Annotated in this window: 59 protein-coding genes, 1 tRNA gene and 1 pseudogene (2 of these 61 cut by a window edge); 37 read left to right on the top strand and 24 right to left on the bottom strand. The window is 45.1% G+C overall.

All coding sequences use genetic code 11. The features are described 5' to 3' along the window. The 4 genes and pseudogenes from ACXACM_RS06570 to ACXACM_RS06555 form a co-directional block, all read right to left on the bottom strand. Positions 1-129 carry the 5' end (the start) of an IS481 family transposase gene (locus ACXACM_RS06570; RefSeq protein WP_474820604.1) on the bottom strand. It extends 912 nt beyond the left edge of the window, so only the first 129 of its 1,041 coding nucleotides appear in the window; its start codon is at positions 127-129; the stop codon falls past the left edge of the window. A 193-nt stretch (positions 130-322) separates the two neighbouring features. Then, positions 323-616 (bottom strand): annotated as a pseudogene (locus ACXACM_RS06565) (type II toxin-antitoxin system RelE family toxin). Further along, positions 606-854 (bottom strand): type II toxin-antitoxin system Phd/YefM family antitoxin, encoded by a 249-nt coding sequence (locus ACXACM_RS06560; RefSeq protein WP_032095995.1) that lies wholly within the window; start codon positions 852-854, stop codon positions 606-608. The pseudogene ACXACM_RS06565 and the gene ACXACM_RS06560 overlap by 11 nt, the downstream one beginning before the upstream one ends. Positions 855-1,014: 160 nt before the next feature. After that, positions 1,015-1,311, bottom strand: coding sequence for a CcdB family protein (locus ACXACM_RS06555; RefSeq protein ID WP_474824251.1), 297 nt, complete (start codon positions 1,309-1,311; stop codon positions 1,015-1,017). Positions 1,312-1,449: 138 nt separating this feature from the next. Here ACXACM_RS06555 and ACXACM_RS06550 point away from each other — a divergent pair, with 138 nt between their 5' ends. Beyond that, positions 1,450-1,782 carry a hypothetical protein gene (locus ACXACM_RS06550; protein WP_474820602.1) on the top strand — a complete coding sequence of 111 codons (333 nt, stop codon included), beginning with the start codon at positions 1,450-1,452 and terminating at the stop codon, positions 1,780-1,782. 95 nt (positions 1,783-1,877) lie between these two features. Here ACXACM_RS06550 and ACXACM_RS06545 read toward each other — a convergent pair whose 3' ends face one another. Together ACXACM_RS06545 and ACXACM_RS06540 are read right to left on the bottom strand one after the other, a co-directional pair. Beyond that, positions 1,878-2,132 carry a Txe/YoeB family addiction module toxin gene (locus ACXACM_RS06545; RefSeq protein WP_474820601.1) on the bottom strand — a complete coding sequence of 85 codons (255 nt, stop codon included), beginning with the start codon at positions 2,130-2,132 and terminating at the stop codon, positions 1,878-1,880. Then, a complete protein-coding gene (locus tag ACXACM_RS06540; RefSeq protein ID WP_474820600.1) occupies positions 2,129-2,380 on the bottom strand; it encodes a type II toxin-antitoxin system Phd/YefM family antitoxin in 252 nt (83 codons plus the stop codon). The genes ACXACM_RS06545 and ACXACM_RS06540 overlap by 4 nt, the downstream gene beginning before the upstream one ends. A gap of 140 nt (positions 2,381-2,520) precedes the next feature. Here ACXACM_RS06540 and ACXACM_RS06535 point away from each other — a divergent pair, with 140 nt between their 5' ends. The 14 genes from ACXACM_RS06535 to ACXACM_RS06470 all read left to right on the top strand — a co-directional run bounded on the left by ACXACM_RS06535 (position 2,521) and on the right by ACXACM_RS06470 (position 10,620). Further along, the gene (locus tag ACXACM_RS06535) at positions 2,521-2,838 is read left to right on the top strand and encodes a hypothetical protein (protein WP_474820598.1); all 318 of its coding nucleotides are present in this window, start codon (positions 2,521-2,523) and stop codon (positions 2,836-2,838) included. Between the two features lie 116 nt (positions 2,839-2,954). Continuing rightward, entirely contained in the window at positions 2,955-3,299 is a 345-nt protein-coding gene (locus ACXACM_RS06530; RefSeq protein ID WP_474820596.1) for a VOC family protein, read from the top strand. A 291-nt stretch (positions 3,300-3,590) separates the two neighbouring features. Next, a complete protein-coding gene (locus ACXACM_RS06525; RefSeq protein ID WP_474820594.1) occupies positions 3,591-4,175 on the top strand; it encodes a PEP-CTERM sorting domain-containing protein in 585 nt (194 codons plus the stop codon). Positions 4,176-4,327: 152 nt separating this feature from the next. Beyond that, on the top strand, positions 4,328-4,627 hold the full coding sequence (locus ACXACM_RS06520) for a hypothetical protein (protein ID WP_474820593.1): 300 nt from the start codon (positions 4,328-4,330) through the stop codon (positions 4,625-4,627). A 170-nt stretch (positions 4,628-4,797) separates the two neighbouring features. Next, positions 4,798-5,160: a hypothetical protein gene (locus ACXACM_RS06515; protein WP_474820592.1), complete on the top strand. Its 363-nt coding sequence runs from the start codon at positions 4,798-4,800 to the stop codon at positions 5,158-5,160. 63 nt (positions 5,161-5,223) lie between these two features. Then, on the top strand, positions 5,224-5,592 hold the full coding sequence (locus tag ACXACM_RS06510; RefSeq protein WP_474820590.1) for a hypothetical protein: 369 nt from the start codon (positions 5,224-5,226) through the stop codon (positions 5,590-5,592). A gap of 181 nt (positions 5,593-5,773) precedes the next feature. Next, positions 5,774-6,154 (top strand): VOC family protein, encoded by a 381-nt coding sequence (locus tag ACXACM_RS06505; protein WP_474820589.1) that lies wholly within the window; start codon positions 5,774-5,776, stop codon positions 6,152-6,154. A 291-nt stretch (positions 6,155-6,445) separates the two neighbouring features. Next, positions 6,446-7,099, top strand: a complete 654-nt coding sequence (locus ACXACM_RS06500) for a haloacid dehalogenase-like hydrolase (protein ID WP_474820588.1) — start codon at positions 6,446-6,448, stop codon at positions 7,097-7,099. A 106-nt stretch (positions 7,100-7,205) separates the two neighbouring features. Further along, positions 7,206-7,739 carry a DinB family protein gene (locus tag ACXACM_RS06495; protein ID WP_474820586.1) on the top strand — a complete coding sequence of 178 codons (534 nt, stop codon included), beginning with the start codon at positions 7,206-7,208 and terminating at the stop codon, positions 7,737-7,739. Between the two features lie 174 nt (positions 7,740-7,913). Continuing rightward, the gene (locus ACXACM_RS06490) at positions 7,914-8,285 is read left to right on the top strand and encodes a VOC family protein (RefSeq protein ID WP_474820585.1); all 372 of its coding nucleotides are present in this window, start codon (positions 7,914-7,916) and stop codon (positions 8,283-8,285) included. 165 nt (positions 8,286-8,450) lie between these two features. Continuing rightward, positions 8,451-8,771 carry a hypothetical protein gene (locus ACXACM_RS06485; RefSeq protein ID WP_474820583.1) on the top strand — a complete coding sequence of 107 codons (321 nt, stop codon included), beginning with the start codon at positions 8,451-8,453 and terminating at the stop codon, positions 8,769-8,771. Positions 8,772-8,839: 68 nt separating this feature from the next. Beyond that, the gene (locus ACXACM_RS06480; RefSeq protein WP_474820582.1) at positions 8,840-9,187 is read left to right on the top strand and encodes a hypothetical protein; all 348 of its coding nucleotides are present in this window, start codon (positions 8,840-8,842) and stop codon (positions 9,185-9,187) included. Positions 9,188-9,267: 80 nt separating this feature from the next. Then, the gene (locus ACXACM_RS06475; protein ID WP_474820581.1) at positions 9,268-10,044 is read left to right on the top strand and encodes a phytanoyl-CoA dioxygenase family protein; all 777 of its coding nucleotides are present in this window, start codon (positions 9,268-9,270) and stop codon (positions 10,042-10,044) included. 168 nt (positions 10,045-10,212) lie between these two features. Next, a complete protein-coding gene (locus tag ACXACM_RS06470; protein ID WP_474820580.1) occupies positions 10,213-10,620 on the top strand; it encodes a VOC family protein in 408 nt (135 codons plus the stop codon). 54 nt (positions 10,621-10,674) lie between these two features. Here ACXACM_RS06470 and ACXACM_RS06465 read toward each other — a convergent pair whose 3' ends face one another. Beyond that, the gene (locus ACXACM_RS06465) at positions 10,675-11,457 is read right to left on the bottom strand and encodes an RMD1 family protein (RefSeq protein ID WP_474820578.1); all 783 of its coding nucleotides are present in this window, start codon (positions 11,455-11,457) and stop codon (positions 10,675-10,677) included. Positions 11,458-11,709: 252 nt separating this feature from the next. On the opposite strand from ACXACM_RS06465, the gene ACXACM_RS06460 reads away from it, so the two are divergent. From ACXACM_RS06460 to ACXACM_RS06440, 5 genes are all read left to right on the top strand, one after another. Beyond that, positions 11,710-11,883, top strand: a complete 174-nt coding sequence (locus tag ACXACM_RS06460) for a DUF3012 domain-containing protein (protein ID WP_474820576.1) — start codon at positions 11,710-11,712, stop codon at positions 11,881-11,883. Position 11,884: 1 nt separating this feature from the next. Then, complete coding sequence (locus tag ACXACM_RS06455) at positions 11,885-12,382, top strand: arsinothricin resistance N-acetyltransferase ArsN1 family B (RefSeq protein ID WP_474820574.1); 498 nt, start codon at positions 11,885-11,887, stop codon at positions 12,380-12,382. Between the two features lie 271 nt (positions 12,383-12,653). Next, positions 12,654-13,157, top strand: a complete 504-nt coding sequence (locus ACXACM_RS06450) for a macro domain-containing protein (protein WP_474820573.1) — start codon at positions 12,654-12,656, stop codon at positions 13,155-13,157. 165 nt (positions 13,158-13,322) lie between these two features. After that, the gene (locus ACXACM_RS06445; RefSeq protein WP_474820572.1) at positions 13,323-13,982 is read left to right on the top strand and encodes a YitT family protein; all 660 of its coding nucleotides are present in this window, start codon (positions 13,323-13,325) and stop codon (positions 13,980-13,982) included. Between the two features lie 139 nt (positions 13,983-14,121). Next, a complete protein-coding gene (locus ACXACM_RS06440; RefSeq protein WP_474820570.1) occupies positions 14,122-15,405 on the top strand; it encodes a hypothetical protein in 1,284 nt (427 codons plus the stop codon). 21 nt (positions 15,406-15,426) lie between these two features. Here ACXACM_RS06440 and alr read toward each other — a convergent pair whose 3' ends face one another. Further along, positions 15,427-16,503 (bottom strand): alanine racemase, encoded by a 1,077-nt coding sequence (gene alr / locus ACXACM_RS06435; RefSeq protein WP_474820569.1) that lies wholly within the window; start codon positions 16,501-16,503, stop codon positions 15,427-15,429. A 137-nt stretch (positions 16,504-16,640) separates the two neighbouring features. Between alr and ACXACM_RS06430 the strand changes: the two genes are divergently transcribed. The 3 genes from ACXACM_RS06430 to ACXACM_RS06420 all read left to right on the top strand — a co-directional run bounded on the left by ACXACM_RS06430 (position 16,641) and on the right by ACXACM_RS06420 (position 20,381). Continuing rightward, positions 16,641-18,197 (top strand): sodium:solute symporter, encoded by a 1,557-nt coding sequence (locus ACXACM_RS06430; RefSeq protein WP_474820568.1) that lies wholly within the window; start codon positions 16,641-16,643, stop codon positions 18,195-18,197. 88 nt (positions 18,198-18,285) lie between these two features. Further along, positions 18,286-19,221 carry an N-acetylmuramic acid 6-phosphate etherase gene (murQ, locus tag ACXACM_RS06425; protein ID WP_474820567.1) on the top strand — a complete coding sequence of 312 codons (936 nt, stop codon included), beginning with the start codon at positions 18,286-18,288 and terminating at the stop codon, positions 19,219-19,221. Beyond that, positions 19,218-20,381, top strand: coding sequence for an exo-beta-N-acetylmuramidase NamZ family protein (locus tag ACXACM_RS06420; RefSeq protein ID WP_474820565.1), 1,164 nt, complete (start codon positions 19,218-19,220; stop codon positions 20,379-20,381). Before murQ ends, ACXACM_RS06420 begins: the two co-directional genes overlap by 4 nt. Here the strand turns inward: ACXACM_RS06420 and ACXACM_RS06415 are convergent. After that, positions 20,378-21,229, bottom strand: a complete 852-nt coding sequence (locus tag ACXACM_RS06415) for a MurR/RpiR family transcriptional regulator (protein WP_474820564.1) — start codon at positions 21,227-21,229, stop codon at positions 20,378-20,380. The genes ACXACM_RS06420 and ACXACM_RS06415 overlap by 4 nt on opposite strands. Before the next feature lie 184 nt (positions 21,230-21,413). Here ACXACM_RS06415 and ACXACM_RS06410 point away from each other — a divergent pair, with 184 nt between their 5' ends. Next, the gene (locus ACXACM_RS06410) at positions 21,414-22,754 is read left to right on the top strand and encodes a M14 family zinc carboxypeptidase (protein ID WP_474820562.1); all 1,341 of its coding nucleotides are present in this window, start codon (positions 21,414-21,416) and stop codon (positions 22,752-22,754) included. A gap of 74 nt (positions 22,755-22,828) precedes the next feature. On the opposite strand, the gene ACXACM_RS06405 is transcribed toward ACXACM_RS06410, so the two are convergent. Then, positions 22,829-23,977, bottom strand: coding sequence for an acyltransferase family protein (locus ACXACM_RS06405; RefSeq protein WP_474820561.1), 1,149 nt, complete (start codon positions 23,975-23,977; stop codon positions 22,829-22,831). A 212-nt stretch (positions 23,978-24,189) separates the two neighbouring features. Here ACXACM_RS06405 and pbp4b point away from each other — a divergent pair, with 212 nt between their 5' ends. The 3 genes from pbp4b (at position 24,190) to ggt (ending at position 29,869) form a co-directional block, all read left to right on the top strand. Then, positions 24,190-26,553 (top strand): penicillin binding protein PBP4B, encoded by a 2,364-nt coding sequence (pbp4b, locus tag ACXACM_RS06400; protein WP_474820560.1) that lies wholly within the window; start codon positions 24,190-24,192, stop codon positions 26,551-26,553. Between the two features lie 237 nt (positions 26,554-26,790). Further along, the gene (locus ACXACM_RS06395; RefSeq protein ID WP_474820559.1) at positions 26,791-28,167 is read left to right on the top strand and encodes a Na+/H+ antiporter NhaC family protein; all 1,377 of its coding nucleotides are present in this window, start codon (positions 26,791-26,793) and stop codon (positions 28,165-28,167) included. 4 nt (positions 28,168-28,171) lie between these two features. Continuing rightward, on the top strand, positions 28,172-29,869 hold the full coding sequence (gene ggt, locus ACXACM_RS06390; protein WP_474820557.1) for a gamma-glutamyltransferase: 1,698 nt from the start codon (positions 28,172-28,174) through the stop codon (positions 29,867-29,869). Positions 29,870-29,896: 27 nt separating this feature from the next. Here the strand turns inward: ggt and ACXACM_RS06385 are convergent, their stop codons facing one another. From ACXACM_RS06385 to ACXACM_RS06370, 4 genes are all read right to left on the bottom strand, one after another. Continuing rightward, positions 29,897-30,313, bottom strand: coding sequence for a VOC family protein (locus tag ACXACM_RS06385; RefSeq protein WP_474820556.1), 417 nt, complete (start codon positions 30,311-30,313; stop codon positions 29,897-29,899). Between the two features lie 24 nt (positions 30,314-30,337). Continuing rightward, positions 30,338-31,690 (bottom strand): aldehyde dehydrogenase family protein, encoded by a 1,353-nt coding sequence (locus ACXACM_RS06380; RefSeq protein ID WP_474824249.1) that lies wholly within the window; start codon positions 31,688-31,690, stop codon positions 30,338-30,340. Positions 31,691-31,876: 186 nt separating this feature from the next. Then, the gene (locus ACXACM_RS06375; RefSeq protein ID WP_474820555.1) at positions 31,877-33,175 is read right to left on the bottom strand and encodes an adenylosuccinate synthase; all 1,299 of its coding nucleotides are present in this window, start codon (positions 33,173-33,175) and stop codon (positions 31,877-31,879) included. Positions 33,176-33,291: 116 nt separating this feature from the next. After that, positions 33,292-33,480: a DUF2065 domain-containing protein gene (locus tag ACXACM_RS06370; RefSeq protein ID WP_474820553.1), complete on the bottom strand. Its 189-nt coding sequence runs from the start codon at positions 33,478-33,480 to the stop codon at positions 33,292-33,294. A 99-nt stretch (positions 33,481-33,579) separates the two neighbouring features. Between ACXACM_RS06370 and ACXACM_RS06365 the strand changes: the two genes are divergently transcribed. Continuing rightward, entirely contained in the window at positions 33,580-34,005 is a 426-nt protein-coding gene (locus ACXACM_RS06365; protein WP_474820552.1) for a hypothetical protein, read from the top strand. A 79-nt stretch (positions 34,006-34,084) separates the two neighbouring features. Here the strand turns inward: ACXACM_RS06365 and ACXACM_RS06360 are convergent, their stop codons facing one another. Further along, a complete protein-coding gene (locus tag ACXACM_RS06360; RefSeq protein WP_474820551.1) occupies positions 34,085-34,945 on the bottom strand; it encodes a tetratricopeptide repeat protein in 861 nt (286 codons plus the stop codon). 187 nt (positions 34,946-35,132) lie between these two features. Between ACXACM_RS06360 and ACXACM_RS06355 the strand changes: the two genes are divergently transcribed. Beyond that, entirely contained in the window at positions 35,133-37,067 is a 1,935-nt protein-coding gene (locus ACXACM_RS06355; protein ID WP_474820550.1) for an aminotransferase class V-fold PLP-dependent enzyme, read from the top strand. Positions 37,068-37,136: 69 nt separating this feature from the next. Here the strand turns inward: ACXACM_RS06355 and ACXACM_RS06350 are convergent, their stop codons facing one another. The 5 genes from ACXACM_RS06350 to purE form a co-directional block, all read right to left on the bottom strand. After that, positions 37,137-37,610 (bottom strand): Dps family protein, encoded by a 474-nt coding sequence (locus ACXACM_RS06350; protein WP_474820548.1) that lies wholly within the window; start codon positions 37,608-37,610, stop codon positions 37,137-37,139. A 107-nt stretch (positions 37,611-37,717) separates the two neighbouring features. Further along, complete coding sequence (locus ACXACM_RS06345; RefSeq protein WP_474820547.1) at positions 37,718-38,188, bottom strand: copper chaperone PCu(A)C; 471 nt, start codon at positions 38,186-38,188, stop codon at positions 37,718-37,720. A 163-nt stretch (positions 38,189-38,351) separates the two neighbouring features. Further along, a tRNA-Thr gene (locus tag ACXACM_RS06340) sits at positions 38,352-38,427 on the bottom strand. A 61-nt stretch (positions 38,428-38,488) separates the two neighbouring features. After that, positions 38,489-39,634, bottom strand: coding sequence for a 5-(carboxyamino)imidazole ribonucleotide synthase (locus tag ACXACM_RS06335; RefSeq protein WP_474820546.1), 1,146 nt, complete (start codon positions 39,632-39,634; stop codon positions 38,489-38,491). Further along, positions 39,631-40,122, bottom strand: a complete 492-nt coding sequence (gene purE, locus ACXACM_RS06330) for a 5-(carboxyamino)imidazole ribonucleotide mutase (protein WP_474820544.1) — start codon at positions 40,120-40,122, stop codon at positions 39,631-39,633. Before purE ends, ACXACM_RS06335 begins: the two co-directional genes overlap by 4 nt. Before the next feature lie 209 nt (positions 40,123-40,331). Here purE and ACXACM_RS06325 point away from each other — a divergent pair, with 209 nt between their 5' ends. Together ACXACM_RS06325 and nhaA are read left to right on the top strand one after the other, a co-directional pair. After that, positions 40,332-41,210 (top strand): LysR family transcriptional regulator, encoded by an 879-nt coding sequence (locus ACXACM_RS06325; protein WP_474820543.1) that lies wholly within the window; start codon positions 40,332-40,334, stop codon positions 41,208-41,210. A gap of 4 nt (positions 41,211-41,214) precedes the next feature. After that, positions 41,215-42,462 carry a Na+/H+ antiporter NhaA gene (gene nhaA, locus ACXACM_RS06320; RefSeq protein ID WP_474820542.1) on the top strand — a complete coding sequence of 416 codons (1,248 nt, stop codon included), beginning with the start codon at positions 41,215-41,217 and terminating at the stop codon, positions 42,460-42,462. On the opposite strand, the gene ACXACM_RS06315 is transcribed toward nhaA, so the two are convergent. The 3 genes from ACXACM_RS06315 to ACXACM_RS06305 all read right to left on the bottom strand — a co-directional run bounded on the left by ACXACM_RS06315 (position 42,417) and on the right by ACXACM_RS06305 (position 49,873). Then, a complete protein-coding gene (locus tag ACXACM_RS06315) occupies positions 42,417-45,245 on the bottom strand; it encodes an ATP-binding protein (RefSeq protein ID WP_474820540.1) in 2,829 nt (942 codons plus the stop codon). The two genes, nhaA and ACXACM_RS06315, sit on opposite strands and share 46 nt — an antisense overlap. 34 nt (positions 45,246-45,279) lie before the next feature. After that, positions 45,280-46,575 carry an amidohydrolase gene (locus tag ACXACM_RS06310; RefSeq protein ID WP_474820539.1) on the bottom strand — a complete coding sequence of 432 codons (1,296 nt, stop codon included), beginning with the start codon at positions 46,573-46,575 and terminating at the stop codon, positions 45,280-45,282. Positions 46,576-46,705: 130 nt separating this feature from the next. Next, on the bottom strand, positions 46,706-49,873 hold the full coding sequence (locus tag ACXACM_RS06305) for a TonB-dependent receptor (protein ID WP_474820537.1): 3,168 nt from the start codon (positions 49,871-49,873) through the stop codon (positions 46,706-46,708). Positions 49,874-50,767: 894 nt separating this feature from the next. Between ACXACM_RS06305 and ACXACM_RS06300 the strand changes: the two genes are divergently transcribed. The 5 genes from ACXACM_RS06300 (at position 50,768) to ACXACM_RS06280 (ending at position 55,541) form a co-directional block, all read left to right on the top strand. Continuing rightward, positions 50,768-51,535 (top strand): PhnD/SsuA/transferrin family substrate-binding protein, encoded by a 768-nt coding sequence (locus ACXACM_RS06300; RefSeq protein WP_474820536.1) that lies wholly within the window; start codon positions 50,768-50,770, stop codon positions 51,533-51,535. Next, entirely contained in the window at positions 51,519-52,481 is a 963-nt protein-coding gene (locus tag ACXACM_RS06295) for a hypothetical protein (protein ID WP_474820534.1), read from the top strand. Before ACXACM_RS06300 ends, ACXACM_RS06295 begins: the two co-directional genes overlap by 17 nt. A gap of 181 nt (positions 52,482-52,662) precedes the next feature. After that, positions 52,663-53,286: a uridine kinase gene (udk, locus tag ACXACM_RS06290; RefSeq protein WP_474820533.1), complete on the top strand. Its 624-nt coding sequence runs from the start codon at positions 52,663-52,665 to the stop codon at positions 53,284-53,286. Between the two features lie 19 nt (positions 53,287-53,305). After that, the gene (locus tag ACXACM_RS06285; protein ID WP_474820532.1) at positions 53,306-54,517 is read left to right on the top strand and encodes a NupC/NupG family nucleoside CNT transporter; all 1,212 of its coding nucleotides are present in this window, start codon (positions 53,306-53,308) and stop codon (positions 54,515-54,517) included. A 184-nt stretch (positions 54,518-54,701) separates the two neighbouring features. Beyond that, positions 54,702-55,541 (top strand): isopenicillin N synthase family dioxygenase, encoded by an 840-nt coding sequence (locus tag ACXACM_RS06280; RefSeq protein WP_474820530.1) that lies wholly within the window; start codon positions 54,702-54,704, stop codon positions 55,539-55,541. A 66-nt stretch (positions 55,542-55,607) separates the two neighbouring features. Here ACXACM_RS06280 and ACXACM_RS06275 read toward each other — a convergent pair whose 3' ends face one another. Continuing rightward, the gene (locus ACXACM_RS06275) at positions 55,608-56,777 is read right to left on the bottom strand and encodes a tetratricopeptide repeat protein (protein ID WP_474820529.1); all 1,170 of its coding nucleotides are present in this window, start codon (positions 56,775-56,777) and stop codon (positions 55,608-55,610) included. Between the two features lie 186 nt (positions 56,778-56,963). Here ACXACM_RS06275 and ACXACM_RS06270 point away from each other — a divergent pair, with 186 nt between their 5' ends. Continuing rightward, positions 56,964-57,189, top strand: partial view of a ParA family protein gene (locus ACXACM_RS06270; RefSeq protein ID WP_474820528.1) — the beginning only. 542 nt of this gene lie beyond the right edge of the window; only the first 226 of its 768 coding nucleotides appear in the window; it begins with the start codon at positions 56,964-56,966; its stop codon lies off the right edge, out of view.

The following is a 57,189-nucleotide window of genomic DNA, read 5'->3' as shown; positions in this document are numbered from 1 at the left end:
CTGATAGCGATAAAACGTATCTCGGGATACGCCCATCACTTTACAGGCCTTAGAGACGTTGCCGAGTTCTTCGGCCAGATTGAGTAATCCTGCTTTGTGTTTAATGATTGGATTGCTAGTATGCAACATGAGAGTTACCTTTTGGTTTGTTTAATAAAGATTCGACACCTTTATCAAACTGGGTAACTCTCATCTTTTCAAGTCGATGTGTCAGATCTGGTCGGAACTAATTCAGATAAAATTCGGGCATCGCTCCGATGTTTATAAACGTACCTAACAAACCACTCAAGGCTCTCGCTTCGCTCGCTGGGACGCTAAACCCCTATTCAGCATCAAGTCTCTTTAATGCTTTTTTGTAAGCCTCATTTCTCTCGCGTTTTCCCACAGCAAGCACTGTAACTACAACTACGTCATCAAGTACCTGATACACCAACCTATATCCTGATTGACGTAATTTTATTTTATAAACATTATCGGCACCTAACACTCTATCTGGGGCTACGTGCGGTGTTTTTAACCTCTCTTCTAACTTCTTTTTCAATTACTGCTGCAAAGTACTACCAAGCTTATTCCATTCTTTTAGGGCGCTTCTCTTAAACTCTAATTTATAGGTCATCCAAATTCACCGAAACGCTTTCTTCACCTTGCCTTTCTTTAACAAGCTGTAGTAGTTCCAGATCCTCCAAACGATCCATCATTTTTTCGTAAATCTCAGCCGGTACACAGTAGAATGCGGGTTCATTCCTATTCAATATAGCGACAGGATCGCCATATGCACTGCTCGCAACTTTCATAGGGTTTGCTTTTAGTTCTGTAATACTCGCAGCAACTTCCGCCAAAACTCTCGCCGCCATAACGGTCTCCTAAAAGGTCTTTAATTAGGTCAATTTAGGCTATCATTGTTGGTTTAACAAGCACGTAAACTCACTCACTACGTTCGCTGGGACAAAAATACGTAGGCTCCCAGCGCTTCGCTTGGTATTGTAGCCTCATATTTTTGCCGTTACGCGGGTGTTATATTCCAGTGATAGCAAAGTCTATTGCGTCTATTAGCAGTTCTCTGGATAACTCTAACGAACCAATACAATCCTTGAGCACGTCTTCGGGTATAGAACTAAGTTGTTGTGCTAGAAATAAGTATGTTGTGCCCTCGAATTCTATCTCCGGCGTCAGCTTCTTCATGTAAAAACTGTTTTTAGTATTGCTAGTTGTTAACGGTACAACCACCCTTGTTGCCAATTGGTCAATTACAGAGTTTTGAACATCAACAAGAAAAGGGTAAGCTTTACTAGTTTTCTTGCTTGGGGGCATGGACGTCATATAAATCTTGCATTTTATCACTCCAACTAATTTTACCATCGGGTATACGCATGCATATGCGCATTGCAAAGCATGGTTGGAATACAACAAACGCATTCACACTCGCTGCGCTAAAGAGATTTTTACACTATGAGTTTTAAAAGTTGGAAAGCAGGATTTTGGATTTGCCTTATTCTTTTATTTTTTTCAAATGGGTACTGGTTCTTGGCTGTAGTTGACCAAGCAGTAACTAATAAATATACATCAATGGAGCTCTACTCTCAGGAGAAAGCTGTAACTGAGCTAGGAAAACTCATTGTTATTGGAATAGAGTCCAAGTCTAAAAAAGATGTTGTTTTCCTTTTACGTCAAGCAAACCCTGACGCATTTATCGTGGACGGAGAGGATGTTATCAGCTATCAAAATATAAGTTTTTACTTTAAAAATGATAAGCTTGTAAGTATTGGTGAGCCAAGCACATAACAAACAAATGTTGGGGACGCAAACACGTGGGCTCTGTCGCTTCGCTCCAAATTTTAGCCCACGTGTTATTGCCCCTAAGCGGAGTGTTATACCCTTCAATAATGATAACGCAGCTGTGCAATTAGCAGGGTATCTTCGTTCACTTTGTAGATAAACCTATGCTCATCATTAATTCTTCTAGACCAATAACCAGATAATGCATGCTTAAGGGGTTCTGGCTTACCTATTCCTTCAAAAGGTTCCCGCGCAATATCTTTAATTAGTATGTTTATTCTTTTTACTAACTGCTTGTCAGTTTTTTGCCAATACAGGTAATCTTCCCAAGCTTGCTCGGAAAAAATTAACTTCACCCAATCAATTCCTTTTCACTTCCCTTGCCCGCCTCTAGCTCAGCGACTGCAGAAATTAATCTTTGTGCATTTTTAGGGCTACGTAGCAAGTATGCCGTTTCTTCTAATGACTGGTAATCTTCCATAGAAATCATTACTACGGCACCCTCTCCTTTACGAGTTATAGCCACTGGTGCATGATCTTGGCATACTTGCTTCATCGTTTTGGCCAAATTGCCGCGAGCAGATGTATAGCTTATACTTTGCACATTAAAACCTGTACATGTACTTAAAGATGTACGTAATTTTAACAGGGTATAACAAAACGCTCAAGTCGCAACCCGCTACGCGAGCTGCTGGGACAAAATAGGTTAAGTAAAACGTCAAAACTTCAGTAAAAGGAATTTTTATGAATTTATTGCCTTATTCAAACATTAAACCCAGGAATCTTGGATTTCTGTTGTTTCTCGCTCGTGTACTAATGTATTTAAGTTACCTGATACTTGGAGTCGCCTTAATTCTTACAAGTTCTGCACTCATTGGTTACTATTTCCCAAGCCAACCTGTCCAAGGTTCAATTGAGACATATAGAATAAGCCTTGATGGTGTCAGGGTCGGTGTCTATCTTTTGGTTGCGTCTGTCTTTACATTTGCATTAGCAAAAATCTTGGCTGCAGTGACGCATTGGGAAAGCTCGCTTTCAGATGTAAAACATGAAAGCATATAACACACCACGATAGTCAGTCGCTGGTGCTCCCTGGGACAAAAATTGGGGCTGTTTCGCGATTATAGCCCCATACTTTTGCCCCTAAGCGGGGTGTTAGCAGCCAAATAGAAGATGCAATGGACGTAACAGATATAAAGGCTTTTATTCCAAGCAAAGATTACGAGTTATCCAAGTCATTTTATTCAGAAATTGGTTTTGATTCTGAGTATGTATCTGACGACCTCACCTTATTTCAAAATGGTGACTGCCTTTTCTTCCTGCAACGCTTTTACGATGAAGCGCTAGCTAGCAACTTTATGCTTCAAATTTGCGTGTCTGACATCGATGAAGCCTTTAGGTTATGCTCTAAATCCAGACTTAAACAAAAAATCACTTCAATATCCCAAGAATCGTGGGGGAAGGTTTTTTATTTGTGGGGCCCATCGGGTGAGCTACTACACATCACTCAGGTTGGCGGCTAACAAACTGCTGTAGCCGCTCGCAGGCTCGCTGGGACACAAACACGGCGGCTGTGTCACTTCTTCAGATTATAGCTCACGCTCTAGCGTCCCAAAGCTTAACGTTAGGCACTGAAATAAGCATCGACAACAATTGTAAAATATTTTTACAATCCGCTAGATAAAGCGTCAGCTATTTCTACACCTTTTGCGAGGCACTTAGCACAAAACCAAAAATTACATTCAAAAACAACAATATAGAAAATGGCACTCTTTCTGCACACGCATTATTAACCTTATTAGTTAGAGTAGAGTATGAAAAAGATATTATTTGGTTTTTGTCTTTTGAGTTTAATTAGTGCTTCTAATGCTAGTGTTATTGGCTTCGAAACTGGTCTCCAAGCAACAGAGTTTAGTGGTAACTATTCCGTTACTAGCACTCCGGTGAGTCCAGCTTCAGGCTATGACAATGTAGCTAATTTCACAAATTCAACGTACGTTGCATTCAACGGTGGAGCATCTAGTCCTACAACTTTTTCGTGGACTGGAGCTGGTACATTTGATCTTACTTCTTTTGTTATCGCTGGCGCATGGGGTTCCCAAAATCTGCTTTTTGAGGGTCTTTATAATAACTCCGTAATAGAGTCATCGAATTACGCTGTTACAGATTCAGCATCAATTTTTACTGCCAATTGGTTTAACCTAGATGCTTTTAGAATTACAATTGATCCTAATGGTTATATTGATTCTGGTACTGCTGGAAGTGGACAACACTGGGCGTTAGACAACGTAGTGATAGACGAAAACATAGTAGCCTCTGTGCCTGAGCCAGCATCATTGGCACTACTTGGATTGGGCTTAGCCGGAATTGGTTTTGCACGAAGAAAGAAAGCAGCTTAATCGAACATTCGGTATAATCTAGAAGCCTCAATGTTATTTGGGGCTTTTTTTGCCTAACAAAAAACTCAGTCGGACAAATTAAAGCTTGGCTCCCGTCGTCGCAAAGCTTTAAGTCGCAGGTGATATCGGCGTTATATAGCAATGGAATGTATATGAATTATTGGTTTCTAAGTGCTTCATTACTTATCGGGTTTGTGATTTGCTGGCCGCTCTTTAGATACATGTATAAAACAGTAACGCAAAATGCTCCTGAATTTGATCAAGGTTACTCAAAAGTTGTTAAAAGAGACGCAACAGAGGATTTTTTAAATGCACACGGTTCAAAAGATAGCACGGTAAACTCATTTGTATTTGCAAATGTTGTTGTGTTACTCCTGCCTCTGATTCCAGCATGCTTTGTAGCAGTACCGTTTTATTTCTTAATCAGGTGGTTGTATCAATTAGCAACATAACAAGCACATTAAACCGCTCGCAGGCTCGATGGGACAAAATACAATGCGGCTTTGCCATTATAGCCCACCTGTCTACGCCCGTTATTTGAAAGTTATATGTTTTTGTTCAACTCAGCGCTATTATCTTTGTCAGAATGAATTGTTAACGTTTCTAATGAAAAAGGATTTATATGAAAAACTGGGAAGAACTTTCTCTTTTTCAAAAGCTGATTATCGGCTTTGCAATAATTGCTGTTGCAGTGCTTGCCCCGGAAATAGCCATGCTATTGCAATTTGGCGGTATAGAAGTCGCGTTTACATTTCTTCTATTTTGTCTGAAGCCTGCACTAGACGTCATTCAAAACTGGTACACAAAAATAGAAAAAGTCGCAGCTACGGTGGTTATAAGCTGGCGGCACAGCGCTTCCGCTAAGCCTAGCGTGTTCGCAATACAGGCGTCGTTCTGTTTACTAGCTATTGCGATGACTGGCTCTTCTTTTTTTGCAGTAAGCTTCTTTATGCCTGGGCTAATTCTTAACGGCGCTCTCATTTAGCACGATAGAAACAATAACTTTAATCCGCTCGCAGACTCGCTGGAGACAAATCAGGGAAGTTAAATGAAGTACACTTTTTTAGGTTTGCTAACTCTTTTTTTATTCAATTTGGCTTCGAATGCCGTCGGTAAAGATAAATTCGACAGAGAAGTCGAGAGAGTGGTTTTCAAAACAAAAATCGCTGGTTCAACTTGGTCTTATACGTGGAGAGAGCGAGATTATATTTTCTCATTTTCCAAAGGTGGCGGTATTTCCAAACTTAACAGTTGGTCATCTGTTAACTGGATAGCCAAAGAAAGAGGTCTAGTTGTCCTCGAATCAGGTAGCCAAAAAATGTATCTCCACTTCAATAAAGAGGGCAATTTCTTTAAGACTGTTGACTGGGATGGGCAACTTGCAACTGGTAAATTGCTATTTGACGACGATTTTTAGATGGCATAGAACACAAGAATCAAGTCACTTTCTTCGTTCGTTGGAAACATACATACGTGGGCTTCTTTGCGATTTCAGCACCGTAACTAACAAGGCATAAAAACGCCCGTAAGCCTAATGGGCACACCGATAGCGGCGGGTGCCCTCCTTCTTCATTTGAAGTTATACACTAGGAATTTAAATGGAACTGAATCAGGTTACACTGCCGGTTAGAGACATGATTGAGGCGGTAAACTTTTACTTGAAACTGGGTTTTACACAAATCGTCGATACTCCGCATTACGCCAGGTTCTCTTGCCCCGATGGCAATTCTACTTTCTCTCTGTCACTCGAAAATGAAGATTTCACTAACAACTCAGTCATTTACTTCGAACATGAAAAACTCGAAGATCTATGCATTGAGTTGTCTGGGAAGGGAATTCAATTTGATCAGTTACCAACAGAGCAAAGGTATCTGTGGAAAGAGGCTATCCTCAAAGATCCGTCTGGTAATAAAATTAAACTATATTGGGCTGGCGAAAACCGACTAAATCCGCCCTGGAAGGTAGAAATAAGAGAGTAGATCTATGATTTTTGTTTGCAGATATTACGCCCAAACAAATTAATGTTTACGTGTGATTGAGGCGGTCTATAAGAATAACCTTTTACTGGTACTAACTCCGGACTTGGATTCGAAGCTGCACAAGATAACGCCGCTACCGTCATCCATAGTTGTTTTTAAGTGTTCCAGGAGGGAAAATGCAATCGAAGCGGGATATTAAGCGGGTAAAACACATGTTCGTTGCGGGAAGTCTTGCCAGGTTGGGCGTAAATCTGGCATTTTGTGAGCAGGCTTGACGCTATGAATCTAGTGTTGTTTGATTTTGACAAAACGATAGTAAATAAAGACACCGGCGCAACCTACATAAAGTTTATGCTTTGTAGAAATCCGTTGCGCCTTTTGGCCGCTATTGTATCGCTTATATTTACAGCCCCATTTCTTCTGCATGCTAAAACCAAGTATGTCTGCTTTTCGACCCTTCTGTACCTCGCAACCATGGGAATGTTGCCGCGAAAAATTATTTGTTTGCGGAAAGCTTTTATAAAAAAATATTTGAATGATGCATCTACAATCATTTATCAAAGTGCGCGAATACAGCTGGCATCACACCTTCAAGATGCAGACAAAATTGTTGTTGTGAGCGGTGCATCCTTATGGATGGTTAAATCTGTTTTTAAACAGAGTGCGCTACCTAACGTCGATTTTGTTTGCTCAGAAGAAAAGTACACCTGCAAAGGGTTAGTCAGTAAATTTCATTGCTATGCGTCCAACAAAGTTAAGCGTATTCAACAGCTTTATAACGTGGATCAATACGATTCGATAGTCGGATACTCAGATAATGCGGCTGATATTCCCATATTGCGCCTATGTGCTAAACGATACATAGTTAATCCACGGGACAGATGCTTAACTAAGTTTTCCAAATCTTTCAATAGCGGCATGGAAGTCGTACATTGGACGAGTTAATTATTTTCGTGAGGTTAAAAGCCAGACCTGATCTCTTTCTGCCTAAATCTGACGTGCAGAGATGTCTGCAGCCATTACTGTTTAGCAACTCGTCTTTGGATAGAACATGTCTTTGAAAAGTCACTTCACCCTTTTAGCGCAATATAACAAATGGATGAACGACGTTATTTACGCTGCCGCTCATGAGTTAACTGAAGATGAACTATTTAGAAATAGGAACGCATTTTTCGATTCTATTTTTGGCACATTAAATCACATTGTGGTAGCCGATATTTTCTGGCTCAAGCGCTTTGCCACTCACCCTCATGGCTTTGGCTCGCTGGAATATGTTAAGACTCTGCCAACGCCCGCGCGCTTAGACTCAACCTTATTCAGTAACCTAAATGAGTTAGAACACCAGCGAGAGCTTTTAGACAATGTAATTTTAACCTTCATCAATGAGCTTTCCGATGCCGTGCTAGTTAGTTTCCTGGAGTATAAAAACTCGAAGAACGTCGCTCATACAAAATGTTTTGGATTCCTTTTACAGCATTTCTTCAATCATCAGACCCATCACCGAGGCCAGGTATCTACCCTGTTTTCCCAACTGGGAGTCGATTTAGGCACAACAGATCTCCTGTTCAAAATTCCAGATAAATAATTACTTTATCTGAAGTCACAGGATATGAATTGAACATAGATATTTGCCTTACAATACGATAAACCATTGCATTTCCAGTCGCATTGTTCTTAAAGTAGAGATCGCACAATCCCTATTGCCGAAGCAGCACAATTGGCAAAACAATTATCCACTCATATCCAGATGGAGGATTTTATGAAATTAGGTTGCTTCTCACTAAGTTTGACGGTGAAAAATTTAGCAGAATCTCAAGCCTTTTATGAAAAGATCGGGTTTGTCGTCTTTGCCGGAGATCCGTCTCAGGGCTACTTAATCATGAAACACTGCGAAACTAACATAGGCTTGTTTGAAGGGATGTTCGAGAAAAACATCATAACCTTTAATCCGGGCTGGGATCAAAATGCAGAAAAAGAAGCGTCTTATGATGATGTTCGCCAATTACTGGCAACATTTAAGGCCAAAGGCATAGACATTGCCGACGAGGCAATCACTGGTGATACAGGGCCATCGAGCTTCACTATCATTGATCCCGACGGGAACCCTATTCTCATTGATCAACATATATAGAATTTTGTCTAAATTACTTATCACCATGAGGACCGACAAAGGCGTTTTACCTGCGAAAACCGCAGTAAATAGAGATCAACAAACGACGATATGATTGCATCATTCTCAAAAAAGTATTTATGGTATTGTTACATTGCGGTGCTTATTTTTTGCGGTATCGTAAGAATGCTAGAGCGTATTCAGACTGACAGCGGAGGGCTTGCTAGCCGTTATGCACCTGTCCTGATTGCAGTAGTCGTATCTGTCGGTATATACGGCAGCACGAATAACAAGCCGGTATTCGTCCGGTGGTTCTGGCAGTGCCTTTACATCGTACTTGGCTTGGCAGCAGTTGTGGCTACAGTGATGTTTGCGTATCTTTTGCTTTTTGTTGGACTAAGTACACTTCCTGCTGCAACCATGCTACTGATAGTAAGTATTGTCTTACTCCCCGCGCTTATCAAACTGCGGATCTATGTTCATAAAACACCAGGCTGCTGGCAATAGGTAAGCGTATCGAACAAGCTAGGGTATATTCGGTAGCGTGAGCTGACAGCTTAATTTAGAGGAGCACTATGAAAAAAAGGTTTTTATCGTTATATGTCGCATGCTTCCTGCCGTGTTTTGCAATGGCAGCATCGACCATTAAAACAGAATCGGCCTTAAAAGAGGCGGTAGAGAGCTACGAATCGTTGGCTGACAGTGGCGATGCATGTAAGAAAAGTGATAACCGCCAGTCTTACGCATGCAAGCGGTTTATAAAACGCTTTAACGTGGGTAAGAAGAGCGAAGATATTTCCCTTTTCACCACTAAGGCCAGTCGCTATCAATCCATAAACAAATCGCTGACACAAAGAGGGCTTTCCGCTATCCGACGGATCAGTGATGCCGTGGTTTTTGTCACGTCTTCCCATAACTATTAGTAAACGTGTGTTGATAGTTAAGAGCAACCAGGATAACTATAAATGACAGTAAAGTTCAGCTATTGCGCGAGTAAGCTGAAGTGAGCTACTCGACTAACGGATTTGTTCATTTTACTGGCTTTCTCAGTCCTCAGGAAAATAGCGCTCTTCTGAACGTAGTTAAGCGTTTTCAACGGGCGTGGTTAGCTGACAATGAAGCTTTTTATAAAGAGCGAGCAATTAACGCTGCATACCTCACCAGCCCCAAATACTTGTCAGAGACAGATCGCAACAGTTTGTTTGATTTTATTGGCTCGGAAAAACTGAATCACATAGCCAAGAGACTCATTAATTGGCAACCGGCCTTCATGAATACCCAGCTATTTTTCAACCCTGCAAACCCTGAGCAACCCAACTATTGGCATCGCGATACTCAATACCACCTGACCCTAGATGAACAACGTGAAGCCCTTTGCGGGCCAGAAGTCATTCACTTTCGCATTGCCCTCGAAGACGAGCCTGGAATCGAAGTTATCCCTTTTAGCCATAAAGAGTGGGACAGCCCTGAGGCACTCAACATTCGCTTGAAGAAAAACGGCCGTTTACCTCACGAAGATATACCCGGTAGTGTTGTGACACCGCTAAAGGCAGGAGATTTGTTTATTTTTTCAGCGAATATGCTTCACCGGGGACTGTATGGCATGAACCGCTGCGCATTGGACATTATTTTTTGTGACCCTCTTCCCCATTTGCTACAGTTCGTAGATCCGGAATGCCTTCCCACTCCCGACGTCATGGCCGGTTTGCAGTGTGACGCGACCTTCCAATCTACTTCTAAAGTACTTAGAAATATGCCTGCCAATGATCAGAGTGTTTAGATGCCCCAAATACCGCCAAACGCGTCGAGACGAAGATTGCATATCTGCAACAACTGCTTTCTGTGAAGACCAGGTCCAATAAATTAATCAGTTCTCTGTTCGTTTCATCTTGGTTAATGCTAGTAAAACTAATACACTTTGCGCCCCGCTACTACGAGTAAACATTAAATGACCGGTAATACAGAACGACACATTGGTAGCATTGCCTTTCTGGTAAAAGACTACGACGAAGCAGTCACCTATTTTACCCAATGTCTTGGATTTTCATTGTTGTGCGACATCGATAAAGGTGACGAATCCCGCTGGATTCAGATAGCACCAACCGCTGATGGCAACACCAGTCTTGTGCTCGTGAGAGCATCAACAGCAGAACAGCGAGCAACTATCGGAAATCAAACCGGAGGGCCAGTTTTACTGTTTTTACACACAACAGACTTTTGGCGTGATTACCAACAGATGAAAAATAAAGGTGTTAGTTTTCTTGAAAGCCCACGTGAAGAAGAATACGGTACTGTCGCCGTATTTGAAGATTTATACGGTAATAAATGGGATCTCATTCAACCAGAAAATGGTTGATAGTTAGCGTGTATGCATTCGAGCGACCAGTGCTCTGGTCGCTCAGCATTCGAATTAGGCGAGTAAAATAGTAAGTTCCTGCGCGCCAAACATAACTATCTCAATGGCAATAAGAATGATGATGATCCACTCTAAAAACGATGAGTGTTTATGCTTTAGTTCATCAGCCAACATTTCAAAAAGCTCATGTATCACGTTGAGTTTGTTTGATAGTAATTCGATCCTAGACCGAATATCCAGATATTTACACGTTGCATTGTACGCGTCTTCATACTCAGAGTATTCCCAGAAAAATTCAGGAGTATCTAATAAGCCATAGTGCAGGAAAATATCACTTTTGGTACTAAACAAATGCCCTCGAATACTGGCTATTCGCTGCCGACTAAGTTTGATTTTACCCGATTCAGCCAGTGCTTTTGGTAAATGTGCATATTGTTCAATGGTACGTTCTGCTTGTTTTTCATATTCTCCCAGTTTTGTAGACTGAGCGAGCGCATGACTTACAGCCAGGCGCAACAAATGATCATCTCCCGGTAAAGAAATTAAATCGCGGTTGAGCTTTAGTGCTTCTACCTGGCTTACAAAACGAAAGTGCTCCTGGTGTTCACAAGCCAATGCATCACTGCTCACTTGGGAACGATGGAGAAACGCTAATCGCTCGTCTTCATCGACACCCCAGAATATCAATACTCCGTAATTAAACATCCAGGCTTCGCCACCTGGGAGGAGAAAATGCACAGCATCGCGGTAACCAGTACCTTGCTGTGTTTGTAGCAGGGTTTCGGTATCCTCAATTGAGAGAATGAAGACGGAAACCCTATTATTAGAAAATGACATATTATTCGTCCGGTCAGGTAAAAAAACTGGCCGAGTATGCGCTTTAACCCACAGACAAACCACATATTAATATCTATGAATATCAGACACTTAAAATATAATTTCATTTATCTTAACGGACATTTTTTTTAATCGAATATATTTTTAGCAGTGTAAAACCTGCTGCAATTTGTTTATTAAAGCGGCATAATGCTCTCAGTTTGATGCCTCCGCCGGTTTTGGTGAGGTACTTTTTATTAATAAGGAATAATAATGAAAAAATTACTATTGGCCGTTATCGCCATCAGTTTCACATTGGCGGGCTGTGCCCCTGAAGTTGGCAGTAAAGCCTGGTGTGAAGATATGAAAGAAAAGCCCAAAGGCGATTGGACCACCAACGAAGCCACTGACTTTACCAAACACTGTATTTTCAATAGCGAAGATTAATGTGACAACCATACGCCCGTGTCGTGCTGATGATGCATCTAGACTTGCTGACATCTATAATCACTATGTAAGAAATACCATAGTAACCTTCGAAGAAGACCTTGTAGATGCCCAGGAAATGGAGGCTCGCGTGTCACGGGTGGAAGCCTCGTCCCTTCCGTGGTTGGTCACTGAAGAACATCAAAAGGTGGTGGGGTATGCTTACGCTACCCCCTGGAAACCTCGCAGCGCATATCGCTTTGCTGTAGAAGTTACGATATATATCGACCCGGAATATTTAGGTAAGGGCTTAGGAATAGATTTATATCGAGCCCTGTTTGGACAATTGCGAGAACAAAACATCCATACGGCTTTTGGTGGCATCGCGCTTCCTAACCCCGCGAGTGTTGCACTACACGAAAAGTTAGGGATGATAAAAGTCGCTCATCTCGAGGAAGTTGGTTTTAAGTTTAATAAATGGGTAGATGTAGGCTACTGGCAAACTAAACTGACTAACTAAATCTTGTTACTAATCATGCTAATCTTTGTAACCCTTCCATAAAAATATCCGTTCAATAGCAACTTAACCCCGATGGCACGGTTTCTGATTATACAGAGCCAATGTTACCTGAAGAACGGACTGCACCATTGCTTACACGACTTGCAAAATCACCTTGGTTTGGCCACCCCCCTTTAGTTTCCTGCGTTAGCGCTTGCAGAGCACGAATCCACGGTGGCTTTGCACCTCTTGATAGCTGTCTGCAATTAGCAACATATTTTACGAAGCTGGCATGATCAGTATTCGCTTGATTGAAGCAGACATCACATCGCTTAATGTTGATGCCGTTGTCAATGCAGCAAGTTCGACTCTGTTGGGCGGAACTGGCGTAGACAACGCCATACATCACGCTGCGGGGCCAGATTTGTTTGAGTTCTGCCGTCAGCTTGGTGGCTGTGAAACCGGTCAGGCTGTGCTTACCCCGGGTTTCAATTTGCCAGCAAAATACATAATCCATACGGTAGGGCCGATTTGGCGAGGTGGTGAACATTTTGAAGAAAAGCGTTTAGCAGAATGCTATCTGAACAGTTTAAAACTCGCCAGTAAACACAAAATAAGAAGCATTGCTTTCCCCGCCATAAGCTGTGGTAGTTATGGTTACCCCTTGTTTCAAGCCTGCCAGATTGCTTTGGGAAATATACGGCTCCACGGGAGTGGCGGACAATACCCTGAGCGTATTTACCTGGCATGTCACACCAAGGATGTGTGGAAAACATATAAACAACTATTGGGCTAAAGAGCCAAAATCACAATAATTTCACAAATAGCTTACGAAACTTATGATTTACGTAAAGAAAAGCTACCATTTGTGTATCTGTCACTCACTAGAGTTTGTTGCGGCGACTTAGGGTAGATGACTATCCCCGATATAATAGTGTTTCACTCAATAGGGGACCCGATTATGCAAAAAAACACTCATAGCGTAGTTGAAGACATTTTCGCGCTGGTTAGTGCCGGACTGTTTGTTGCTTTCGGTGTTTACTTGTTTCAATCGCAAGATCTCATGGTAGGTGGTGCTGCAGGACTTGCTTTACTGGGTACTCACGTTTTACCGATTAATTTTGGTGTACTTTTTTTTCTTATTAACCTGCCTTTTTATGCTCTGGCCTGGACCCAAATAAGCAAGCGTTTTACCCTGAATACTTTCATATCCGTATCAACCGTTTCTGCTCTTACGGATCTTATCCCACGGTTTGTGGATGTATCCCATGCTAATCCGGTTTTCACTGCTATCTTTGGTGGTTTGCTCATCGGCGTAGGCATGCTAATCATGTTTCGACACAGCTCAAGTCTGGGTGGCCTGGGTATACTCGCTTTCTACCTACAACAAAAATTCGCTCTGCGGGCCGGCACATTTCAGTTAACTGTTGATACCCTCATTTTGACTAGCTCCCTGTATATACTTGATTGGAAGTTAGTTCTTATTTCTGTGCTGGCTGCATTTTTCCTGAATATGGTGTTATCGTTAAACCACCGTCCGGAAAGATATTCCCTCTCGGTGAAGCCTTCAGAAGCCCCCCACTCGTCTGCGATGTCGGATGATGGCGCCCACGCTCAGTAGTAGGCTGCGAATGTTCGCAATCTAACCGTACGGCTGCCCAGCCATACATCGTGTTTTCTCTTGCATACCAGTTAAAATTCTTTATTCTAGAAAGAATGAAAAATTAAGAATAAAAAAACGCAACTGCAGAGGAAGACTTATGCTCGTATCCCGTGCCTCTATTTTAGCACTGTGCCTGGTATGCCCTGTATCCATTGCTGAACAGGTGGAACAAGAACCACCACGTGAGGACTTCCGCCATATGATTATGGATGCAGAGCCGTACTTCCCATCAAATACCGATGCGACCTGGCCAGATTGTGCGCCGACAGTGCCCGGAAGCAACACCACGTTCTCCACCATCGACGAAGTTGGCCTTCACAAAGGTTGGGAATTGAGAATAGCTGCAGACTGGACATACTTTCCAACCCCGGCAGAAGATGGTTATGTGACTGTCATAGATTACGCAATGAAAAACGACAAGCTTGCTTACCGTTATTTGGCTAATGATGACACACACAACGTTCTTTACGAACCATGGAGTTCATCAAAAATCATGGCTTATACTGGAGCGTTAGCAAGTCTTCAGTTAGAAAGCATCCCCGAAGATCTAAAAGTTGGAAACACCCGAGTGGCTGACCTCATTACAAGCATAAACTCCTATGCCCACAGTGGTGAGGCGGATGGCAATTCAAACGCCATTGCAACCTACTTTGCCAACGTAGCGGGGCGAACTTTTCTGACAAATCTTTTTCACGAAAACTGGTTAAAACTAAGTGATCCGAACATTCGTTTCCGTGGTGCTTACGGCAGTGAGGTGTTTACACCACAACCGGCTATCTTTAGCAGTAGACGGTCAACTTTACGTCAGGAGGTAAGTTTCTACAAAGCAGCAACGGATGATCCTTACTATCAACCTTATTTGTGTGAAGACTGTAATAAAAACGGAAATAAGCCAATGACTACACTGGCTGAAGCCGAGTTTTTAAAACGCATTGTATCGCAAAAGCGCGTTCCTGAGGCAGCTATGCCCGGGCTATCAGACGACGCTGTAATAAGCCTGTTATACGCGCCAGGTCATGACACTAGCGCCAACACGTCAGGCGGCATGATGGCTGGTATTAGCAGGATGCTTCATATCGCTTTGGCTAAATCTGTCGCACCTGGTGACAAGCGTTCGCCCAAGGCTATTCTTGATGAGTACACTGAAGGTCAATGGCGGGTATTCCAGAAAATCGGCTGGGGTCCAAGCGAAACCCGGGGACAAGGTGAAACTGTTGTTTTGGCCCACGTTTGCCTACCTCTTAAAAAGGCTAAAAAGGAGTTCACGTTAGCGGCGAGAACAGCGGCTCCAAACCCTACAGAAGACGCAGTGGATAAGGCCGCAGTAAAAATGCAGACACTCCTCGATAGCACTATTGAGAAATTATTGTCGGCTCATTAGAGATGTGCGTGTAGGCCAGGGTTAAGATTGCCATCGCACCAAACGCGGTACCCGGGGAGAAATACGAGTGAGTAATTCATAAGAAATAGTACCTGCACATTCAGCGACCTCATCAACGGGCAGGTGCCTTCCCCATAATTCCACGGTATCTCCCACAGCAGGGGTCGGAATATCAGTAATATCCACGGAAATCATATCCATCGATACCCGCCCTGCTAGTTTCCCTCGATAGCCGTTAATATAGACGGGTGTTCCATTTGGACAATGGCGGGGATAACCGTCAGCGTAACCAATACCAACAGTTGCAATGATGGATGGCTTTTGTGCTTTCCATCGTTGACCATAACCCACTGTATCGCCCGATTTCAGGTGCCTGATAGCAATGATACTCGCCTGGAGTGTCATTACTGGTTCTAATGACGGTGTTGGCTTTTCACTCAGCGGCTGGGCACCATACATAGCAATGCCTACTCTGTTCCAATCTCCGTGAGACTGAGGCCAGCCAACAACAGCCGGAGAATTTGCGATACTAACTTTACATTGTGTTCCTTTTACCACGTTTTCAAAATCGCGAATTTGTTGAGCGGTAAAGGGGTTATCAGTTTCATCGGCACAGGCCAAATGAGTTACCAGGACAGGCTTTTCCTCAGATAAGGTTGCGTATTGTTGAAGTACCGAATCAATTTCATCAACAGAAAAGCCTAATCGGTGCATGCCAGAGTCGACCTTAAACCATACATTGGGTCGCCTGGTTTGCGAGCATTGTTTGAGCCATGCTAGTTGATGATGTTGATGAATTACAGGTACTAAATCTAGTTCCCAGGTAAGTTCTAACTCGTCTTGCTGATGCGGTCCTTCCAGAACGACAATAGGCCCACCTATTCCAGCCTCTCTTAACGCAATGGCTTCTTCAGTAATGGCTACAGCAAAACCCTGACAGTAAGGTTGTAGAATTCGAGCCACTGCCACAGCTCCGTGACCGTAAGCATCTGCCTTTACGACAGCCATCGTATTGCCTTTGCCAGCAATGCCAGACAGTAGAGTGAAGTTGCTAATAAGTGCATCAGCATCAATAATGGCTTGGGTTTGTCTGCTCAAGGGATGTCGATCCTGTCTAGTATCATATTACTACTTGGCACCTATTTTACAATGACGAGAAAATTCCAGCTATACAAATTAAATGGAATAATCTATTCTATGTTTTCTGGTGAATAAAAATAATGTAACAGGGTGCCATGTTAGGTCAGTATGCGTTCGTAGATATTCTGGTATTTGTTGGATACGGGTTATTGTTGTTAGGCAGTGGCTGGCTTTTCAACAGAAGAAATCGTTCAGCAAATGACTACTTCCTGGGTGGAAATGCCATTCCTATGTGGATGGTAGCGATTTCTGTTCTTGCTACCTCCCAATCTGCCGCGACATTTCTGGGTGGTCCAGACCAAGGCTACCGCAATGATCTCACTTATCTCTCGACTAATATCGGGGCTTTTATCGCGGCGTATTTTGTCGCCATTTTTTTGATCCCTCGTTTTTATCAGCAAAAAGTCTTCACCGTTTATGAACTGTTGGAGCAACGATTCGGCTCCAGGGCAAAACGACTTGCCGGGTTAATGTATCTGTTTGGGCGGGTCTTTGCCAGTGGCGCTCGCCTTTACATGGCTGCGCTGGCCGTATCAATGATCCTATTTGGCAATATCGACGCTTCCAGTGTAATCACTGCAACATTAATAATTACGATCTGCGGGTTGGTATATACCGTCTACGGCGGCATTAGAACCGTTATATATTCGGATGTACTTCAAGCTGCTATTTACGTAGGGGCTGCGATAGCGGTAATTATAGTGTTATACCAAGCCATTCCCGCCTCCTTAGGCGATATCGTTAGCGCCCTGCAACAACCGGCTCCCGGCGAAACGTCTAAACTCAGATTAATTAATACTGATATAGACTTTTCCAACAGCGGTGTGTTTAGCCTGTTTTCGGTGCTAACAGGTTTCGTACTTTTAAATATTGCCGCTTTCGGTCTCGATCAAGATATGACTCAACGGGTTCTAACCTGTAAAGACGCCAAAGAAGGCAGCAAAGCCATGTTGATGTCTGTTGTGATGGTAATTCCGGTGATGTTGTTGTTTTTAGTTATTGGATTACTGCTCTATATTTATTATCAGCGACCAGACATTATGGCCGCCGGTGTAACTGACAGCCCGGTACCCACGTTTGCCGGTGAACCCGTTACCATTTTCATGTATTACGTGCTTACTGAAATTCCCGCTGGGGTGAGAGGACTTGTGACGGTGGGCATACTTGCTGCCGCGCTCTCGACCCTTAATTCTGGATTAAACTCGATGGCCAGTGTACTTGTACAAGATCTCTACAGGCCATGGAAACAAGCAAAAGAGTCTCAGGTCGATGAAGGGCACTACGTAAAAGTAGGACGCTGGGCAATGACTCTCGTTGCAGCAGCGCTAGGTGGGATGGCTTGTCTCTGTTACTACTGGCAACAATACACCAATATGCCGCTGCTGCAGTTTGCACTTGGTGTCATGGTATTTTCTTACAGCGGTTTACTGGGCGTTTACTTCATCACATTGTTTTCAAAGAGAGGAAGTCAGCGATCGGTTATTGCTGCACTGATTGTGGGCTTTTTTGTTCCACTATCTATGCAACCTTACGTAATACATACAATACTGCCCTCGCAGTGGCAATTCGAGCTTGGCTTCACCTGGCAACTGGTTGTCGGCACCATAATTGCAGCTGTTGTATGTGCAGCGGGGAAAACGTCTAAAAGCTAATAGTAGTACTATAGTCAAGCGTTGTATATTGAACGACAGCATACTGCCAGGAGCATCAGACAGGCAGTAAAATCAGATAAGGCAAACTATGCAGGCAAAAAAAGTAAGTGGAACATCAGATTTACTGGCACAGCTCAATAGAATCGTGTCTGAAGGGAGAAACCCCGACACCATGGATATCGATTTGCTGTCCACTGAGGCCATATTGCGTAAAATTAATCAGGAAGACGCCAAAGTAGCTAATGCCGTGGCACAGGAAATTCCACATATTGCAAATGCCGTAGACGCGATTGTAGAAAAACTACTGGCAGGAGGAAGACTTGTATACACAGGTGCGGGCACAAGTGGTCGCCTTGGGATCCTGGATGCAGTGGAATGCCGGCCAACTTTCAGCGTACCAGACAGTTTGGTGATTGGCATTATTGCCGGTGGCGAGCCAGCTATTCAACATGCGGTAGAAGGCGCTGAAGACGACAAATCGCAAGGCGCACGAGACATTCAGGCAATTGACTTTTCCGACAACGACGTTTTAGTCGGTCTATCCGCCAGCGGTCGTACCCCATACGTTGTAGGCGCGTTGGAATACGCGAACTCTTTGGGCGCGAAAACGATAAGTATTGCCTGCAACCCGGATTCAATCGTTCTGAACAGCGCCGGTATTGCTATTTGTCCGGTGGTAGGCCCAGAATGCCTGACTGGCTCTACGCGAATGAAGTCTGGCACCGCGCAAAAACTGGTGTTGAACATGCTCAGTACTGCCAGCATGATTCGTCTGGGGAAAACTTACCAAAACCTTATGGTTGACGTTAACGCGACGAACGAAAAACTCAAGGCCCGGGCAATTCGTATTGTGATGCAGGCAACGGATTGCGAAAGAGAAGAAGCAGCAAGAGCGTTGGAGGCTGCCAATCACAAAGCGAAAGTAGCCATTATGATGATTTTAACTGACACCTCCGCCGAGCAAGCCGAGTCGATGCTCACCACGCACAATGGCTTTTTGCGTCGTGCAGTGGAAGAGCAATGATTAGAGTAGCCACTGGCTGGTTGACGTGCTTAGTATGTCTGCTCCTGCCCGTTCAGGCAATAACACTTGGCGCCGCTCAGCCAGACAAATACCTCCCCTTACTGGCTTCTAAACGGGTGGCCTTGGTGGTAAATCAAACATCTAGGGTCGGTGGCGAACACCTGGTTGATTACCTGCTTTCCAAAAACGTGAATGTGGTAAGTGTAATGGCCCCTGAACATGGCTTTCGCGGCGATGCCGGTGCTGGCGAAACCATCAAAGACGGCATAGATGAAAAAACAGGCCTGCCCATTTTGTCGCTCTATGGAAAAACCAAAAAGCCGACGATGGCAATGCTCGAAAACGTAGACACTCTGGTATTTGACATTCAGGATGTTGGCGCGCGGTTCTACACGTACATCAGTACCTTGCATTATGTCATGGAAGCTGCTGCGGAACAGGGCAAACACGTTGTTGTTCTCGACCGCCCGAACCCCAACGGAGCATACGTTGACGGCCCGGTACGAGAAAAGGCTTTTACTTCATTTGTAGGCATGGACCCTATCCCTTTGCTTCATGGAATGACCGTAGGCGAACTGGCTGGCATGATCAAAGGCGAGGCGTGGATTAACAAAGCATCATCTCTGGCCTTGTCTGTTGTTCCTATGGTTGATTACGAGAGAACCATGCCTTATTCATTACCCATTGCCCCCAGCCCGAATTTACCCAATGATCAAGCCATTCAGCTTTATCCGTCGTTGTGTTTGTTCGAGGGTACAGTGGTGAGTGTGGGGCGTGGAACGACATTTCCTTTTCAGGTAATAGGGCACAACGAGGTTGCGCTTGGTACGTTTTCATTTACGCCAGTAAGTATGCCGCAAAGTGCCCCCTACCCTAAACTCGAGGGTGAAAAGCTTCTTGGTCGCGACCTCCGTAAGAGTAACGTAAAAGGTTTCGATCTTGGTTTACTTATAGCCGTTTACGCTAAATTTAAGGCTGCCGGCACGACGTTGATCAATCGGCCAGACTTTTTCGACAAATTGAGTGGTACTGATTCGTTGCGCAAAGCTATTGAAGCAGACAAAACGGAATCAGAAATCCGGGCGCTTTGGAAACCTGGGCTAACGGCGTTTAAAGCAAAACGCCAGCCTTATTTGTTGTATCCGGATAGCGCGCATTAACTGCGCTGCATTCTGAATCGGGAAACCACATCGTTCGTTTTTTCCAGTAACTTGCGGCCTGGGCGCGATGCCTGGGTCAGGGCGATGAACAACATGTCGATAATCAATTCCTGCGCTGTCCTGGCCAATATGGAAGACAGCCTTAGAGACGCTTCTTCTGCCACTGAATAAAGCTGTACCTGAGCCAAATCGGCAATCAGGTTTTGGCCATACTTGGTAATAGAAATAACTGTCGCATGATTGTGTCTGGCCTCGGTAACGACATTCGCGACTTCGCTGGTTGTACCGGATTCGCTTATCGCCACCACCACATCACTTTCTGAGAAGGTAGCAGCTAAAGCCAACTGTATGTGGCCATCGGCTTCGGATACCGCATTGATGCCTAACTTTTGCAGTTTGTAGGCAAAGTCCTTACACACAAGCGCCGAACCACCCACACCACAAATCATGACCCGCTTGGCATTTTTAATCAGTTCAACCGCCCGTTCAAACGCCACCATCTCATTGAGATTTCGGGTTTCGTTAAGCACACTTATTTTGCTTGCCACCAGCTTGTCGGCCATCTGTTCAAAGCCATCGGTCAACGTGATTTTCCCGTGGATCTGCGTATTGGGCGCTTCCTTGTTAAGTGAGTCAATTACCGCCAGTTTGAACGCGGGATACCCCTTATAACCTAACTTCTGAGCAAACTTAACCACACTAGACTGACTTACCCCTACGACATTAGCTAACTCTTGTGAGGACAAGTCCCGAACAGCATTTGGTGAATCCAGGGTAAAGGTCGCTAACTTTGATTCGCTTGCGGAGAGTGAGTGCTTTATTGCTTTTATTTTTGTAAATGCAGACATGATCGTTCACTTTTTAAACTTATGGCCAAAAGAGACTGTAACAACAGCAATAATAACGCTGTTTATCTCATAGAATTAATTATTCAAATATAAACCAGTTGAAGAGAATATCAAAATACCATTACATTACTAGGTAAATTATTCTACACAAAACTCAAAATCGTTTACCGGTTAAGGATGCTGTATGACTGCTCACCCTCATTTACCTTCGGCCGATATCGACGAAAAATTCCATCGTCTTTACTGGCAAGCACTCGATAAGGTGCACCTCACAGCATCTGACATCGCCCCCATTGTGGATTCCCTTCGTCTTCACGATCTAATCACAGCGACGCAGATAGGTACGTCTTATGAAGGTCGCAAAATTGAACGCTTAACGCTTGGCACAGGCCCGCTGACGATACTCGCCTGGACACAAATGCATGGCGATGAAGCTACGGCAACAGCCGCTGTACTGGATTGGCTGCACATCCTGCTTACGTCCTCTCCCGTTGGATTACCAGGCGATTGGCAATCTCGCGTTACTCTGCATATTATTCCCATGTTAAATCCGGATGGTGCCCAGCGCAGAACCCGGGTAAATGGGCAGGGTGTCGATATCAATAGAGATGCCAAAGCATTGCAATCCCCTGAAGGGCGTATTCTTCATCAACAAGTTGCCGAATTATCGCCTGATATTGCGTTTAACCTTCACGACCAAAATCCATACTACACAACAGGCATGTCTGCTAATCCTGCCACAATCGCATTTCTTGCTCCGGCCTACCATGAAGACAAGCACGTAGATGGCCCACGACTTCGAGCCAAACAACTCATCGCGACCATGAATGGCACCTTGCAGCATTACATCCCTGGTTGTGTTGGTCGCTACGATGACACCTACTCTTTCCGTTCATTTGGCGACAATATCGCGGGGACTGGAGCCAGTACCATTCTGATTGAAAGTGGGGCAGCGCCTGACGATCCAAATCGGCAGGTAGCCCGAAAGATGAACGTAATTGCCCTGCAAACGGCGCTGGAATCTCTGCTTACTGAACAATTTCAGCAATTCTCTTTGGCGGATTACTACCGTATCCCGGACAATCGCGAGAATGGTTTGTGCGATCTTAAAATAGAAAATATTAGTCTGGGTGAGCGAGATACCTTTAAGGCCGACATTAGCCTTGTTGTAGACCGTAAAACTAAATTCAGTCAAATTGGTGCCATTGGCGATTTACGAACTCTTTATGGGTTTGACACTGTAAATGGAAAAGGCATGCATCTGAAAGGAGGCAAATGTTTTACTGTGAGTTCGGACACAACCCTCGACGATGATTCGTATCTTGAGCTTTTAAAAGATGGCATCACACACTTTATCGACGATGGGAAGAAACTGGCAGTCACCACCCGTCTTCCCGTAAACATCGTCAGTAAGGACAATGCTAACAATCCTATACTCCCGGGTAATCCGGCCTTTTTTAATGTACAGGATAGTATGGGGCTAGTGGCTGTCGTGCTTGAGGGTCAATGGATATCTCTTCGCTAAGTTAAACAGGGGACAAGGGCTTATTGGTAAGGAAAAGCCCTTTCCTTTTCTGCTTTCTTTGAGCACTTTGCGCTTCAAATTCTGATAAAGATCCGTTTGTTGTACAACCACCACACGGGCAGGAAGCACATAATAAGAAAGCACACGGCGAAAAGAAGTGATGCATTATGAGGTGAAGCCAGGGGCAGGAAAACCTGCTTGTACAACCATGGCTTGAGAGTTGTATCGTCAACAACGATCATTTGGAACACCCTGGCCATTAATCCCGACAACATAAAAAAGGCAATACTGTTGGCCCCAGCTATCAAAAAAGGCGTAGCCCAACTCTTGCGCTGTTTTATGTCGAGTACGACTATTAATATAGCCAGCGTTAACATTGCCAGTCCAGCGGTGATAAGAACGTAACTTGGCGACCATAAGGCTTTGTTAATGGGTACCCAAGGCGCAATAGCACTTCCCAACGCGCTAAATGCGACGCCGTAGATTAATAGCTTTTTCACCGTCTGCCAGCCATTTCCACATACAATGAGCCACTGCCCTGCCACTACACCGAATAAGCAACTCGCAACTGCAGGCACGGTACTTAGTAGCCCTTCGGGGTCAAAAGGGAAAGGCGTTGCAGTTCGATAGTAGATATGATGTTGCCCGAACACAGCATTGTCTACCCATGCGGCAAAACTATTTCCGTAATCCCACATACCCTGATAAGTATTTCCCTGGTTGTCGCTGTAAGGTACTAATGTCATTAGCAACCAGTATCCAAACAAGCATCCAAGCAGAACAATCCGCTGCCCTCTTTCGCGAAAAATAATAAGCAACGGCGCGGTTATTAGGTAAATCAGCCCCAGACGTTGCAATACTCCCATAACGCGAACTTTATACAGCTTGTCATTCAACCAGTTGTAGTTTGGGTCCAGGGTGTTTACGTAAAACAAAGTAAGGAACAAACCCAATGCAAATAATATGGCGCTGCGCTTTGCAATTGATAGTAGCTGTGGCAATAGGGAAATCGAAGTGTCTTTGTTCTTATTGAAAGAAATTGCCGCTGATACGCCCATAATAAAAACAAAGAAAGGGAAAACTAAATCTGTCGGCGTTAATCCATGCCATTGAGCATGAAGCAATGGCCAGTATACATTTCCCCAGTTACCCGGGTTGTTTACCAGTACCATAAGCACAATGGTTAATCCACGCATCACATCAACGGCTGCAATTCTCTTCATTGTGTACTCTTATCTTTCGCTTAAGGTGTGTTATTTCAGCCCCATTATGGAATATTTTATTATTTACATCCATACGATTTGTGATAATTTGGTCATCATGAATTTTTTCTCTTCTTATAAGTAATATGCACATCATTTCAAGACTTTTTCGCTTCTGCTTAATAGCAGCCGGCGTTGCAGTGCTAATAGGCTGCGCGACAGGCTATACAACCATGCCTTCAGAGAATGCAAGCGAACGGGTTAAATTGCTGGTAATGCATTTTACCGCTATCGATTACGAAAAAAGCATTCATGCGCTTGTTGATGAAGGAGGCTTAAGTTCGCACTATTTGGTTGCAGACCCGAGTGATCCAAGCTACAACGGCGGTGAAGATTTGATCCTTCAGCTTGTCGATGAGAACAGACGGGCATGGCACGCTGGTACCAGCTACTGGCAAAACCGGACTAACCTCAATGACACCTCCATCGGAATTGAGATTGTTAATGTACCAACATGTGAGCGAGACACTGCTGCAAGTATGTCACGCTCAGAACATGGTAGTAACCGCCTTTGCGTGTTTCCCGATTTCAACTCCGCACAAATCCAGGCTGTGATTCGCCTTTCCCAAGACATTCTTGCCCGTAACCCCGATATTCACCCTACAGCAGTCGTTGGCCACTCTGATATTGCCTATACACGTAAAAACGATCCGGGCCCGCGCTTTCCTTGGTTTGAACTCTACAAAGCGGGAGTGGGGGCCTGGTATGACAACGACACACTTACCGAATACTGGAAATTGTTTAACCAGCGCCTTCCCGAAATTGGCTTATTTCAAAAAGCATTACGAGACTATGGCTATGACGTACTTGAAACCGGTATATTCGATGAACACACGCAAAGTGCTATTTCTGCATTCCAAATGCATTTTGTTCAGGATGAGGTCAACGGGCAGTTAAACAGTGAAACCGCTGCGGCGTTATTTGCTCTGCTGGAGAAGTATTTTCCTCAGAAGCTCAAGGTATTAATGGCTCGCTACGAGCGTGAACTTGCAATTAAAACCGAGCTTCCAATGCGGCCCGTCAAGCAAGGGCAAATAGATGCTGTGTTTCCCCAAGAAGACCGTTCTAACCGCAAAGAGGTGAACGATAAAGTACGCTTTGCCGCATACAAGGCTCGGGGGGAAATCTTTTTGCGCCCAGAGCAAGACACCCACGCCACTATCGCAGTAAACGGCGAAGTACTGAATATTGCAACTCCGCTACTAGCAGATAAAACCTATCACTACTCCCTTAAACGGAGAACCAAAGACGGTATCAATACGTTATCGGTGGAAACACAAAACGATACCGACAAATTACATGTACGTATTCCATGGCCAACACTACAAGATGACACTGAAAGCTGGCAGACAAAATTCGCCAGAGTTGATGCCCTGATCAACGAAGAAATTGCTGCAGGTTTCCCCGGCGCTGCTTTGCTCGTGGTAAAAGACGGTAAGGTTATTAAGCGCAGTGCGTATGGCTATGGGCGCAAGTACAGTGAAGATGGAAGCTTGCTGGCAAACCCGCAACCAATGACACCGACCACCATGTTTGATATAGCCTCAAATACCAAAATGCTGGCGACGAATCTGGCCCTTATGAAATTGGTATCGGAAGGCAAGATACACGTAGACGACCCCCTTTACGCTTACCTACCTGAATATCATGGTGACGGTAGAGAAGCACGGACAGTGAGGGATTTGCTCAGCCATCAAACCGGTTATGGCCCGGAAGTGCGTTTCTTTGAGCCACAACAAAGTTACGGCAATGGGTTTTTCTCAAGAAGTAAACAGCACACCAATCATTTACTTGCCACTAAAGTGCCTTTCCGCGAAGGGAATAAGCTAAAGGCAAAATACAGCGACACGAACTTCATGCTGTTAGGATTACTGGTTGAACGTGTCACCGGCATGTCGTTAGATCGTTACTGCGAGCAAGTGCTATACAGCCCGCTTCAACTCAACCACACCATGTTTAACCCCTTACAAAAGGGCGTACTCCCCAGCTCTATTGCAGCAACGGAAATCAACGGAAATACACGCAGCGGACATATACACTTCCCAGGCGTACGCGAGTACACCCTTCAAGGGGAAGTGCATGACGAAAAAGCCTGGTACAGCATGCAGGGAGTAGCAGGTCATGCTGGACTCTTTTCTACCATAGATGACATAGGTGTACTGCTGCAAATGCTTATTAATCAGGGCGGCTATGGCAACGTAGCGCTATTTGACGAGCAAACACTCTCGCTATTCACCGCGCCGTCTTCTCTTGACCCCGGTTTCGGTCTGGGTTGGCGACGTGCCGCGGATGGCCGGAACCGATGGCATTTTGGCCCCTACGCCAGCAACCAGGCATACGGACACACTGGCTGGACTGGCACGGTGACGGTTATCGATCCCCAGCAAAACTTAGGGATCGTGTTGCTAACCAATGCCAGACATACCCCTGTAGAGGAAAGTGACGCTGGGCAACTACACTTTGCTGGTTCTGATTTTGAAACCGGAAAATACGGTAGCGTTGTTACGCGAATATATGAAGCTATTCTGGCGAATTAACGACCCCAGCAGGATAACGATGGCAAAGATTGGGGTAATTGTCGCAAACTAGAAACATTTGTTCCTTTAAACCATCGTTTTCGGTTAAGGTAATATTAACGTGCCCACGTCAACATTTCGTTCGATGTAACAGCTAGCGCACGTTATTTAGCAACCATAATAAAAACTGCCGCATTGCTGGGTGTTCTCCAAACAACACAATGTCAGTAAAGACAACAAAAGCAGGAAACAGTGTTCATGGAATGGGTCTCCATTATCCCCCCTTTAGTCGCCATTTTTGTGGTGTTCTGGAAAAAAGAAGTCATTATGGCTTTATTGCTGGCCGTATTGTCAGCCGAAGCCCTTATCTTGTTAAACAGCGTTTCTGAGAGTGTATTACTGGCGCCAATTAACGCTATTGAGCGGACCATTGGTGTAGCCTCCAGCCCTGGCAATACCCGTATATTGATATTCTCTGTTCTGGTAGGGGCGTTGTTGGCTTACATTCGCGATTCGGGTGGAGTAACCGCGACCGTAAACTGGTTGATAGGAAAAGGCGTAGCAAAAAGCAAAAAACAGGTGGGAAGTCTCACCATGCTTACAGGTATTGCTGTTTTCATTGAATCAAATCTAAGCGTACTTACCGCAGGTATTTTCGCCCGAGGCTTGTTCGATAAATTTAAAATGAGTCGGGCACGGCTCGCCTACCTCATCGACAGTACCAGTGCTCCTGTGTGTATTCTCATTCTGCTAAATGGCTGGGGCGCCTTTGTGCTCAGTCTTCTTGACGGTTACGCCCTGCCCGCTTCATCTGCGAGTATTTTGTGGGGGTCGGTTCCCTTTAATTTTTATGCTCTTATTACGCTGGCAATTGTCGTTTACACTATCGCAGCAGACAAAGTACACGGCCCGATGGCAAAAGAAGAAGAAGCCATGAGCCAGGTGGATACTCAGCTATCCTCCGAGCCTCCAACTAAGGCCCGTTTCATGATTGTGCCCTTGTTGGTCATGGTTGTCAGCATGGTGGGCTTTATGTTGTGGACGGGTAATGGCGTACTTGCAAACGGCAGTGGCAGTAAATCTGTGCTATACGCCACCATTTTAGCAACGGCTACGGCGTATTTCCTGTTAATCGCGCACAAGCGTTTCACCCATCACAAAGCCGTAGAAATCGGCTTTAAAGGCATGGGGGAACTTCTGCCACTTGTAACGATTGTTTTAATGTCTCTTACTCTTGGAGCCAGCCTGAAGGTACTCGGTACTGGAGAGTTCGTAGCCGGGCTAGTTGGTGAGTACTTACCCTTATTTCTTATTGTACCCATGCTTTTCCTCGCTGGCGCAGTGATGTCATTTACAACGGGCACCAGTTGGGGGACCTTTGCCATACTAATCCCTATTGGCGTTCCTTTGATCCAATCTTTAGGGTTGCCTCCCTCTTTGGTGGTGGCAGCCATATTAGGGGGCGGTGTTTTCGGCGATCACTGCTCACCTATTTCAGATACCTCTGCCGTATCTTCCATAGCCGCTGGTTGCGACTTACTTACTCATATTCGCACTCAGCTTCCTTACGCACTCACCGCTGGTGGCCTGACGCTCGTTGCTTATGTCATCGCCAGTTTCATTATGATTGGATAACACTATGAGAATATTGTTTTTATCACTTTTCCTCTGGGTCTGTGTTGGTTGCACCGACAACAACACGCCCCCTGCAGACACTCAAAAAGTTGCTGAAATTGTTCAACAAGCGGTAGCTATGCCCGACCAGTTCGCCGCTGATGCAGCAATAGCTGTACTTAATGATGGCGGCTCGGCGGTAGACGCTGCCATCACCGCACAATTTGTTCTGGCGGTTACATTTCCTGAAGCGGGTAACATTGGCGGCGGCGGCTTTATGACCATCTACCAGGACAGCGAAGCCGCATTCGTGGATTATCGTGAAATGGCCCCAGCTAAAGCCCATCGCGATATGTACTTAGACGAAAATGGTGATGTTAAAAAATACGAATCGTTGTTTGGTGCCAAAGCGTCTGGCGTTCCCGGCTCGGTGGCTGGCATGTGGGCCGCCCACCAACGTTTTGGCAAGCTACCCTGGAAGCGTCTGGTTCAGCCTGCCGTAGAGTTAGCGGAAAACGGCTTTGCTGTTCCCGAGAAATTAGCAGATCGCATTACACGTTACATGGCCAGAATGGAAAAGAATGGCATTGAAAGCAATTTCGGCGACTATTTTGGTGATGCCAGACAAGCGGGTGTCATATTTAAACAACCTGAACTTGCAGCAGCGATGACAAGAATACGCGACCAAGGTCAGGATGGTTTTTACAAAGGAGAAACCGCAAAAATTATTGCCGATTTTATGGCGGCAAATGGTGGGTTAGTAACACAAGAAGATCTCGCCGGTTACGAAGCAAAATGGCGTGCGCCGATTGTTTACCCATGGCAAGATTACAAACTTCTCACTGCTCCGCCTCCGAGTTCTGGTGGTGTTGCTGTCGCTCAATGGATCAGCATGTTGAACGAAGTGCTGGAAACCCGAGATTTACCAGCTCACGACAGCCGGGATTACGTTCACCTGATGTCAGAAATAGGCAAACGGGTATTTGCTGACAGAGCTGAATATTTAGGCGACCCCGATTTTATCGACGTACCGGTAAAAGCCTTACTCGACGAAAACTACATCGCCAAGCGTGCCGGGGAAGTCGATGTTAATGCAATTTCAGTTACCGAAGACGTCAAACCTGGCTTGTACGAAAGTCCAGATACCACCCACTTTTCTGTCATGGACAAGTGGGGTAACGCCGTTGCCAATACTACTACTATTAACCTTTCCTTTGGCAGTGGTGTAATAGTTGAGGGGGCGGGTTTCCTTCTCAATGATGAAATGGACGACTTCAGTGCCAAGGCTGGTGTACCTAACTTTTTTGGCGCCATCGGTGGCACGGCGAACGAGATTCAGCCCGGGAAACGCATGTTATCTTCAATGACACCAACTATTGTACTTAAAGGTGACAAAGTCACTCTGGTAACAGGCTCACCAGGTGGAACTACTATTATTTCTTCGGTAGCCCAATCTATTCTCAATGCCCTGTTTTTTGATATGAATGCAGAGGCTTCGGCAAACAGCCCACGCTTTCACCACCAATTGTGGCCAAAAGACACCATTGCCTATCACAGTGGCCTTTCTGAAGATGTGGTAGCTGAATTAACCGCAATGGGATACATCATGAAAGAAAGTAATTTTGGTGACGTTCATCTTATCAAAAGAACAGACAAAGGCCTTGAAGCTGCGTCTGAAGCAAGAGGACGTGGTAAAGCGGTAGTAGAAGATACGACGCTGTAAACACGAAACCTGACCAGGTGTTTGCGGTTAAACCGCAAACACCTGGTCCATTGATTTAAATGCTTTAAACTCCAATGCGTTACCCGCAGGATCCAGAAAAAACAATGTTGCCTGTTCACCTGGTTCCCCTTTAAAGCGAATATAAGGCTCGATGACAAATTCAGTACCCGCTTGTTGCAACCTATGGGCCAGGGTCTGCCAATCATCCATCGACAACACAACGCCAAAATGAGGAACAGGTACGGCATGATTATCAACGCCGTTGTGCTGAGGTGCCGGTGGCATAGAATCGACGCAATGGGTGACTAATTGATGGCCAAAGAAATTCCAATCTATCCAACGGGTATCGCTTCTGCCTTTTTCACATCCCATTACTTTGCCGTAAAACGTTTCTGCTGCGTCGAGATTGTCAACGGGTATAGCTAAATGAAAGGGTTGAGGCATTAGTTGCTCCTAGACGTTTGCTTATTACAAGAATTTTTTCAATAACCAGAGTTTCCAACGAGAATATGGCGCATAGCGCGCTTTCACATCAAACTTTGAAGACTTAACCATCACCGCCTTGAGATGGCTGAAGGTGTCGAAACCGAACTTGCCGTGATAACGGCCCATGCCGCTGGTTCCCACGCCACCGAATGGCAGAGCGGGATTTGTCATGAACATCATTGTATCGTTTACACACACGCTACCTGCGCTGGTTTTGGACAACAAACGTTCACGAAAGTCATGATCTTCACTGAACACATACAATGCCAGAGGTTTTTGCCGGTAACGAATAAACGCTATGCTATCTTCGATATTCTCAAGTACCACAATAGGTAAAATAGGACCAAAAATTTCCTCTTGCATCAAGGGGCTTTTAAGATCGGGATTTAGAACGATAGTAGGTGCCAACTTACGCTGCTCTGGTAAACGCTCTCCGCCAAATACCACATCCTGTTCATGCAGAAGTTCACAGAGCCTGTTGTAATGGCGCTGATGAATAATTTGTCCATAGTCTTTACTCGATAGAGGTGTTTTTCCGTACTGTCGATGTATTTCTTCTTTCAGTGCGTCAATCAGCGCTGTTACCTGATGTTTATCAACCAAGACGTAATCGGGTGCGATACAGGTTTGCCCGCAGTTCATCCACTTACCCCACACCAATCGTCTGGCTGTGACCCTTAAATTACATGACGCGTCAACGACACAGGGACTCTTTCCTCCCAGCTCCAGTGTTACTGGCGTTAAATGCTGAGCAGCAGCCCGCATCACTATTTTTCCTACCTGCTCACCGCCTGTATAAAACACATGATCCCACGCGAGGGAAAGTAACCCTTGCGTTTCCGACTTGCCTCCTTCTACCACTGCGACAGTGTCTTGCTCAAGGTATTGTGGAATTAAACGGGTCATCAGAGAGGAGCAAGCAGGTGCAAGCTCGCTAGGCTTTAGCACTGCGCAGTTGCCAGCAGCCAGGGCTGCTATTAGTGGCGCGAGTAGCAGTTGAACCGGATAGTTCCAGGCTCCGATTATAAGCACAACGCCCAAGGGTTCAGGTTGCATGTAGCTGCGACCGGGTTGGGCCGCCATGGGGGTAGAAACATGTCGCAAATCGGCCCAAGCGTCCAAATGTTTAGCCGTGTGGCGAAGCTCAGACAGTAAGTACCCGATCTCAGCGGTCCAGGATTCTGTCTCCCCTTTGCCCAAGTCTTGGTATAGCGCCTCTTGTATTTCTTGTTGATGCTCAGTTAACAGGCTGGAAAGGCTTTGAAGTTGCTTCTTTCGCCATTGAATACTACGGGTTTTATCCGTATTAAAACCCGACTTTAACAACGAAAACATTGATGAATAATCAGGTGAGTTTTCTTTGTTTTCCTGAATACTGCTTGATGCCAAATGCATAGATAAACACTCCCAATGTAGCTACCCTCACTGTACTGTAAATACACAAAAGGTTGCCAATTGTTTCGGTGAATAGCAGAAACAAAAGAGCCTGCACATGGCAGGCTCTTTGTATTGGATAGCTGCTTACGCGTCGTATGGGTGACGCAACACGATAGTTTCGTTTCTATCCGGGCCCGTAGATACGATATCTACAGGTACACCAGTAATAGTTTCCAGTCTGGCGATGTAGTTCTTCGCCTCTTGTGGCAACTTGTCAAATTCAGTTACACCGAATGTACTGTCTTTCCACCCTGGCATTTCTTCATAAACAGGTGTGACAAGATCATAGCCATCAGCAGCCATGGGAGGCACATCTTTTACATTGCCGTCGGCATCTTTATAGCCAATACAAATTTGGAGCGTATCCAGGCCATCAAGTACATCCAGTTTGGTCAAACAGAAACCTGTAATTGAGTTGATTTGTACCGCTCGCTTCATGGCTACAGCATCGAACCAACCTGTACGACGCTTACGGCCTGTGGTAGCACCAAACTCGTGGCCTTTCACACCCAGGTGTTCACCAACATCACAGTCTAGCTCTGTTGGGAAAGGACCAGACCCCACACGGGTAGTATAGGCTTTCACAATGCCAAGTACGTAATCGAGATTCAAAGGACCAAAACCTGCACCAGTGGCCACACCGCCTACAGTCGTATTGGAAGACGTTACGTACGGGTAAGTTCCATGGTCGATATCGAGCAGTGTACCCTGGGCGCCTTCAAACATAATAGGCAGACCCGCTTTATGGGCTTTGTCCAGCTCATCGGTCACATCAACAACCATGGCTTTTAATATGTCTGATACAGCCAGTGCCTGCTTCAACGTTTCGTCGAAGTCGACCGCAGGCTCTTTATAGTACTGGGTTAGAGTGAAGTTATGTACGTCAAGGACTTCTTTCAACTTTGCGGCGAAGTCTTCTGGATTAAACAAATCACCAACCCGTAAACCACGGCGGGATACTTTGTCTTCGTAAGCAGGCCCAATACCACGACCCGTAGTACCAATAGCTTTGCTTCCGCGGGCTTTTTCCCGGGCGACGTCGAGCGCAACGTGGAACGGCAGGATAAGCGGGCAAGCTTCACTGATCTTCAGTCGCTCCCGTACAGGCACACCACGTTCTTCAAGCATGGTGATTTCCTTCATCAGGGCTTCTGGGCTTAACACCACGCCGTTACCGATAATACAGGTAACGTTATCGCGCAGAATACCAGATGGAATTAAGTGAAGTACGGTTTTCTCACCGTCGATTACCAGTGTGTGACCGGCATTGTGGCCGCCCTGATAGCGAACCACGTATTTCGCGCGATCTGTTAACAGGTCTACGACCTTTCCTTTACCCTCGTCACCCCATTGAGTGCCGAGTACCACAACGTTCTTTGCCATGAATCTAGTGCGTAAAAAAATTAGGTGAGGATTCTAACAAAAATAATGACTCATGATCATCTGTTTTATGCGCAAAAAAAACACAACGGTGCAGACATGACAGATTTTACACAATTTTACCTGCCGGATAGATAAATCAGACTGACTAATCCTACCACAACAAGAGCGCCACCTAAGCGCCTGAGCTGATTAGTTGGTTGCTGACTAATCGCCAGTAAATATAAACGCCATCGATTCGGTATAAGCAGAGGGCCAATGCCTTCGATGATACAAACCAGTGCCAATGCAGGCCAAAACCAATCCATTTTTATCTCTTCCACAACTCATTTGACCAGTAAATTTGTAATAACATTAGCTAAAAAATCTGCTATATCAATATAGTATGCAATAAAAAAGGATTGATAATGAGGTTTCCGTTACAGGGCCACTATGCACTTGATGTGTCCGGCAATATACTGGAAGTCTACGCGACAGGAGCCTGGAGTAAATCTACCGCTGAAGCACTTGCTGACGATATGTTTCGCGTTGTAGAACCTTTATCCGGTCATCCCTGGGCTGTACTCATGGACGGGCGGCGCTGGGTGTTGTCTACCCCTGAGTGTCAGAACGTACTGACCCTTGCAATCAAGAAATGCATTACCAAAGGGCTGGTTCGGTCGGCATATGTGCTTGATTCTGGCATGGTAAAACGGGCGCAACTAGAGCGAACCCATCCGCACTTGCGGGAAGACATGGCAAAAAGCAACTACGAGAGAGCGTACTTTAATCGTTATTTTGAGGCATTATGCTGGTTGCAGGAACGTGGGTTTACGCCTTACCCGCAAGATTAACGCTTCCCACTAATGGGATACGGGAACAGGTGATAAATTTCTCACCACCTGCAAACACTAAGCAAGACTAAATCGCGCTCTAGTACAACAAGCTATAAACCTTACGCCGATATTCTGACTTCAAGCTATCGCCATCTGGCAATGCATTAATCATATCTAACATGAGCTTTTTCGCTTCACCAAAGTTGAGATCTTTGCTCAGTACACTAAACAGCAATGCCAATGCGTCGGCGGACTTGTGCGCTTGTTGCAGCTGTACTGCAAGGTCGACTTTCAATTGTAAATTGTCAGGCTGAGCTTCGACTTCTTTGGTTAGTTGCTGGATCTCAGGTGACTCTGCAGCCTGCTCGGCAAGTTCAATTTTCCCACACAACGTCTGATAACGACTGTCCTGATCGACCAGCTTTACCTCTGAAAGCAGCGCCTTTGCCATATCAATAGAGCCGGTTTCCACTAAACAATCGACGTACATATAGCGGGCGTTAATATTCGTATCATTAAGCTCAAATGCTTGTTTTGCATTGGGGAAGGCAGCAGCGTAATCGCCTTCGTATATAGCTTCACCAGCTTTCGCTAAGAACGCATCCTCTGGTTTCGGCAAGTATTTTTCCAACATTTCCCTTATTTGCGCTTCTGGCTGCACCCCGGCAAATCCATCCACTGGCTGGCCATCTTTGACAACCATAACTGTAGGCAAGTTGCGGATCCCGAATTGAGCGGCTACTTCTTGCTGGGCGTCACAGTCCACCCGGGCGAGGATCAAACTATCACCATACTCAGCGGCTATTTTCTCTAATACCGGAGAAACGTCTTTACTTTGCTCACTCCATTCAGCCCAAAAATCCACCAACACCACTTTTTCCTGGGAGTCGGTCAAAATCACTTGCTGAAAGTTTTCCGGGGTGATGTCAACGGTACGGTTCGCTACTAAATTATCCATGAAAATCGCCTTTAAACAGTTTGCTCATTGATATGGGTATCTGTGTTGAAAACTCAAGCCTTCTACAAAGAGTAACCCCCGTTTACGATAGCCTATGAGTACGAAAAAGGTGTAGTGATAACACTGACATAACAGAAAAAGCAGGATAGACTGAGTCAATACCGTATCAATGGGCAGTAGAACCACTATGCTTCCAGCCTTAAAAATTCTTATCATCGAAGATTCAGCAGCACTACTTGAACAACTTACCGACAGTATTCGCAACACCATCGCTCTGTTTGACCGGCCTGACATCGACATTGCCATCATCGAGGCGTCATCGGTTGAAGAAGCATTAAGCGCTGTCCACAGTGATGGTGATCTTCAGGCGGTTGTTTTCAGTTGGGATACTGAAGTTAAACAATGCGAAGTAGACCCTCACAGCTCAAGTCAACAACGGGTGGACAACAATGCCACTGTTATCGAAGCTATTAAGGCCATACGACCAGAGCTTCCCGTGTACGTTCTTGGAGACGCAATAAAAGGTCTGGACATTGTTAATCAGGCTAATGGTATGGAGTCATTCTTCTATCGCAATGAAATAATTTCCGATCCGGAATCGATTCTTGGTTATATTATTAACGATTTTGACGACCGCAATGAAACGCCGTTTTGGACTGCTTATAAAGAATATGTGCTTGAGGCCAATGACTCCTGGCACACGCCAGGGCACAGCGGTGGTGCCAGTTTCCGCAACTCTCCATATATCAGCGATTTTTATCGCTTCTTCGGTCGCAATGTCTTTGTTAGCGACTTGTCGGTCAGCGTTGATTCACTGGGCTCATTATCTGATGGCACCCATGCTATTGGACGGGCTCAGGCAGCTCTTGCGAATACCTTCGAAGTACGGCAGTCTTACTTTGTTACTAACGGTTCTTCTACTTCTAACAAAATTATCTTACAAACTTTGCTTCGTGAGGGCGACAAAGTTATTGCTGACCGCAATTGTCACAAATCAGTGCACTACGGTATTGTACAAGCCCGTGCGATGCCGGTTTACCTCGACAGCGTGTTTAACCCTGACTACGGTATTTTCTCTCCGCCAAAACTGTCTCAATTACGGGAGCTTATTGAAGCTAACCTTGACGCTAAACTGATTGTTTTAACCGGTTGCACCTACGATGGCTTGCTCACGGACCTAAAGCAAGTAGTGGAACTTGGGCATCAACACGGAATAAAAGTCTTTATCGACGAGGCCTGGTTTGCCTATTCTCTGTTTCACCCCTATTTCAGGCACTATTCAGCGATTAACTCGGGCGCAGACTACATCACTCATTCCGCCCATAAAGTAGTCTCGGCATTTTCCCAGGCATCATTTATTCACATTAACGACCCCGATTTCGACAAGGATTTCTTTAAGGAGGTTTATAGTATCCACACCAGCACGTCACCAAAGTACCAACTCATAGCCTCCTTGGATGTGTGTCGTCAACAATTGGAAATGGAAGGATATAAAATTCTCAATGAACTACTAAGCAACGTAGCAGAATTCAAAGAGCAGGTTTCCCGTTTCTCAAAAATTCGCATTTTAGACGCTGCCGATTTTACAAAAATATTCCCTCACTTTACTCAGGATAATATTGGCCACGACCCATTGAAAATCCTCATAGACGTGTCGGAGCTGTCTTACTCGAATCAGGAGATTCACCGTTTCCTTATGGATGAGGTGGGCCTGGAAATTGAGAAGTTCACTCACAGTACTATTCTGGTTCTGCTAACTCTGGGCGGAATGAGATCGAAAATAGTCAGGTTGTACAACGCACTGAAAAAGCTGGATCAAGGAAAAGTCGCTCTCAGCAAAAGTAAAAACAGGCCGGTATTACCTGCTAATATCCCAGCTATCACCCTGGAAACCTTACCATCAACTGCTTTTTTTGGGCAAAGGGAGGCTATTCCGTGGCAAGAAAGTGTAGGTCGTATTGCGGCAGGGTTGGTAACGCCCTATCCACCCGGTATTCCACTAATCATTCCGGGGCAACGCATTGAAGAAGACCACATTAACTATTTGAAGTCCCTGTCTAATCAGAAGCTAACAATACAAGGTCTTTACGACGGTGAGCTTTACGTTGCAAAAAGTCTGTAACGAAAAAAAGGTGTCTGGCAACACGGCCAGACACCTTTCTTTATATTGTAAAGTTATCGCCTACTGAACTTAGTTCGGAAGGGTCGCGCGAAGCATCCACGCCGTTTTTTCATGAACGCGCATGCGATCAGAGACCAGCGCTGCTGAGGATTCATCATCGGCGTCCTGCGCTTGTTTCAATACTTCTCTGGAAGTTTTCACAACCGCTTCGTGACCCAGAGTAAGTAAACGCACCATTTCACTTGCTTCAGGAACGCCTTCAACTTCTTTGATTGAGCTCAATTCAACGAATGACTTATAAGTGCCTGGTGCTGCTACGCCTAAGGTACGGATCCGTTCTGCAATTTCATCCACGGCTTCTGCAAGCTCTGTATAGTGCTCTTCAAACATAAGGTGAAGTTCACGAAATTGTGGGCCGCTCACGTTCCAGTGAAAGTTATGAGTTTGCAAGTACAATGTGTACGAGTCGGCAAGTAAATGCTTCAAGCCTTCTGCTACGGCAGTACGATCTGTTTCTGAAATACCAATATCTATCTTGCTCATCTTACTCTCCTGATAGTAATTACCAATTAATAAGAAAACTTTAAATCTATAATAATGATACTAACATGCTTTGAGTTTGGATTACACTCATTCAAAAAATAATCGCATTAATGATGATGGTGAGAGTGGGCGTCGTCATCTTGCCCCGATTTTACCATGATATTCACAGACTGGATATCTCCATCAGAAAACCGAAAACGCATCGGCACCATGTCTCCTTCCTTTAAACCAGTCTTCAAACCCACCAGCATAATATGTTCAGACCCAGGCTGTAATATCACGGTTCCCAGTGCGGGGATCGCAAGACCTTTTTTGAGCTCTCGCATTTTCATCATACCCTCTTTCATTAGCGTGGTATGAATTTGTGCATCTCTGGCAATATTCTCATCTGTTGAAACACTTTCCAGTATCAATTCACTGTCAGCCTGATTAGTAAGAGTGAGATAAACGGCGCCGGAATTTGCCATTGGGAATGTCGCCCTTGCCCAGGCGTCAGTAATACTTACCTTGGCAAAACACATTGAAGAAAAAACCAGGGATACTACTGCTACAGCGCCTGCCATACGTCGTAAAGTCATAATGCCAATCCATGTTTGCGTTAGGCTTATACTATCCGTAAGCATAGACAGAATGAAGTACTTTGCGCTGATTAATGTTATCAAAATGTGATGTACAACAAGGAAAGCGGAAAAACACAGATTAAACGGATGGGGAAAGAGGCTGTTGATGTGTGCGATAAAATGGTGCCGACTGCCGGAATCGAACTGGCGACCTACTGATTACAAGTCAGTTGCTCTACCAACTGAGCTAAGTCGGCACACTTTCACACTTTTTGCTGCTAGCAGCGGATGCGTATTCTAGCGATGAAATTCTCTGTGTCAAGGCTCAATATGTTTTAGTTTCCGCGCTTCTTTGCCGAGCTTCGGAAAATACTCTGAAGGCACAAACTGCCCCAAGGCTTCCAGCTTTTCACCGAGTTCACGATAGGTAGTAGCCGTAACGTTTATATGTCCCATCTTTCTTTTCTCTCGCACTGTTTTGCCATACCAATGCAAGTGACAACCGGGAATCTTCAATAAATCCCGGGAAAAACTGCTACATCCGATAATATTAACCATCGCACTCGGTCCCCGGGCTTGTGTATTTCCAAGCGGTAAGCCCACTACAGCACGAAGGTGATTTTCGAACTGGCTGGTATCGCAACCGCTCATTGACCAATGACCCGAATTGTGAACCCTGGGCGCCAACTCATTCACCAACAGCGTGTTACCGCACTGAAACATCTCCACAGCCAGTACACCAACGTAGTTCATGCCGTCAGCAAGCTTGCGGAAAATGTCTTCGGCCTTATTTTGTAATTCGTCGCTCACATCAGGCGCTGGCGCGACAGAAACATGAAGCTGCCCCTGATGATGCAGGTTTTCCGCCAGGGGATACACTTTAATATCACCAGATTTATCGCGAACACCAACCAGAGAAAGTTCACGCTCGAAATCTACCATTTCCTCGACAACCAATGGTACGGCGGTAAGATTCAGATTGCTCAGCGCTTGTTTTAGCTCTGGGAGCTGTTCTTCACTGGTTAAGCGCCACTGACCATAACCATCGTAGCCATCGCGACTGGCTTTTATGATAAGTTTGTCGCCCATAGCAGAAACACAATCTTCCAGCTCGTCAGTATAGGTGACCACTTTATGCGCTGCATTGGGAATACTCAGTGCGTCCAGTAAACGTTTCTCTCTGACACGGTCGGCGCCCACCAATATGGCATCAATAGACGGAAACAACTTCTCGGATTTACTAGCTTCTTCTAACAAACGTTCCGGAACGTGCTCGAACTCAACGGTCAGAGCATCGGAAGATTCAATGGCCTGGGCGAGGTTGATGTCCAACGGGCGTTTGCTAACAGGGTGTACAACGGTATCATTGCTAACGTCTACTGCATGAACCTCAATACCCAGCGGGCATCCTGCCAGGTACATCATTTGCGCGAGTTGGCCCGCCCCATACACCAAAACCCTCATTCATCTAACTCCAGTTGACCACTGCTCAAAACAGTGTCGGTTTGCGACTTTCTGAAAGTAATCACCTTTTCTCGCACTGCATCATCATTTAGTGCAACAACCTGAGCGGCGAGCAAGCCAGCGTTTGCAGCTCCAGCGTCACCAATCGCCAAGGTTCCCACAGCCACGCCTTTGGGCATTTGCACAATGGACAGTAAAGAATCAAGGCCATTTAAAGCCTTAGATTTGACAGGGCAACCAAACACGGGCAGATGTGTATGGGCTGCTATCATGCCAGGCAGGTGCGCCGCACCGCCGGCACCGGCAATAATACAGCTAAACCCCTGTTCATGAGCAGACTCAGCAAACTCCACTAACAAATTCGGTGTTCTATGGGCCGACACCACGCTTGCCTCGAAATCAACGCCGAGGTTTTTCAGCATTTTTGCAGCGTTCTGCATAGTGGGCCAGTCAGAGGTTGACCCCATAACAATAGCAACTTTGGCCATCGAGTGACTCCCGTCTTTAAATTAAAAGCTTGTGGGCCTGCGAATGTGTGTTCTTTTTGTAGCAAGCCAGAGAGCGGAGGATTTTAGCACAGTTTCTGCTAATACCTATATATGGAAGGCAGCGCAGTCATGATAAATGTATCTTTTTAAGATTTTTTCTATAGTCTATGTGGGACAAGAAACTAAGCTCCGCTAACAGGTAGAATTTTATGCAGTCTCTCACGTTCAGGCTACTGGAAGTGTTCCAAAGTATTGTAGACAATGGCTCCGTTACCGCTGCATCAACTGCCCTGAACTTGTCTCAACCTACCGTTTCATTGCAATTAAAGAAACTCGCTGGCATTGTCGGTATGCCTTTATTCGAGCAAACCTACGGACAATTAAAAATGACCGAAGCCGGGGAAGCTGTGTATCAGTGTGCCCAGGAAGTGCTCGGTTCACAGTCCCGCCTCGACAGCCAAATCCAAGCGCTCAAAGGAGTTGAAATAGGTACGTTGAAACTATCGGTGGTCACAACTGCTAAGTATGTTATACCGCCTATCCTGAGCCCATTTTGCCAGCAACATCCGAACATTGACGTGCGTTTTACTGTGGGCAACCGAGCCGACATTATAGAACGATTACGACACAACCGAGATGACATTTATATATTCACACAACCGCCTACCGACGAATCTTTGGAGTGCACGCCATTTTTGCAAAATAAGCTGGTCGTTATAGCCCCACCAAATTACGACGGGCCTGACCATTGCGATCTACACACCCTTAGCAAGCAAAAATTTCTGCTTAGAGAGTTTGGCAGTGGAACCCGAAGAACCATCCAGGATTATTGCGACAAACATGGCGTTGTGTTTGAAAACCCCATGCTGATCGAAAGTAACGAAGCAATTCGTCTTGCAGTGTCGTCTGGCCTTGGTTTAGCTATCATCTCCCAACACACCTTAGAACAAACCCACAAAGACAGTGTTCGTATACTTACTGTAAAAGATTTTCCTTTGGTGAACCACTGGCAGGCTGTCACCGTAAAACATCGAAAGATAAGTCTTGCAGCCCAAGCATTTAAGAGGGCGCTATTGAACGTGGAGTGATTACATGGACAAGAAAGATGTTGAGCAGGTGCTGGAAGAAATTGTTTCCGATGTTCACGATTTCTTACACCGTGACTCAGCTGCCGGCATTGTACTTATGGCGGCCACCGTCCTCGCGTTAATCGTTGCCAATACCCCCCTTAACTACTATTACAACCAGCTCATTGACATGTATGTCACCATTGCCGCTGGTAGTTTTGCCATCGACAAGCCGCTGCTATTGTGGATCAACGACGGACTGATGGCGGTGTTCTTTTTTCATGTTGGTCTGGAATTGAAGCGAGAAGTCGTCGAAGGAGAGCTTTCTAACCCCAAAGATATAATTTTGCCCGCAGCAGGTGCAGTGGGAGGGATGATTGCCCCGGTCGCTATTTATTTGTGGCTCACCTGGGGAGCCGAAAATGCCATGTCCGGCTGGGCAATTCCGGCGGCAACAGATATTGCCTTCGCGCTGGGTATCATGGCCCTGTTGGGTAGCCGGGTGCCTGCCAGCCTAAAAATCTTTCTGGTCACGCTCGCCATTATTGATGACATCGGAGCGATCATCATTATCGCAGTGTTTTACACCGAAAATATCACTTTAACAGCGCTGATTGTTGCCGCTGTGTGTTTGCCTGTTCTTTATATAATGAACCGTAAAAACGTGGTTGATATTCCCGCCTATGTGATGGTAGGCATTATTTTATGGGTTGCCATGTTAAAGTCAGGCGTTCATGCCACCCTGGCTGGCGTTGTACTGGCTGCATTTATTCCTATGCGAGATAACAAGGACCAAAGCTACTCCCCGGTAACCCGATTGGAGCACAGTCTCAACAGCACAGTTAGTTTTGCTATTTTGCCAGTTTTCGCCTTTGCTAACGCCGGGATAGATTTTAGTCAAATTCGTCCCGAGGGCATCTTACACCCTGTTACTTTCGGTATTTTCCTGGGTTTGGTTTTAGGTAAACAACTTGGCGTTTTTGCATTCAGTTGGATGGCAGTAAAGCTAAAATTGGCTACCCTGCCCAGTGATTTATCTTTCAAGCACATTTATGGCTGCGCACTGTTGTGCGGTGTGGGCTTTACCATGAGTTTATTTATAGGCTCATTAGCGTTTGAAGGCTCAGGAATTAACAGAGTATTTGACGAACGGGTGGGTATCCTCGCGGGATCACTGGTTTCCGCGCTCTTGGGCTACTTTGTGTTGTACATAGTGGGAAAACCACCTCAATCTGCAGATGCTACCGATGTGGACACACCACTGGAGCCATAGTGGCGTTGATAAATCTCGGACAGTTTGGCAAAAAGCGCCTGCCGCTTGACTGGTTTGCTTAGGTATCCGTTCATCCCTGCATCCAGACATCGAACCTGATCTTCACTAAAGGCATTTGCAGTAAGGGCTACAATGGGAGTGTTGCGCTTTTCTCCCACTAAAGCTCTAATTTCCCGGGTCGCTTCAAAACCATCCATTACGGGCATCTGACAATCCATCAATATAATATGAAAGTTGACCTGATTCACCGCATTGAGGGCGTCTTTGCCGTTACCAACCCTGACACATTTCACCTTTTGTGCTTTAAGCATATCGAGCACAATATGTGCATTTATATCATTGTCTTCAACGACCAGCACTTTTAACTGCTCAGGAAGGGTGACCGGAGTATCATCGGCGTTTTGCACACTTGCGGTTGCCTCTGTAAACGGCAAGGTCACTGTAAATCGGGTCCCCTCTCCTATTTGAGATGCAACCTGAATGTCGCCACCCATTAATTCAATTAGTCGCTGAGTGATAGCCAGGCCAAGCCCCGTACCGCCGTAAACCCTTGTGGTTGAGGTATCAGCTTGAGCAAACTGCTCAAATATGCCTTTTAACTTATCTTCTGGGATCCCCACCCCAGTGTCTTCAACGGTCAGCGTAACCCGTTGCGCTTCATAAGCCAGTGAAACAGTAATTTCACCTTCTTGCGTGAACTTAACGGCATTGCTTAGCAGATTATTTACAATTTGCGATAGCTTACCCATATCGCCAACCAGCGCATTCGGTACGTCATTTAAGTAAGTCAGCGAGCACGTAACCCCCTTATTAATTGCTGCATCCTGATGTAAATAAAAGGAGGCTTCAATTACGTCCTGCAATGAGAATGTCGTACTGTCCAACTGCATTTTTCCCGCTTCGATTTTAGACCAGTCCAAAATACTGTCTAAGATCATCAACAAGTTCGCCGCAGACTGAGAAATCATGGTGATCCTGCGAGCAATAACGGGCGGCACTTCATCATCCAAAAGATTCTCACACGAGCCGATAATACCGTTCATAGGCGTACGGATTTCATGGGACATATTTGCGAGAAACTGTGACTTAGCTATATTGGCAGCCTGTGCTTCACTCAGTGCCAATTCCAAAGATTGGGTTTTCTCTTCTATGCGCGATGCCAGGGTCTGATTAAAGGAGTTGAGTTGGCTATTCAATTTGCGTTGATCAAGGTGGGCAGAATCAAGTTCATTGAAAGCGTGAATAAGGCGCAGTTGCAGTGACCTGAACGCCTTTTCCAATGCTTGTATTTCTGCAATAGGCTGATAAGAAGCGGACTTGATAGAATCTTTTGAAAGCTTGGGGTTAAAGCGCTCGAACTGACCAACTAAGCGATCAAGAGGCTGAGCTAAAAAGCCTGCTAATGCCATGCCACCAGCAAGACCCAACACTCCAAGAACTACCAGCAACCCCAGGACAGTTAATAGAGACTCGTTAGTAATAGCGACAAACATTTTGTAATCAAAGAATAATCGCACGTGCCAACCATAAGGTTGAATTACTGCACTTTGCGCAAACCGCTTTGAACCATGATAGTTGACTAAACCATCACAGGACTCAGCTTCACATGAGTCAAAAGAAAACATTGTCAACGGTGTAATATGTAAGGGAGTCGAGGCATATACAACCCTTCCGGCCCGATCTTCAACTACCATTTTAAAGCCGCCGATATTCTGCGCATCAAAGCGACTGAATGCATTCAGCGATAGCGAACCTTCGACGATACCGATAATATGTTCCTGAGCATCTTTGACCGGGGCCGAAATTGCCACAATAGGATCAGTGCCAAAGCCTCGGCCTTCAAACGCATCTGAAAAGTAAGGCTCGCCACTCTCCATTATATGCTTATAATACGCGCGTTCTGAAATATCGAGCATGCCCGAACGCTTCACCATTTCAAGCAGATTGTCCGGCCAAGCGTTAGTAATAATGCCATCATTATCTGTTGTTAGAAATGTCAAAAATGACTTATTAGTCTGTGACAGAGTTTCTAATATAGCGTGAGCATTTTCATTTTCTACGTAAACAGCCCCATCTACTTGTGACATGCTAATAGCTGCAAGATCTATCGCTCCCTGATGCTCGGTAAGATATGCCTGAACCTGTTCTCCCAGCACAAAGACCCGTTGCTTCATGTAGTTGTTGAATTGTTGCCACTGGGTTTGTTGGTGTTGATAAATAAAGGCATAACTGACGGTAAAGACAGCAATAAAAAACAACGCGCTAAAGCAGTATCCGAGCAGTTTTTTAACGTGAATTTGCTCCGATTTACGCTGTGGGAAAAATCGCATTTGAATGAAAAGAAAAGCGAGATGACCGGTCATGACACTCATGAGCGCACAAAACCAGGTCACTGCAGTTGCCGTTACTGTAAATAAGGAAAAGCTGCCTGAGCTGACGCTGTAATACCCTAGTAAAATAAACACCAGGCCACAACTGTATATTACTGTAGTGACTTTTAAGGCGTAAAATACGGGTTTCCCGTATGCGTGAAGCGATATCAATGCAGGTAATGCTATGAGTGATAATAGTGGTAAGCTTAATTCATGCAAATAAAGTGCTGGCAGTAGTGATACAAAAATAGCAGGTAAAGCGCAACGGGGCGGAAAAAATAGTGCTATCAGCACAGTGACGGGCAAACCAAACAGAGTAAGCCCTTCACTAATAAAAGGTTGTGGCAATAAGCTTAGGCCAAATCCTATCAGCGTTAACGCCACTAACCATTTTAAATTTTTTTCGCGCATTACGCCATTCTCTACGCGAGACTAACCTTTTCGGTTAGTCTGCTTGGTTCATGTAATCTAACGTCAGATTTGTCAATAATTTCACACCAAGCTTCATGCCTGCATCGTCTACGTAAAACTCAGGAGTGTGGTGAGCTGGTGACGCTTCTTCCGGTACATCCAGCGGTTTCCCTCCGACCCACAAAAAGAGTCCGGGGACCTTTTCCTGATAAAATGAAAAATCTTCTGCTCCCGTCACGGCTTTTGCTAATATTGCTTTATCCTGACCAGCAGTACGCTGCAGGGTCGGGAGCATTGACGCGGTAAGCTCAGGGTCATTATAGGTAATTGGGTAGCTATAATCGAGTGGTAATGTTAGTTCTGCCGTTGCTCCCATACTATCCGCAATACCTTTTACTTTTCGCTCCATGGCTTCATAGACATGTTCGCGAGCTTTTTTGTCCAGAGTGCGAATTGTACCAACCAATTCCACCTCACGGGGGATGATGTTTGAACGATTTCCGCCATGAATAGAACCCACAGATACTACAGCCGCGTCATCAATAAGTTTTATCTCACGGCTCACAATGGTTTGCAGCGACATGACCATTTGCGCAGCTGTTACCACGGGATCAACACTCTTCCATGGATAAGCGCCATGGGCTTGTTTACCTTTTATAACAATCTTAAACGGGTCAACTGCGGCCATAGCCCCGCCGGGTTTGTAGCTAACTTTGTTAACATCCAAATTCGCACTAATATGCAAACCAAAGATGACGTCGACATCCGGCCCGTTTAGCACGCCCTCTTTAACCATAACCTCAGCCCCACCAACTTCTCCAGGAGGCGCGCCTTCCTCAGCCGGTTGGAAAATAAATTTCACCTTGCCTTTTAATTCGCTTTTCATGTCCGACAGAATTTTTGCAGCCCCCATCAGCATTGCCATGTGAGTGTCATGACCACATGCATGCATTACCGGGACGGTTTTGCCGTTGTACTCTCCAGTTACCTGAGAGCGCCAGGGCAGGTCATTTTCCTCAGGTACTGGCAAGCCATCCATATCTGCCCGTAAAGCCACAACCGGCCCCGGATTTCCACTATCAAGGACAGCAACCACACCCGTTTTAGCCACACCGGTTTCCACCTCAAGGCCTAATGAGCGCAAATACTTCTCGACGTATTTTGCGGTTTCAAACTCTCGATTAGATAATTCAGGATGTTGATGCAGATGATGACGCCATTTTATGACATCAGCCTCGATATTATCTGCCATGGTATCAACGTTGGATGCCGCAAGAGTACATGAAGAAAACGCGAGTGCAAGGGATGCACTCAGTAGTTGCTTACGCATAGTTTTATCCTTATTTGGTGTGTGTCTTGTTGTTGTTTTCTACACACTATCCCAATCTGTACATTTTTTACAGCCGAAAAAAAACCGCCGTACAAGACGGCGGTTTTAATTTCAAGCAAATTCAGCTTGATTAGAAGTCGTACTTCACACCAACACGGATTTGCCACAACGACTGCTCGTTGAAGTAACCATTTTGGTTAGTATTACCTTCATAGAACTCATTGTAAGTGTAGGTACCATCGTCGTTTAACGATGCATCTAACACAGGCGCAGACACAAACGGACCAATGCGACGTACGCCCCAGTCATCATTTAAGAAGTTACCCACGTTCTTAAGAATGAAGTAAGCACTTGCTCTGTGACCTTCCATGAAGCCTGGCAATTCCTGATCAAGACGGAAATCTACGCGGCTATACCACTCAGCATTTTGGGAGTTACGGCCGTTGATTTCACCGCGAGTTAACCCTTCACGGTCGATGAAGTCGTTGAATGCAGCAAGGTCGAAACCTTCAGCGTAGGTTACGATAGCATCGTTTTCTTCTGGGATATAAAGCAACGCATTGTCAGTGTTAAATTGCGCTTCACCAATTGTGATACCGTCAAAGGTGTAAGAGAACGGACGACCTTTCTGGCGCGAACCAAACAGTGAGAAGCTGGTTTTGTAACCATCTACAAACTCAGTGGAGTAACGCAGGTTAAACGTGAAGCGATGCGGCACTTCGTAGTTTGAAGTAGCAACACCAGGGTTCAATGGGTCAGAAGACGCAAAGTTTGTGAAGTTCGAGTAAGCTACAGAACTCGCCATTGGTGTTACGTCTTCAGATTTGTTATAAGCATAACCAAAGCTTGCATCTAAACCGAAGTCGTAGTTTTTCTGAACTGCAAAAGAAATAGTGGTAGATTTACCGTCTTCTTTTGCATTTGTCAGTACCAGGTCACTCTTCAGGAAGTTACGTACAACAGCATCGCCATCATCGTCTGTACCAACCTGGATGTAGTTATAAATAGGACGACCGTCAGCAGTATAAGTTACGTTTTCAGTATCCCAACCTACGTTGATGATTTGTGCGCTGTCCTGCTTGCGATTGTGCAAGATATCAGCCTGGAACACGTAGTCATCTTCTGTTACCCAGGTAAAGCCTAAGTTGAATTTCCACTCGCTAGGGATTTCAAAATCAGGGTGCACGGCATTGGTAGACGGCTCATTACCCAGTGACGGGTTCGCGTCAGTTACTTCGTCATACATTTCCTGAACCGGGTCGTAAATTAAACGGCCACCGTTTGCGATAGGCACATTCACGCCATTTTCGTCGAACAGGTAGAAGTCACGACGATAGGTATCAATGTTAGTAATACCATCGTTAGAGAACGAGTTTGACAACCAAACGTTCGGGTTACCACCTGAATACAGACCTACGCCACCACGAAGCTCCATGCTGTCGTTGATAATGTAGTTAAAGCCCACACGTGGTTGCAACAAGTCAATGCCGTCGAAAGTTGAGGTGTTGGCATAACCATAACGGTCTTCAAATACTTCGTTCAGTTTAGGCTTATCATCGCTAACGTACTTGTCGTAGCGCAAACCGAACAATAAGGTTAAGTCGTCAATGACCCATTCGTCCTGAACATACAGGGTATGTGTGTCGTAGCTAAAGCGCTGTGCCGCATCTTGTGGGTTGTGAGTACCTGCAGAGTTGTTGTAGTAGATATCGTCGGCCAAGCCGTTTTCAAAATCATCAATAGTGTTGAAACGGTATTCACCAATAGTATGCTGCATAAACAGGTTGTAGGCTTCTAGCGTTTCCCACTCATAACCAAAAGTAATAGTGTGGTCGTCTAAGTAATATGTACCTGCGAATTTCGCTGTGGTGCTGTTCCAGTCCATTTCATTAGACTGACGTGAATCATCAGGACCGATATAAACATCAGCGCCATTCACGTTATCAATACGAATTTCACCAAAACCGCTGTCAGCATCCAGAGAATTCTGGCGGTTTGTCAGGCTGATGTGGCCTAAACGCACTTCGGTAGAGAAACTGCTCGACCAGTCAGAGTAAAGTGACGCTACAGTTGAGTTAAGTTTTGCACCCACTTCGTAGAAGTGACTGTCTAAAGATAACGCAGTAGAGTAATCGTCAGACTGGTCAATACGGAAGCCATCGTTGTAGTTATAAACCAAAGAGGCACGGTGGTCGCTATTGATGTTCCAGTCGAGTTTAACCAGCACTTTTTCGTCTTCTACCGGCATTGAACCAGGCATTTCACCGATGTCATAATTATAAACATCACTGGCAATTTGTCTGATGCGGTCAAGATCAGCTTGGGAAACCTGATTACCCATAGGGCCATAAGAGAAGATTTGTGCGCCTTCCAGTTTCTCGTATGCACCAAAGAAGAAAAGCTCATCTTTAATCAGCGGGAAACCAACGTTAACACCATAACGCTTTTCAGTGAAATCACCGGTATCAACGTCGGTGTCTTCAATTTTATCACCCATCAATGAATCGCTGGTGTAATCGAAGAAAACGCCGCCGTGCACTTCATTAGTACCAGATTTAGTTACCGCATTGATGTTACACGCTGTAAAGCCACCGTACTGTACATCAAACGGAGCAAGTTCTACTGCTACCTGATCGATAGCATCAAAAGAAAATGGCATTCTAACTGTAGGGTAGCCATTTTGATTAAGACCAAAACTGTCGTTCATGCGCACACCGTCAACGGTCAATGCACTGAAACGCGGGTTACCACCACCACAGATTATGGCTTCTTCGCCGTCACTCTCAGAAATACTGATACGCGGGTCAACACGAACAATGTCTTTTAAATCACGGTTCGCAGCAGGGGCTGATTGTAAATCTTCAAGGTTGAAAGTCGCCGCTGGGCTTTTCTGGCCGAAGACATCTGCTCCAATTTGAGAAGCAGTTACCTGAATACGCTCAATGCTGGATTCATCAGACAGTGCCAGGTTTAATACCAAAGGCTCACCTAACTGAAGGTAAACATCGCTTACGGTTTTATCGTCGAATTTATCAGAATCAAACGCCACCGTGTAAGGACCACCTACACGCAAACCTTGCAGGCTGAACTGACCGCTGTTTCCAACTGTGACAACTTTTACGGCCCCGGTAGGTACGTGAGTAATTGTTACAGTAGTGCCAGCAGCTGGAGACCCTTGGGGGCCAACAATGCTACCTTTAATTGCAGAAGACGTTTCCTGAGCCATTGCAGCTGTAGATAAACCTACAGACACTGCTACGGCTAACGCTACGCGACTTAGCTTAGACTTGTTAAACATGTGTGTTTCCCTATCGTTTTAAAAATTTATCTGAACGCCAGCGAATTATTGTTGTCTGACATTTCGAGATAAGATCTTGGCATCATTGTGCTTGTTACAGGTGTCACTCTTATGACAATACTGACACTACTACTGAGTTCAGTTTACGCTTTTTGTCATTTCAGACAAGTAAAGCCCCTGTACTAGCAACACTACAATTAATTTCTTAGCTCCCATCCTGGCAAAAAGAACAAGCTACCCATGTCGGTAGCCTGTTTAATTCTGTCACCAGTCGTACTTAACCTTGTATTTCCAGCTCGTGCTCCTACCTATAATAATGGTGTTGGTAAGTTCGCACAGGTTGTGATTCTGACCGAGGAAAAGCCGTGCACTTTGGAGAAGTGGCTTTTCCTCTGGTCACAATCAGCAAACGAACAACACGCCAGTATTTCTGTGTCATCCGATTTTTAGCTGAGAGCGGCTGCAATTCTTCGTGAGTTTTATGTCAGCTTTATGACAGTTTCATCTCCCAAACATAATATAACACGCTGAGAAAGCTGATTTTTTTATTGTAATCCGGAGCAAATGGTCCAGAAGTATTTTACATAAAACGCTTACGATTGCTTCGCGCTGCCAGCAAATCTATTCAACTCTGTATTCTTTCAGATAACCATCGTTTATTCGAATTCAAACTCCTTAATTAAAAGACTTTAAAAATCATATAGATAACACTTTAAAATAAACTTACCTATTGCATTAAATAAAGTTAGCTGTTGAAATTCATCTATTAAATAACCCTGCGAATCACGATTCATCTTGGTATATCTTAAGATTTTCAAACAATATCGCTTACTGATAGCCACAATAATGGCTGTTTGTTGTGTGCTCGCAGGTTTTTCACAAAATTTTGCTAAAATGTCTGCAGTCCCTCCGCAAACAGGTCAAATTTTAACCTGCCCTACTCCACTTTCTACCAATCGGGAAAATTTCGACATCTATTTAACTGAGCAATCATTTGCAGAACTGGCTTTGACTGCTTTATGTTCAAACGCTGTTATACAGAGACAGTTTGGTAATGTCAGAGTAACCATTGGTGAAAATGATTATGATACATTCCGGTATATCAGCCACGGCGTAAGTGATCTAGCGTTAGTGAAAGCAAATGTAGTCACTGCATTTGGTGCCGACGACATATATGGTTACGAAGAAGTGGCCATGCACCCCGATTACAGCGCTTATTTCATTGCTCTAAAGGAAAAACCGGTACTAACTAAAGAGTACTTACTCGGTAAGCGCATCGGTATCTTAGATTATCCCAGCAGTCGTTCTGGTCATATTGTGCCGAAAACCCGCCTGAAAGCTCTGGGGTTGAATGCTAACAATATTGACCTGCGTTACTATAATTCCCATGCCGAGCTGCGCCGGGCACTTTGGGCGGGAGACGTTGATATTATTTCTTCCTATTGGGATAAGAACGATGGCAACAAGTTATCGAAGAGTTACATTACCGCACTTGAGGACAGTGTTAGCGGTATGCGCTGGTATCTGAAAATGCAAACGCGAAACACGGATTTGCGTTGTGCAGTGCAATCCGCCATTAAGATGATGTCTGCAAATCAATCCAAGAAATATTACCAACAAATCATAGTAGAGGAGCCTTGTGTTGATGCAGTCAATCAGTGAAATGCCATTATCCCAATGGCGCAGATTAGCTTTGGTAACGCTTTGCCTTTTTATATTATTTCAGGCCATAACTGCGATTGGCCAAATGGCTGGGTCATATGTCAATCGTCATCACGCCCTGGATGAAATTGAACGTAGGATCAGCCTCGATTCTGCGTATTTAGATGTGGGAAATCAGACGCTGAACACGCCAGTTAACGACGGTGCTGTTTATCGGTATCTCAACAAGATTAACAGCTACCTGCAGAGTCAGCAGTACCCCATGTTTATTAATAGCCTACAGAACGTTGAGTTTCGCAGCGATACTCATCCGGGCTGGACAACAAAAACAGTTCTCAACCTTGCCACCGCAGAACAGGAAATTCAGGTGGAAGTAGCAATGGCTCCACTATTTAGTGCGCTCCACTTACATCCGCTCCCTATTATCTTTGCTTTTCTCATTGCCCCTGTGACTTATCAGCTTAGGCAAAAAACTAAGCGCAAGCGGGTCCGCAACAAGGATATGCCCCCTCCACCAAAACCAAAACTTATCGTCGACCTGAACTCAAAATCAATTAGCAACGGAATTTCCAACCAGTTTGTACAAATGCAGAACAAGCCTTTCTGTTTTTACGTTGCCCTGGTGCGCTACTGTATTGATAATCCAGAGGCGATGTTACCGCAGAACAAGGATGCACCTCAGGAACTTATTAATATTGCCAACCGGGTTTTCCTGCGACTTATAGAGCTTGGTCACACTAAGCGGAAGCGCCCTGACTTCAACGCCAACCTGGATAAAACTCTCAGTGAAATACGCGCAGCGCTGGACGAGGCGTTTATCGCGCACCCCAGGGAGAAAGAAAAATATTACCCACCAAGAGCACAAGGTGAAGGTTCGCGATCCAAGCTGCATTCCTATGCGCTGCCGCCTCTCACGGAAGATGATTTGACTATTAACGGCAAGTAACAACACAAAAAAATGCCGTAAGCCTTTGTATTGTCGAATCTATTAACTTCATCTAACCCCCTTAAAAATAAACAAAAACCATGCCGAAGTTATAAACCTTTTCCAATAATCGAGAATTAGACATTGATTCACACAGACCAAATGCGTATCTTTGCAGGAGGAAAAACAGCCCTCGAAAGTTATGCAGTCGCCATTAATTATTGCTATCTCCGGAGCATCGGGCTCCGGAAAGTCACTATTTACCGAAAATTTATTAAATGCTTTTAGTGCACAAGGCAGACCTGTACAGATATTACGTGAAGATCACTACTATCGCGCTCAGGATCACTTGCCCATGGAAGCAAGAGAAAAAAACAACTATGACCACCCCAATGCATTTGAGCACGAGTTACTAAAAGCGCATTTGCAAGCGTTGAGAAACGGCGAGCCAATCGACTACCCACACTATTGTTTTAAAACGCATACGCGGCTACCAGATACGGAGCGATTAAATCCTGCGCCTGTTATTATTCTGGAAGGAATAATGTTGCTTGCCAGGCCTGAGTTACTCCCTCATTACGACGTCAAAATCTTCATTGATACACCTTTGGATATCTGTCTTATGCGCAGAATGATGCGCGATGTAAAAGAACGTGGGCGTACTCTGGATTCCATTGCTAAACAGTATGAGTCTACGGTAAAACCAATGTACCACCAGTTCATTGAACCCAGTCGGTTCACTGCAGACGTTGTGGTAACACAAGGTGGTGAAAATCAGATCGCGCTGGATGTCATCAAATCCCACATTCAACAGGCATTACAATAATAATTAGAGGAGCCTCATCATGGTGAGTTTACTGGGCATAGTGCTGCTGCTTGGCATCGCTTATCTTTTGTCTTCCCATCGCAGCCAGATTAACTGGCGTACGGTAGGCGGCGCGTTTGCTATTCAGGCACTTATTGGTGCATTTATTTTGTACTTCGAGCCCGGTATCAAGCTATTGCTGAGCATGACGGAGTTTGTCGGTAATATTATTGGCTACAGCCAGGACGGCATTAACTTTGTGTTTGGCGCTGTAGGCGACAAATCCATAGGATTTATCTTTGCTTTCAATGTATTACCAGTAATTATTTTCTTTTCCTCCCTAATAGCTGTGCTCTACTACCTGGGTATCATGGGTTGGGTGATTAAACTTATTGGTGGTTTTTTACAGAAAGTTCTACGCACGAGTAAGCCTGAAAGTATGTCTGCTGCGGCGAATATCTTCGTCGGACAAACCGAAGCACCACTGGTAGTGAGGCCCTTTATTCCCCATATGACGAGCTCTGAACTCTTTGCTGTGATGGTAGGAGGGCTCGCTTCTATTGCTGGCTCTGTGATGGCCGGTTACGCAGGTATGGGTGTGGAACTCAAATACTTGCTAGCAGCCAGTTTTATGGCAGCTCCTGGCGGTCTACTTATGGCAAAAATCATCCTCCCGGAAACAGAGAAAGCCAAAGACGGTTTGGAGGAAATAGAAGCGTCAGAAACCAGCTACGCCAACGTATTTGATGCCGCAGCCAGCGGCGCAGCATCAGGGTTACAACTGGCGTTAAACGTAGGTGCAATGCTACTTGCGTTCGTGGCTCTTATTGCGATGCTGAACGGACTGATCGGTTGGACTGCGGCATTATTCGGATTTGAAGGTGTTACTTTCCAGGGTATTTTAGGCTATGTATTGCAACCTCTCGCATGGGCTATTGGTGTGCCTTGGGATGAAGCCCAACTGGCGGGTAGTTTTATCGGACAGAAGTTTGTTGTCAACGAATTCGTCGCATATCTGGATTTTTTAAAGCATCAGAGCGAGCTCTCTGAAGTATCGCAAGCGGTTATTACCTTTGCTTTATGTGGCTTTGCCAATTTCTCCTCCATTGCTATTCTCATGGGTGGAATAGGTGCTATGGCGCCTACCCGCAGAAAAGAAATTGCCCGCTTGGGGTTAAAAGCCGTCTTTGCCGCGACCTTATCAAATTTGATGAGCGCATCGCTGGCTGGATTCTATCTATCCATGGCGTAAACAAATATTCGCAAGGAAGTGAGCGAAGCTCGCTTTTTTGTGCTCACAAACCAGACTAAATGGTCAGCTTTGTAAACATTTTTGACCACAATACTAACGGTAATTCGGACATTCGACGTCTCAAACCTTTTACCGGCTACACAGATTTTCTATAATCTGTACATCGATTGAACAGGATAATGTTATGCAACTAAAAGCTGTAGATTACCAATCTCCCACTGCCCAAGAAGAATTTGTCGCTTCATTGCGGGAAACTGGCTTTGGCGTACTTAAAAACCACCCTATTGCCCAAGACAAGGTAACAGCGATTTACGATGCGTGGCAGTCGTTTTTTGATAGCAGCGATAAAGACGATTATCACTACAACAAGGGTACTCAGGACGGCTTTTTCCCTCAAAGTGTCTCAGAAGTTGCCAAGGGTTTTACCAAGAAAGATATAAAAGAGTATTTTCATTTTTACCCGTGGGGTCAATGTCCTGAGAACCTGAGGTCACAGCTACAGGATTATTACGACCGAGCAAATACTCTTGCCAGGGAATTACTCGGTTGGATTGAAGATCACTCTCCAGCCCAGGTCAGCCAGCATTACAGCCAGCCTTTGTCTGACATGATCAAAGACAGTGATCAAACATTACTGCGCGTACTGCATTATCCGCCGCTTCAGGGAAATGAAGAAGTCGACGCAATACGGGCAGCCGCGCATGAAGATATTAATCTTATCACCATACTTCCTGCGGCAAATGAACCCGGTCTACAGGTAAAGGCAAAAGATGGTAGTTGGCTGGATGTACCCTGTGACTTTGGTAATCTTATAGTCAATATTGGCGATATGCTACAAGAAGCATCAGGTCACTATTTTCCATCAACTACACACCGGGTAGTGAACCCCGATGGTACTGATATGACTAAATCGCGAATTTCCTTACCGCTGTTTTTGCACCCCCGGCCAGATGTTGTGCTTTCAGACAAACACACGGCCCACAGCTATCTTCAGGAACGACTCAAAGAGCTTGGTGTCATTTAATCACCTGAGAGCAAACCACAACCATGTGCTGTCATTGTGATGCAGCACATGGTGATGATGTTTTGCCTAGAGTGAGCTTTGAAGCATAGAGACTTTGTTTAGATAACGATACTCATCCTGAGCATCTACAGCGTGTTTAGCCGCTAATTCCATGAACTTCTTCGCCCTGGCAATATCTCCAAGCTCTAAATGCGCTTTCCCGAGACCAAAGAGAATTTCATGCCGGGTTCTGTCCAGCCGCCTTGCACGGTTAAAGTGAGCAACGGCCTGTTCTGGTTTACCGATATCAAGAGCCTCTTCCCCGAGGATATAATGATAAAAAGGGTTCGCCTCTCGCTTGGCAATAACCATACGTCGTATATCTTCAGCGTCTTCACTTTTTCCTTGCAAACGGAAAAGTAAAGCCAGGTTTTCCCAGGCTGTAAAATTATCATCATCTAACGCAATGGCGTTCTCATAACTCGATTGTGCCAAATCAAACTGCTCCATCCGACGATACAATACTCCCAGGTTTACCCAGGTAGAACCAAAGCCATCGTAAAAGGTTGCCGCCTCCTTAAAATAAGCATAAGCCAGCAAATCGTTCCCTGCGAGTAATGCATCTGCCCCCTTATTGTTGTAAAACATGGCAATAACTTTGTTTTTACTTACCGCATGACGGTGGAAGTCATCCCTAATTGCTTGCGGATCAAAATCTACATCAATGTAATCTTCTGACATCTGGTTCTTCTTGCTGTTGTTGCGCAAGGAGATACGTAGATTTATATGACCGTTGAGTAAATTTACCCCGTCCCTTCGTGTCCAGTATTCAGGTATGTCGACTTCATAAAACGTCGCGTCATAGCCAGCGTGTTTGGCCATTGCATAAGTCATGATAGTTAACGACAAACAATTGGCCGCCTGATTTGCAAAGGTTTCTACGGCAACAGAATTAGCATCGGATTTATAGCGCAAACCGTGCTCAGAATGGTCAAAAATTTGTCTAACCAAATTTTTTAAATTCTTATTCTCTGTTTGTGTCTTTAACTGGGTACTATCGACAAAAGCTCGAGCATCTCTGTCAAGTTCGAAAATTTCATCAGGCCCTTCAATTGTTACTTTTTTGTGTCCAGCGAAAACCTCATCATTCAATAGTGTTTTAGTGTCAATTACTGAATAATTCGTAGATTGGCACCCCATTAGTGTTAAAACAGGCAATATAACGAGTAATTTATAGTTAAAATTACGTCCCAGCATCGGCGTGTCCTCCAAACTTGGTACGTATTAGTATTATAGCTCACATCACTAAATTTAACATTTCATTCACATTCGATATTCGGCATTCTGTCGCAAACCAAAACTAACTGAAGCTCCCCTTTACAAACGCATAAAAAGCTGTGCATATTTTAACCCTCCCATATCAAACTCTCATCAAGGACAAACATGAAGCGCGTTGTGTTTAATCAAAAAGGGGGAGTAGGCAAATCAACAATCAGCACGAATCTCGCTGCACAAAGTGCTCGTCAGGGATTGCGCACCTTGTTGGTTGATTTAGATGCTCAGGGGAACAGTACCTATTATTGTGGTGTTGATATCAGCGACAACGCCCTCACTGTCGCTGATATGTTTAAACAGGTTGTTGGCTGGTTTAGTAAACCCGAGCCTGCGA

This window comes from Alteromonas sp. AWQ4_252 (genome assembly GCF_056158205.1).
Note: the sequence above shows the minus strand (reverse complement) of the source record. Positions and strands in the feature narration are given on the sequence as shown.

Coding starts and splice junctions, on each gene's coding strand:
- ACXACM_RS06370 (WP_474820553.1), bottom strand. CDS start 33,480: ATGGATTGGTTTTGGCCTGCATTGGCACTGGTTTGTATCATCGAAGGC.
- ACXACM_RS06415 (WP_474820564.1), bottom strand. CDS start 21,229: ATGTCTGCATTTACAAAAATAAAAGCAATAAAGCACTCACTCTCCGCA.
- ACXACM_RS06360 (WP_474820551.1), bottom strand. CDS start 34,945: ATGGATAATTTAGTAGCGAACCGTACCGTTGACATCACCCCGGAAAAC.
- ACXACM_RS06280 (WP_474820530.1), top strand. CDS start 54,702: ATGCAACTAAAAGCTGTAGATTACCAATCTCCCACTGCCCAAGAAGAA.
- ACXACM_RS06355 (WP_474820550.1), top strand. CDS start 35,133: ATGCTTCCAGCCTTAAAAATTCTTATCATCGAAGATTCAGCAGCACTA.
- ACXACM_RS06505 (WP_474820589.1), top strand. CDS start 5,774: ATGGAACTGAATCAGGTTACACTGCCGGTTAGAGACATGATTGAGGCG.
- ACXACM_RS06365 (WP_474820552.1), top strand. CDS start 33,580: ATGAGGTTTCCGTTACAGGGCCACTATGCACTTGATGTGTCCGGCAAT.
- ACXACM_RS06350 (WP_474820548.1), bottom strand. CDS start 37,610: ATGAGCAAGATAGATATTGGTATTTCAGAAACAGATCGTACTGCCGTA.
- ACXACM_RS06520 (WP_474820593.1), top strand. CDS start 4,328: ATGAATTATTGGTTTCTAAGTGCTTCATTACTTATCGGGTTTGTGATT.
- pbp4b (WP_474820560.1), top strand. CDS start 24,190: ATGCCTTCAGAGAATGCAAGCGAACGGGTTAAATTGCTGGTAATGCAT.
- ACXACM_RS06385 (WP_474820556.1), bottom strand. CDS start 30,313: ATGCCTCAACCCTTTCATTTAGCTATACCCGTTGACAATCTCGACGCA.
- ACXACM_RS06335 (WP_474820546.1), bottom strand. CDS start 39,634: ATGAGGGTTTTGGTGTATGGGGCGGGCCAACTCGCGCAAATGATGTAC.
- ACXACM_RS06285 (WP_474820532.1), top strand. CDS start 53,306: ATGGTGAGTTTACTGGGCATAGTGCTGCTGCTTGGCATCGCTTATCTT.
- ACXACM_RS06305 (WP_474820537.1), bottom strand. CDS start 49,873: ATGTTTAACAAGTCTAAGCTAAGTCGCGTAGCGTTAGCCGTAGCAGTG.
- ACXACM_RS06325 (WP_474820543.1), top strand. CDS start 40,332: ATGCAGTCTCTCACGTTCAGGCTACTGGAAGTGTTCCAAAGTATTGTA.
- purE (WP_474820544.1), bottom strand. CDS start 40,122: ATGGCCAAAGTTGCTATTGTTATGGGGTCAACCTCTGACTGGCCCACT.
- ACXACM_RS06295 (WP_474820534.1), top strand. CDS start 51,519: ATGCAGTCAATCAGTGAAATGCCATTATCCCAATGGCGCAGATTAGCT.
- ACXACM_RS06445 (WP_474820572.1), top strand. CDS start 13,323: ATGCAAAAAAACACTCATAGCGTAGTTGAAGACATTTTCGCGCTGGTT.
- ACXACM_RS06440 (WP_474820570.1), top strand. CDS start 14,122: ATGCTCGTATCCCGTGCCTCTATTTTAGCACTGTGCCTGGTATGCCCT.
- nhaA (WP_474820542.1), top strand. CDS start 41,215: ATGGACAAGAAAGATGTTGAGCAGGTGCTGGAAGAAATTGTTTCCGAT.
- ACXACM_RS06550 (WP_474820602.1), top strand. CDS start 1,450: ATGAGTTTTAAAAGTTGGAAAGCAGGATTTTGGATTTGCCTTATTCTT.
- ACXACM_RS06420 (WP_474820565.1), top strand. CDS start 19,218: ATGATTAGAGTAGCCACTGGCTGGTTGACGTGCTTAGTATGTCTGCTC.
- ACXACM_RS06470 (WP_474820580.1), top strand. CDS start 10,213: ATGACCGGTAATACAGAACGACACATTGGTAGCATTGCCTTTCTGGTA.
- ACXACM_RS06555 (WP_474824251.1), bottom strand. CDS start 1,311: ATGCCCCCAAGCAAGAAAACTAGTAAAGCTTACCCTTTTCTTGTTGAT.
- ACXACM_RS06535 (WP_474820598.1), top strand. CDS start 2,521: ATGAATTTATTGCCTTATTCAAACATTAAACCCAGGAATCTTGGATTT.
- ACXACM_RS06515 (WP_474820592.1), top strand. CDS start 4,798: ATGAAAAACTGGGAAGAACTTTCTCTTTTTCAAAAGCTGATTATCGGC.
- ACXACM_RS06410 (WP_474820562.1), top strand. CDS start 21,414: ATGACTGCTCACCCTCATTTACCTTCGGCCGATATCGACGAAAAATTC.
- ACXACM_RS06485 (WP_474820583.1), top strand. CDS start 8,451: ATGCTAGAGCGTATTCAGACTGACAGCGGAGGGCTTGCTAGCCGTTAT.
- ACXACM_RS06405 (WP_474820561.1), bottom strand. CDS start 23,977: ATGAAGAGAATTGCAGCCGTTGATGTGATGCGTGGATTAACCATTGTG.
- ACXACM_RS06275 (WP_474820529.1), bottom strand. CDS start 56,777: ATGCTGGGACGTAATTTTAACTATAAATTACTCGTTATATTGCCTGTT.
- ggt (WP_474820557.1), top strand. CDS start 28,172: ATGAGAATATTGTTTTTATCACTTTTCCTCTGGGTCTGTGTTGGTTGC.
- ACXACM_RS06490 (WP_474820585.1), top strand. CDS start 7,914: ATGAAATTAGGTTGCTTCTCACTAAGTTTGACGGTGAAAAATTTAGCA.
- ACXACM_RS06480 (WP_474820582.1), top strand. CDS start 8,840: ATGAAAAAAAGGTTTTTATCGTTATATGTCGCATGCTTCCTGCCGTGT.
- ACXACM_RS06395 (WP_474820559.1), top strand. CDS start 26,791: ATGGAATGGGTCTCCATTATCCCCCCTTTAGTCGCCATTTTTGTGGTG.
- udk (WP_474820533.1), top strand. CDS start 52,663: ATGCAGTCGCCATTAATTATTGCTATCTCCGGAGCATCGGGCTCCGGA.
- ACXACM_RS06315 (WP_474820540.1), bottom strand. CDS start 45,245: ATGCGCGAAAAAAATTTAAAATGGTTAGTGGCGTTAACGCTGATAGGA.
- ACXACM_RS06530 (WP_474820596.1), top strand. CDS start 2,955: ATGGACGTAACAGATATAAAGGCTTTTATTCCAAGCAAAGATTACGAG.
- ACXACM_RS06450 (WP_474820573.1), top strand. CDS start 12,654: ATGATCAGTATTCGCTTGATTGAAGCAGACATCACATCGCTTAATGTT.
- ACXACM_RS06380 (WP_474824249.1), bottom strand. CDS start 31,690: ATGTTTTCGTTGTTAAAGTCGGGTTTTAATACGGATAAAACCCGTAGT.
- ACXACM_RS06310 (WP_474820539.1), bottom strand. CDS start 46,575: ATGCGTAAGCAACTACTGAGTGCATCCCTTGCACTCGCGTTTTCTTCA.
- ACXACM_RS06525 (WP_474820594.1), top strand. CDS start 3,591: ATGAAAAAGATATTATTTGGTTTTTGTCTTTTGAGTTTAATTAGTGCT.
- ACXACM_RS06375 (WP_474820555.1), bottom strand. CDS start 33,175: ATGGCAAAGAACGTTGTGGTACTCGGCACTCAATGGGGTGACGAGGGT.
- ACXACM_RS06300 (WP_474820536.1), top strand. CDS start 50,768: ATGTCTGCAGTCCCTCCGCAAACAGGTCAAATTTTAACCTGCCCTACT.
- ACXACM_RS06510 (WP_474820590.1), top strand. CDS start 5,224: ATGAAGTACACTTTTTTAGGTTTGCTAACTCTTTTTTTATTCAATTTG.
- ACXACM_RS06495 (WP_474820586.1), top strand. CDS start 7,206: ATGTCTTTGAAAAGTCACTTCACCCTTTTAGCGCAATATAACAAATGG.
- murQ (WP_474820567.1), top strand. CDS start 18,286: ATGCAGGCAAAAAAAGTAAGTGGAACATCAGATTTACTGGCACAGCTC.
- ACXACM_RS06345 (WP_474820547.1), bottom strand. CDS start 38,188: ATGACTTTACGACGTATGGCAGGCGCTGTAGCAGTAGTATCCCTGGTT.
- ACXACM_RS06560 (WP_032095995.1), bottom strand. CDS start 854: ATGGCGGCGAGAGTTTTGGCGGAAGTTGCTGCGAGTATTACAGAACTA.
- ACXACM_RS06430 (WP_474820568.1), top strand. CDS start 16,641: ATGTTAGGTCAGTATGCGTTCGTAGATATTCTGGTATTTGTTGGATAC.
- ACXACM_RS06465 (WP_474820578.1), bottom strand. CDS start 11,457: ATGTCATTTTCTAATAATAGGGTTTCCGTCTTCATTCTCTCAATTGAG.
- ACXACM_RS06460 (WP_474820576.1), top strand. CDS start 11,710: ATGAAAAAATTACTATTGGCCGTTATCGCCATCAGTTTCACATTGGCG.